This is a genomic window from Prevotella sp. DNF00663 (genome assembly GCF_001553265.1).
In the GTDB taxonomy this organism is placed as follows: Bacteria; Bacteroidota; Bacteroidia; order Bacteroidales; family Bacteroidaceae; genus Prevotella.
Window position 1 is genome coordinate 57,672 of sequence record NZ_KQ960598.1, and the last position, 53,933, is coordinate 111,604.

46 protein-coding genes and 1 pseudogene (1 of these 47 only partly in view) are annotated in these 53,933 nt (G+C 42.3%); 38 read left to right on the top strand and 9 right to left on the bottom strand.

The window, feature by feature from the left end; all coding sequences use genetic code 11:
* From rny to HMPREF3034_RS02370, 4 genes are all read right to left on the bottom strand, one after another.
* Nucleotides 1-1,290, bottom strand: partial view of a ribonuclease Y gene (rny, locus tag HMPREF3034_RS02355; RefSeq protein ID WP_036897217.1) — the 5' portion only. It extends 246 nt beyond the left edge of the window; 1,290 of the gene's 1,536 nt are visible here — the first part of the coding sequence; the start codon lies at nt 1,288-1,290; its stop codon lies off the left edge, out of view.
* Nucleotides 1,291-1,328: 38 nt separating this feature from the next.
* A complete protein-coding gene (locus HMPREF3034_RS02360; RefSeq protein WP_036897215.1) occupies nt 1,329-1,628 on the bottom strand; it encodes a cell division protein ZapA in 300 nt (99 codons plus the stop codon).
* Between the two features lie 9 nt (nt 1,629-1,637).
* Nucleotides 1,638-1,931, bottom strand: coding sequence for a hypothetical protein (locus HMPREF3034_RS02365; RefSeq protein WP_062432852.1), 294 nt, complete (start codon nt 1,929-1,931; stop codon nt 1,638-1,640).
* 64 nt (nt 1,932-1,995) lie between these two features.
* The gene (locus HMPREF3034_RS02370; RefSeq protein ID WP_062432856.1) at nt 1,996-2,625 is read right to left on the bottom strand and encodes a hypothetical protein; all 630 of its coding nucleotides are present in this window, start codon (nt 2,623-2,625) and stop codon (nt 1,996-1,998) included.
* Nucleotides 2,626-2,990: 365 nt separating this feature from the next.
* On the opposite strand from HMPREF3034_RS02370, the gene HMPREF3034_RS12205 reads away from it, so the two are divergent.
* The 6 genes from HMPREF3034_RS12205 to HMPREF3034_RS02400 all read left to right on the top strand — a co-directional run bounded on the left by HMPREF3034_RS12205 (nt 2,991) and on the right by HMPREF3034_RS02400 (nt 9,624).
* Nucleotides 2,991-3,962, top strand: a complete 972-nt coding sequence (locus HMPREF3034_RS12205) for a sugar transferase (protein ID WP_082721666.1) — start codon at nt 2,991-2,993, stop codon at nt 3,960-3,962.
* A gap of 1 nt (nt 3,963) precedes the next feature.
* Nucleotides 3,964-4,842 carry a glucose-1-phosphate thymidylyltransferase RfbA gene (gene rfbA / locus HMPREF3034_RS02380; protein ID WP_062432859.1) on the top strand — a complete coding sequence of 293 codons (879 nt, stop codon included), beginning with the start codon at nt 3,964-3,966 and terminating at the stop codon, nt 4,840-4,842.
* Nucleotides 4,843-4,875: 33 nt separating this feature from the next.
* Nucleotides 4,876-7,428 (top strand): GumC family protein, encoded by a 2,553-nt coding sequence (locus tag HMPREF3034_RS02385; protein ID WP_036897204.1) that lies wholly within the window; start codon nt 4,876-4,878, stop codon nt 7,426-7,428.
* 37 nt (nt 7,429-7,465) lie between these two features.
* Nucleotides 7,466-7,900, top strand: a complete 435-nt coding sequence (locus HMPREF3034_RS02390) for a BT0820 family HAD-type phosphatase (RefSeq protein ID WP_036897201.1) — start codon at nt 7,466-7,468, stop codon at nt 7,898-7,900.
* 561 nt (nt 7,901-8,461) lie between these two features.
* Nucleotides 8,462-8,653, top strand: coding sequence for a hypothetical protein (locus HMPREF3034_RS02395; protein ID WP_036897198.1), 192 nt, complete (start codon nt 8,462-8,464; stop codon nt 8,651-8,653).
* A 14-nt stretch (nt 8,654-8,667) separates the two neighbouring features.
* On the top strand, nt 8,668-9,624 hold the full coding sequence (locus HMPREF3034_RS02400; protein WP_036897195.1) for a LuxR C-terminal-related transcriptional regulator: 957 nt from the start codon (nt 8,668-8,670) through the stop codon (nt 9,622-9,624).
* Between the two features lie 13 nt (nt 9,625-9,637).
* On the opposite strand, the gene HMPREF3034_RS02405 is transcribed toward HMPREF3034_RS02400, so the two are convergent.
* The 5 genes from HMPREF3034_RS02405 to HMPREF3034_RS02425 are packed head-to-tail and all read right to left on the bottom strand — an operon-like array spanning nt 9,638 to nt 15,768.
* Nucleotides 9,638-10,246 carry a response regulator transcription factor gene (locus HMPREF3034_RS02405; RefSeq protein WP_052052836.1) on the bottom strand — a complete coding sequence of 203 codons (609 nt, stop codon included), beginning with the start codon at nt 10,244-10,246 and terminating at the stop codon, nt 9,638-9,640.
* Nucleotides 10,247-10,297: 51 nt separating this feature from the next.
* Nucleotides 10,298-11,581 carry a cardiolipin synthase gene (gene cls, locus HMPREF3034_RS02410; protein ID WP_036897189.1) on the bottom strand — a complete coding sequence of 428 codons (1,284 nt, stop codon included), beginning with the start codon at nt 11,579-11,581 and terminating at the stop codon, nt 10,298-10,300.
* A gap of 8 nt (nt 11,582-11,589) precedes the next feature.
* Nucleotides 11,590-12,570: a KpsF/GutQ family sugar-phosphate isomerase gene (locus HMPREF3034_RS02415; protein WP_036897187.1), complete on the bottom strand. Its 981-nt coding sequence runs from the start codon at nt 12,568-12,570 to the stop codon at nt 11,590-11,592.
* Nucleotides 12,570-13,337, bottom strand: coding sequence for a 3-deoxy-8-phosphooctulonate synthase (gene kdsA, locus HMPREF3034_RS02420; RefSeq protein WP_036897185.1), 768 nt, complete (start codon nt 13,335-13,337; stop codon nt 12,570-12,572). Before kdsA ends, HMPREF3034_RS02415 begins: the two co-directional genes overlap by 1 nt.
* 55 nt (nt 13,338-13,392) lie before the next feature.
* Entirely contained in the window at nt 13,393-15,768 is a 2,376-nt protein-coding gene (locus HMPREF3034_RS02425; protein WP_062432862.1) for a mechanosensitive ion channel family protein, read from the bottom strand.
* A gap of 748 nt (nt 15,769-16,516) precedes the next feature.
* Between HMPREF3034_RS02425 and HMPREF3034_RS02430 the strand changes: the two genes are divergently transcribed.
* The 32 genes and pseudogenes from HMPREF3034_RS02430 to HMPREF3034_RS02585 all read left to right on the top strand — a co-directional run bounded on the left by HMPREF3034_RS02430 (nt 16,517) and on the right by HMPREF3034_RS02585 (nt 53,798).
* Nucleotides 16,517-17,737 carry a glycoside hydrolase family 27 protein gene (locus HMPREF3034_RS02430; RefSeq protein ID WP_062432865.1) on the top strand — a complete coding sequence of 407 codons (1,221 nt, stop codon included), beginning with the start codon at nt 16,517-16,519 and terminating at the stop codon, nt 17,735-17,737.
* 2 nt (nt 17,738-17,739) lie between these two features.
* Nucleotides 17,740-19,029 carry an acetylxylan esterase gene (locus HMPREF3034_RS02435; protein WP_062432922.1) on the top strand — a complete coding sequence of 430 codons (1,290 nt, stop codon included), beginning with the start codon at nt 17,740-17,742 and terminating at the stop codon, nt 19,027-19,029.
* Between the two features lie 9 nt (nt 19,030-19,038).
* Nucleotides 19,039-20,097, top strand: coding sequence for a glycoside hydrolase family 26 protein (locus HMPREF3034_RS02440; RefSeq protein WP_062432868.1), 1,059 nt, complete (start codon nt 19,039-19,041; stop codon nt 20,095-20,097).
* A 13-nt stretch (nt 20,098-20,110) separates the two neighbouring features.
* Entirely contained in the window at nt 20,111-21,286 is a 1,176-nt protein-coding gene (locus tag HMPREF3034_RS02445) for a glycoside hydrolase family 130 protein (RefSeq protein ID WP_062432871.1), read from the top strand.
* 41 nt (nt 21,287-21,327) lie between these two features.
* Nucleotides 21,328-22,728, top strand: a complete 1,401-nt coding sequence (locus HMPREF3034_RS02450) for an MFS transporter (RefSeq protein WP_062432874.1) — start codon at nt 21,328-21,330, stop codon at nt 22,726-22,728.
* Between the two features lie 4 nt (nt 22,729-22,732).
* Complete coding sequence (locus HMPREF3034_RS02455) at nt 22,733-23,911, top strand: AGE family epimerase/isomerase (RefSeq protein WP_062432877.1); 1,179 nt, start codon at nt 22,733-22,735, stop codon at nt 23,909-23,911.
* 256 nt (nt 23,912-24,167) lie between these two features.
* Complete coding sequence (locus HMPREF3034_RS02460) at nt 24,168-25,238, top strand: penicillin-binding transpeptidase domain-containing protein (protein ID WP_082721668.1); 1,071 nt, start codon at nt 24,168-24,170, stop codon at nt 25,236-25,238.
* A gap of 439 nt (nt 25,239-25,677) precedes the next feature.
* On the top strand, nt 25,678-26,028 hold the full coding sequence (locus tag HMPREF3034_RS02465; RefSeq protein ID WP_036897165.1) for an NADH-quinone oxidoreductase subunit A: 351 nt from the start codon (nt 25,678-25,680) through the stop codon (nt 26,026-26,028).
* The gene (locus tag HMPREF3034_RS02470) at nt 26,019-26,849 is read left to right on the top strand and encodes an NADH-quinone oxidoreductase subunit B (protein ID WP_036897163.1); all 831 of its coding nucleotides are present in this window, start codon (nt 26,019-26,021) and stop codon (nt 26,847-26,849) included. The genes HMPREF3034_RS02465 and HMPREF3034_RS02470 overlap by 10 nt, the downstream gene beginning before the upstream one ends.
* Before the next feature lie 14 nt (nt 26,850-26,863).
* A complete protein-coding gene (locus HMPREF3034_RS02475; RefSeq protein ID WP_062432883.1) occupies nt 26,864-28,438 on the top strand; it encodes an NADH-quinone oxidoreductase subunit D in 1,575 nt (524 codons plus the stop codon).
* A 42-nt stretch (nt 28,439-28,480) separates the two neighbouring features.
* Entirely contained in the window at nt 28,481-29,566 is a 1,086-nt protein-coding gene (gene nuoH, locus HMPREF3034_RS02480) for an NADH-quinone oxidoreductase subunit NuoH (RefSeq protein ID WP_036897158.1), read from the top strand.
* A 17-nt stretch (nt 29,567-29,583) separates the two neighbouring features.
* Nucleotides 29,584-30,120, top strand: coding sequence for a NuoI/complex I 23 kDa subunit family protein (locus tag HMPREF3034_RS02485; RefSeq protein WP_062432885.1), 537 nt, complete (start codon nt 29,584-29,586; stop codon nt 30,118-30,120).
* Nucleotides 30,121-30,133: 13 nt separating this feature from the next.
* Nucleotides 30,134-30,655, top strand: coding sequence for an NADH-quinone oxidoreductase subunit J family protein (locus HMPREF3034_RS02490; protein ID WP_062432888.1), 522 nt, complete (start codon nt 30,134-30,136; stop codon nt 30,653-30,655).
* On the top strand, nt 30,652-30,960 hold the full coding sequence (gene nuoK, locus HMPREF3034_RS02495; RefSeq protein ID WP_036897151.1) for an NADH-quinone oxidoreductase subunit NuoK: 309 nt from the start codon (nt 30,652-30,654) through the stop codon (nt 30,958-30,960). The genes HMPREF3034_RS02490 and nuoK overlap by 4 nt, the downstream gene beginning before the upstream one ends.
* Nucleotides 30,961-30,967: 7 nt before the next feature.
* The gene (nuoL, locus tag HMPREF3034_RS02500; RefSeq protein ID WP_062432891.1) at nt 30,968-32,938 is read left to right on the top strand and encodes an NADH-quinone oxidoreductase subunit L; all 1,971 of its coding nucleotides are present in this window, start codon (nt 30,968-30,970) and stop codon (nt 32,936-32,938) included.
* A 17-nt stretch (nt 32,939-32,955) separates the two neighbouring features.
* Nucleotides 32,956-34,440, top strand: a complete 1,485-nt coding sequence (locus HMPREF3034_RS02505) for a complex I subunit 4 family protein (RefSeq protein WP_036897147.1) — start codon at nt 32,956-32,958, stop codon at nt 34,438-34,440.
* An 18-nt stretch (nt 34,441-34,458) separates the two neighbouring features.
* The gene (locus HMPREF3034_RS02510; protein ID WP_062432894.1) at nt 34,459-35,913 is read left to right on the top strand and encodes an NADH-quinone oxidoreductase subunit N; all 1,455 of its coding nucleotides are present in this window, start codon (nt 34,459-34,461) and stop codon (nt 35,911-35,913) included.
* Nucleotides 35,914-36,252: 339 nt separating this feature from the next.
* Nucleotides 36,253-37,389, top strand: a complete 1,137-nt coding sequence (locus HMPREF3034_RS02515; RefSeq protein ID WP_052052832.1) for an alpha/beta hydrolase — start codon at nt 36,253-36,255, stop codon at nt 37,387-37,389.
* 65 nt (nt 37,390-37,454) lie between these two features.
* Nucleotides 37,455-37,829: a hypothetical protein gene (locus HMPREF3034_RS02520; protein ID WP_036897142.1), complete on the top strand. Its 375-nt coding sequence runs from the start codon at nt 37,455-37,457 to the stop codon at nt 37,827-37,829.
* Nucleotides 37,830-37,851: 22 nt separating this feature from the next.
* Complete coding sequence (locus HMPREF3034_RS02525; RefSeq protein ID WP_036897139.1) at nt 37,852-38,085, top strand: YecH family metal-binding protein; 234 nt, start codon at nt 37,852-37,854, stop codon at nt 38,083-38,085.
* Between the two features lie 17 nt (nt 38,086-38,102).
* Complete coding sequence (locus HMPREF3034_RS02530; protein ID WP_036897226.1) at nt 38,103-38,399, top strand: glutaredoxin; 297 nt, start codon at nt 38,103-38,105, stop codon at nt 38,397-38,399.
* Between the two features lie 348 nt (nt 38,400-38,747).
* On the top strand, nt 38,748-39,917 hold the full coding sequence (locus tag HMPREF3034_RS02535; protein WP_036897135.1) for an exo-beta-N-acetylmuramidase NamZ family protein: 1,170 nt from the start codon (nt 38,748-38,750) through the stop codon (nt 39,915-39,917).
* A gap of 20 nt (nt 39,918-39,937) precedes the next feature.
* Complete coding sequence (locus HMPREF3034_RS02540) at nt 39,938-41,386, top strand: sodium:solute symporter (RefSeq protein ID WP_036897131.1); 1,449 nt, start codon at nt 39,938-39,940, stop codon at nt 41,384-41,386.
* 33 nt (nt 41,387-41,419) lie between these two features.
* Nucleotides 41,420-44,053 carry a golvesin C-terminal-like domain-containing protein gene (locus HMPREF3034_RS02545; protein ID WP_231725587.1) on the top strand — a complete coding sequence of 878 codons (2,634 nt, stop codon included), beginning with the start codon at nt 41,420-41,422 and terminating at the stop codon, nt 44,051-44,053.
* Nucleotides 44,054-44,102: 49 nt separating this feature from the next.
* Nucleotides 44,103-45,512, top strand: coding sequence for a glycosyltransferase family 2 protein (locus HMPREF3034_RS02550; RefSeq protein ID WP_062432900.1), 1,410 nt, complete (start codon nt 44,103-44,105; stop codon nt 45,510-45,512).
* A 20-nt stretch (nt 45,513-45,532) separates the two neighbouring features.
* The gene (locus HMPREF3034_RS02555) at nt 45,533-46,876 is read left to right on the top strand and encodes an MFS transporter (RefSeq protein ID WP_062432904.1); all 1,344 of its coding nucleotides are present in this window, start codon (nt 45,533-45,535) and stop codon (nt 46,874-46,876) included.
* Nucleotides 46,877-46,925: 49 nt separating this feature from the next.
* On the top strand, nt 46,926-48,116 hold the full coding sequence (locus tag HMPREF3034_RS02560; RefSeq protein WP_062432924.1) for an exo-beta-N-acetylmuramidase NamZ family protein: 1,191 nt from the start codon (nt 46,926-46,928) through the stop codon (nt 48,114-48,116).
* A gap of 13 nt (nt 48,117-48,129) precedes the next feature.
* On the top strand, nt 48,130-49,329 hold the full coding sequence (locus HMPREF3034_RS02565; RefSeq protein ID WP_062432907.1) for an acyltransferase family protein: 1,200 nt from the start codon (nt 48,130-48,132) through the stop codon (nt 49,327-49,329).
* Between the two features lie 4 nt (nt 49,330-49,333).
* Complete coding sequence (locus HMPREF3034_RS02570; protein ID WP_062432910.1) at nt 49,334-50,194, top strand: ATPase; 861 nt, start codon at nt 49,334-49,336, stop codon at nt 50,192-50,194.
* A gap of 2 nt (nt 50,195-50,196) precedes the next feature.
* On the top strand, nt 50,197-51,009 hold the full coding sequence (gene murQ / locus HMPREF3034_RS02575) for an N-acetylmuramic acid 6-phosphate etherase (protein WP_036897114.1): 813 nt from the start codon (nt 50,197-50,199) through the stop codon (nt 51,007-51,009).
* 62 nt (nt 51,010-51,071) lie between these two features.
* Nucleotides 51,072-52,322 (top strand): annotated as a pseudogene (locus tag HMPREF3034_RS02580) (serine hydrolase domain-containing protein); the annotation flags it as partial.
* Nucleotides 52,323-52,421: 99 nt separating this feature from the next.
* A complete protein-coding gene (locus HMPREF3034_RS02585) occupies nt 52,422-53,798 on the top strand; it encodes a sulfatase (protein ID WP_231725589.1) in 1,377 nt (458 codons plus the stop codon).
* Nucleotides 53,799-53,933: the final 135 nt, after the last annotated feature.

Genomic DNA, 53,933 nt, shown 5'->3' on the forward strand with positions numbered 1-53,933 from the left:
TTCTACAATTTCACGACGAGCCCCCGGACGAGCCCCGGAGATGGCGTCACAAACCTGTACGATAGGAGCGAGGAGACTCTGCATCTCTACTTCATCGTGGTGAGCTGCGATAGCATTTACCACATCGGGCTTTTCCTTGTACTTCTCTGCTATCTTACCACCATATAATGCGTGGGGCAATTCGCTCTCCTCGTCTGGCACCTTACCAATATCGTGGAGCAGTCCGGCACGCTTTGCCTTCTTTGGATTCAAGCCCAACTCACTGGCCATAACAGCACAGAGATTGGCAGTTTCACGAGCATGTTGCAGCAAGTTCTGACCGTAAGAAGAACGGTATTTCATCTTACCAACGATTCTTACAAGCTCCGGATGTAGTCCATGAATACCTAAATCGATGGTTGTACGCTTACCGGTTTCAATGATTTCGTTGTCTAATTGCTTCTTGACTTTAGCCACAACTTCTTCAATACGCGCTGGATGAATACGACCATCGGCTACAAGTTGGTGAAGAGCAAGGCGACAAATCTCACGGCGAACAGGGTCGAATGCACTGATAACGATAGCTTCGGGCGTGTCATCTACGACAATCTCAACACCGGTAGCAGCCTCAAGGGCACGGATGTTACGACCCTCACGGCCAATGATGCGTCCCTTAACTTCATCGTTATCAATATGGAATACGCTGACGGAGTTCTCAATGGCAGTCTCGGTAGCAACGCGCTGGATAGTCTGAATGACAATCTTCTTGGCCTGCTGGTTGGCATTGAGCTTGGCTTCGTCCATGATTTCGTTAATATAGCTAGCAGCATCAAGCTTGGCTTGGTCTTTCAAACTCTCAACAAGACGATTTTTTGCTTCCTCTGCACTAAGGCCTGAGAGTTCTTCAAGCTTTGCTCGTTCAAGGTCTTGCATCTTCTCTAAGTCTTGTTGTTTTACCTGCAACAATTTCTTCTCATTGTCGATGCGCTGCTGGTTCTGGTCTACTTCTTGCTTCTTTCGGCCAAGTTCTTCCTGTCGTTGGTTCAGCGACAACTCTCTTTGCTTCAACTTATTTTCTATCTGCTGAATCTTCTGATTGCGCTGCTGAACCTCTTTTTCAAGTTCAGACTTCTTATTGAGGAATTTTTCTTTTACTTCAAGGAGCTTCTTTTCTTTGATTACTTCTGCGTCTTTTGTTGCTGAATTAATCATTTCCTTGTATTTCCCAGTCATTACATAACGGAAAAGAGTATACCCGATACAGCTTCCCGCCAGTAGAGCCACAATGGCTATAATAACTATTGTTGTCATGTGTATATATGTATATTTTTAGTGTTAGCTTCTCAAAACTACTTCAGCGCGTCTTCAATTTCAGAAGTCAATGTCTTGAGAACTTCACTAAAAGGAGCCGTATCGTTGCGATCGGCTTCTCGCTCATATCGTAAAGCTATGTCTATCAGTGCCATATACAAAATCTCCTTATCACTTTTACGGCCCTTGAAAACCTCAGCATAGGTATTTACCGTATCAGTGATAAGTTTGGCAGCATCTCTATACAGTTTCTCGTCGGCCCGAACAATGTTGACCGACATCTCTGTATCATAGACATGTAATCTGATATGTAGTTTCTCTTTGTTGTCTTCTTCCATCACGACTTGTTATTTTTCACTGAGCAGCGTGATACATTTATTTACCTCTCGAATTAATTTAGAAACTCGTTTACTAGCTTCTTCCATATCGCCATCGGTGATTTCTATCATCTTGGCCATCTTAAGGCTGTTGTAATTCCTTTCTGCTTGAGCCAGTTGGCTTTCCAACTGCTTGATACGCAAGTCCCTTTCGTCTACCATTGCATACAGATTATCGTTCTCCTTCTTGGTTTCAATGTATTGGAGAATCATCTGTCTGACACGTGTAGAAAAGAGAGATAGTATCTTCTCGTTAGCATCCATAGACTTACAATTTGGTTACAAATTTAATTGAATTAATCGGTTATTCCAAATAATACGTAAATTTTTATTTCTTATATTCGTCTGTATTGTTCGGTGATTCCTTTTTGGCCAGCATCACTACTTGGTAGACGAAGTCGGTAATCCATTTCTGTGAGAATCCCAGTCGCTTGTTGTACTGGCGAATAGTCAATACGGTTTTCATCACACCGGCATCGGTGTAGTCGTTTTTATTGAACACGTCGCTCACTGTTTTCTCTGTCATGCTGTAGATAGCGCGCTTGAAGAAGGAGGGGAGTCGGAGTTTGAACTTCATCAAATTGCCCATGAGCATCATCACGTCTTGTGTGAATCCTTGGAATTGGATGAGGTAAGTCTGCACGTCTTGTATCTTGTGGCAGTTTTTGCGGATGCTTTGGTCTATCTCTTTGAAGAATGTGTCATCAGTGTGATACAGCTCTTTGAGCATCTTCTTACACTGGTTACGCTCGCCAATACCGAGTTTGTTGTTGACTGTGGGCACGTGTAGGGTCGATTTAAACATGCGCAAGTCGGGGAGCATCGCTAGATTGTTGATACCAAGGTTGGCTGCAAGCGATGCTTGGAAATACACACGTACCAAGGTCATGTAGTCTTCCATTCCACCCACTTTGGCTGTACTATTCTTGCTTTTAAAAAGTTTAGAAAATATTCCCATCTTGTTGATTCTAATTGTGTTATTCTTGTTTGCTGCAAAGTTAGTGAAAGTTGAGCTAAAGACCAAAGGTTTCCTGTGGTTTTAGGTTGGTTCTTTGCATTAAAGAGCTAGTCTGTTTGGCTACTTGTAAATTCCTCGACTATCAGGTTGCAGTGTGATGGCAGTGATGCTGTATAGCTTTTTCAATTTTGCTGAAGCGTTTTTGCAGGGATGTTGGAGTGTCTTTGCAGTGAAATTCTAGTGATGTATTATAAAAAGAATATGCTCTGAATAAAAGTTTTTAAGTGAACACATGAATCTTTATGTATTTTTGTTTATCTTTGCGGCAAATTAGAGATTGAATAATCATTCGTTCAGTTTTTGGTATGAAGCAGTCTGGAAACAGAAATGACCTTATAAGAATTTTAGTTGCGATTGGCGACTTTTTTGTGTTGAATGTTACATTATGGGCATTTATAGTGCTTATGCCAAATTTTGTACCATCATTTTTCCATGTCGCAACAAAGATGACATTGCTGGTAGCCAACTTCTCGATGTTGGTTAGCCAAATGTTGTATCATACCATCATTCATTTGCGTAGGGTAAACTTTGAAGACGCATTGAGCAGGGTGTTCAAACTGAGTGCATGCCAAGCAGTAGTGATGTACGTGATGCTGAGAATGATAGGTGTGCAGGAGCAGGTCTTGTATTGTTTGCTACTGTTGTTCCCCGCGGTCTTCTTCTTTCTCATGGTAACACGTCTTATACAGCGAGTGTTGTTGAAGCATTATCGCCAAATGGGGCGCAACACGCGTACGGTGCTGTTTATTGGGCTGATGTATCCCATTATTGCTATGTGCATCAAATTACAGAGTCTGGGTTCTGTGCAGTTCAAACAACAACGTGCAGGACAGAATGGTCAGACCTTTAATTGCTTGAAATTCCGTTCCATGCACGTTAATGCAGATTCTGATAAGCAGCAAGCTACGAAGGATGATCCGCGAAAGTTTGCCTTTGGTAATTTCATGCGCAAGACAAATATTGACGAATTACCGCAGTTTTTCAATGTGTTGAAAGGAAATATGAGTATCGTTGGGCCTCGTCCACATATGCTTTACCATACAGATGTGTATCGTGATTTGATAGATAAATACATGGTTAGGCACTTTAGTAAACCCGGAATTACCGGTTGGGCTCAGATAACAGGTTTTAGAGGTGAGACCAAGGAACTGTGGCAAATGGAGGAACGTATTAAACGAGATATATGGTATATCGAACATTGGTCATTCTGGTTGGATATTAAGATTATCATGAAGACTGCAATAGGATTCATGATACCGGATAAACAAGCATATTAATATGAAAGGAATTGTATTGGCAGGCGGTTCGGGTACGCGTCTTTATCCGATTACGAAGGGAGTCAGTAAGCAATTGATTCCTATCTTTGATAAACCTATGATTTATTATCCCATATCTGTGCTCATGCTTGCAGATATTAAGGATATATTAATCATATCTACCCCGTACGATTTACCCGGTTTCAAACGGTTGCTTGGCGATGGTCATGAGCTTGGAGTAAATTTTGAATACGCCGAGCAGCCTAGTCCCGACGGATTGGCACAAGCATTTATTATCGGTGAAGAGTTTATTGGTACAGACAGTGTGTGTCTTGTGTTGGGCGATAACATATTCTATGGCGCCGGCTTAACGGGTTTGTTGCATCAAAGTGTGAAAGATGCCGAGGAGCGTAACAAGGCTAGTGTCTTCGGCTATTATGTGAATGATCCGGAGCGTTATGGGGTTGCTGAGTTTGATGATAGATCTGGAAAATGTCTAAGTATAGAGGAGAAACCAGAGTATCCTAAGAGCAATTATGCGGTAGTTGGGCTGTATTTCTATCCTAATTCAGTGGTTGAAATCGCTAAAAACATTCGTCCTAGTGAGCGTGGAGAATTGGAAATAACGACTGTCAATCAAGAATATCTGGGACAGGACAAACTATTGGTGAAACCATTACAACGTGGTTTTGCTTGGCTTGATACCGGAACTCATGATAGTTTGAGTGAGGCTAGTACCTTTATTGAGGTTATAGAAAAGAGGCAGGGGCTCAAGATAGCTTGTCTTGAAGAGATTGCTTTGCAGAATGGTTGGATAACCAAAGCGCAGGTGGCAGAGCTGGCTAAGCCTATGATAAAGAATGGGTACGGACAGTATCTCATGCGAATCTCTCAGAATTAATTACGAATAAAAATAATTAGATAATATTTAATAATGGAAGAGAAAAAGACCGTTGTTCCTGAAAATGCACAGGTACAGGAACAAGAAGAACAGTCATCATTTGACTTTCTAGCCCTCTACACGACATTAGTCTTAAATTGGAAATGGTTCCTTGTGTCGCTTATTATCTGTATTGGTGTCGCTTTGGTATATCTGAGATATGCTACTCCTATCTACCAATCGCAGACTAAGTTGCTCATCAAAGACGATGACAACAACCGACGTGGTGGAGGTAACGCTTTGCAGAATATTACTTATTTGGGTATTATGTCCAATTCTAATGGTATAGACAATGAAATGGAGATTTTGTCTTCCCATTCTATTGCGGAGCGAACTGTTAAGAATTTGAAGCTATATACGACCTATTATAGTATAGGTAAGGTGAAAGATAACCTTTTATACAAGAATCAACCGGTCAATGTAGATATGGATTGGAAGTATCTGGATAAGTTGGTATTCCCTATTCAGTTGGAACTGGAAAAGGCATCTGATGGAAGTTATCATATTACCGGTGAATATTATGCTGTCTACAAAGATGAGGTCGTGGAAGGACCATTTAGTATTGATGAGGTACTGAAATCACTTCCTGCTAAAATTTCTACGAAAGTAGGTATCTTGCGTTTTGAAAAGAACCATGCATATGTGGAGAATCCAAAGAAAAAGATGACCGTATCAAAGGCTGTGGTAGAGTCACCTAAGAATGTAGCTAACAAGTATGTACAGAGATTGGCGGTTAGCCCAACTTCTAAAATGACCACCATTGCACAGCTCGTTTTGAACGATGAACTGCCCGAACGTGGCCGAGATTATTTGAATCAGTTGATAGAATGCTATAATCTACAGGCTAATGAAGATAAGAACGAGATTGCTGTTCGTACAGAGGAATTCATTAATAGCCGTCTAGAAAAGATTAATGCAGAGCTTGGAAATACTGAGGGTGCTTTGGAATCTTACAAGCGTAACAACAATATGGTGGAACTAAAATTGAATGCTACACAGTCTGTGGCCAATCAAGATCAGTTCAGCCAAAAGTTAGTAGAGGCTAATACCCAGATGGCTTTGCTCAACGAGCTAAATGCAACTCTACACGAATCGGGTAATAGATATCAGCCATTGCCTTCTAATGTAGGTTTGAAAGATGAGAGCACAACAGCTCTTATCCAAAAATATAATGAGATTGTGTTGGAAAGAAACAGATTGTTGAGAAGCGCATCAGAGACCAGCCCGACGGTAACTCCATTGACAGCACAGCTTGATGATTTGTTGCTCAGTATCCAAAAGGCTATGGCTCAAGCTCGTAGAAACATGCAGTTGCAGCGCAATGCTGTGGCTTCTGAGTACCGTAGATATAGTGGTGAGGTAGGAGCATCGCCCGAACAAGAACGTATGTTGACTCAGATTGGTCGTCAACAGGAAGTTAAGTCCGGTTTGTATTTGATGTTACTCCAAAAGAGAGAGGAAAACTCTATCTCTTTGGCAGCCACAGCCGACAAGGGTAAGATGATAGATGCACCTGAGACCATAGGCAAGATAAGTCCCAAGAATGCCATAATTCTCTTGATATCATTGATATTGGCGATAGGTATCCCTGCTTTGGTATTGGTTGTTATGCAGTTCTTCAAATATCGTATAGAGGGACATCAGGATGTTGTACGCCTGACTCGTTTGCCTATTCTTGGTGATATTCCTGTGTCAAGTGATACGATTAAGACTCGTGGCGACGTTGTCGTGCATGAAAATAAGAACAATTTGATGGAAGAAGTCTTCCGTAGCATGCGTACCAATTTGCAGTTTATGCTACGCGAGGGGCAGAAAACAATCATCTTTACTTCTACTACATCTGGTGAAGGTAAGACTTTCTTGGCTGCCAACTTAGCCGTTTCGTTTGCTTTGCTAGGCAAGAAGGTTGTTTTGATAGGACTTGATGTGCGTAAACCTCGTTTGGCTGAGCTCTTCGAAATTGACGATCATCACCATGGTATAACCAATATTTTGGTTAAGGAAGAGCCGACCCAAGAGATGATACAGGCACAGACACTCCGTTCGGGAGTACATGAGAACTTGGATTTATTAATGGCCGGACCTATTCCTCCAAACCCTGCTGAACTTTTAGCACGCGAGAGTCTTGATAAGGTTGTCAATATTCTGAAGGGTATGTATGATTATGTATTGATCGATACAGCACCTATTGGATTGGTAACAGATACGCTCCAAATCAGTAGAGTAGGAGATGCTACAGTCTATGTATGTAGAGCTGACTATACTGCAAAAGAAAGCTTTGGCCTTATCAATTCTCTCCATAATGAGAATAAAATGCCGAATATGTGCGTAGCTATCAATGGTATTGATATGTCAAAGCGCAAGTATGGCTATTACTATGGCTATGGTAAATATGCGAAGTATGGTAAGTACGCACGTTATGGCAATGGTAAGTATGATTCCTATGGCTCTTATGGGCAATATGGCACTTATGGTTCTTATGGTAGTTATGGCAACTATTCGAACAGTCATTACGGAAAGAAGGACGATAATTCCATCAAGCGGTAATTATATGATAATACAAATTAGACTTTAAATAGAATAGATGACAATAGCAGTAGATTTCGACGGTACTATCGTCGAGCATAAATATCCTGAGATAGGAGAAGAATTGCCTTTCGCAACAGAGACGCTCAAGATGCTCATTAAAGACCAGCATCGGCTGATTCTTTGGAGTGTCAGAGAGGGAAAACTTCTAGATGATGCCGTTAATTGGTGTCGTGAGCGTGGAGTGGAGTTTTATGCAGTCAATCGGGACTATCCGGAAGAGGAAGAAGAAAAGAACAACCATTTCTCTCGTAAACTCAAAGTGGAGATGTTTATTGACGATAGAAACCTCGGTGGATTGCCCGATTGGGGGCAGATTTATCACATGATACACGACCATAAGACTTTTAACGACATCATGCGTGAGCGTTTGTCGCAGGGGATGTATCAAGAAGATGAGATGCCTAAGAAAAAGCATTGGTGGCAATTTTAATGCAAAAAAATAGTATAGAAGTTTTTATATGCTGTCAAGCGCGACAGTGTGAATTTTATTAAAGTTAAGAATTATGAGAGAGTGGGCTTGGTATTGTTACCGAGCTCACTTGTTTTATTTAATACCATAGTCGTGAGGGAGTAGGGTAGAGATGTTAAAATAAAAAGAGATACGGATTTCTAGTTGCTTTATTCTTTGTCAAGTCTTCTAGTATTGATGGGTGTCCGACTTGGTAAATCAATAGTGGTAACTATCACCGTATCTCTTGTTACATCTGCAATCCATTCATATATTTATCTGATTGCAAAGGTAGTAGCTTTTATAAGATGTGTCAATACTTATAACTCGGTAATTGATATAATCATCATATATAGGTATGCTGAGTTGAAAATAGGCCTATTGTATAACAGGTGTAATAGAAATTTACCTAATTATAATGATTGTGCGAATCGTGTTTTTTTTGTTATTTTGCAATTTATAATATGGCTTTTGACGTGTTTGATGATAAGTATTCTTCCGTGAGGATGTTTAGAGGCGGGCGTAATCAAAAGTAATTAGCAAATGGTAGGCACAGAGCTGATGTTGCTGCAAGGCCGTGCCAGCATTTCTGTTAAGGCTATGCAGTATTGCTGCCGACGTATGGCAATATTGGTGAAAGAGCCTTGCAGCAATCTCAGCGAGATGTATGCTGAAGGTAAAAGACATTATAGGCCGAAGATGAAAGGAGTCTTTGAGCAGGTTGTTAACATGTAAATAGCATTTTACAGATGAAGAATCAAAAGATGTATGAATCCGGTGACCGGCTGATTTCGATTATCAGAGATAATTATAATATACTCCAAAGTCTAGGAGCCTTTGGCATAAACCTTGGTTTTGGAGACAAGACTGTGCAGGAAGTTTGTGAAGATCAAAATGTCGATACCTATACTTTCTTGGCTGTTATCAATTTTGCTATTAATGGTTATCGGGATTATGACGATGCCGACCGACTATCTATCCCTACATTGATTCAGTATCTGCGTGCGTCACATGCTTACTATCTGGATTTCCAACTGCCATTTATGCGCCAGCAACTCATGAACGCATTGGACGAGAAGGATAATTTGGCACGACTCATCATGAAGTTGTACGATGAATATGCACATGCCATTCGCTCGCACATGACGTATGAGGAGAAGACTGTTTTCCCATACGTGCATTCTCTTTTGAACAATGAGGCCGATACAAATTATGATATTGAGACTTACTCGAAGCATCATGGACAGACCGATGTAAAGTTGAGAGAATTGAAGAATATCATCATCAAGTATTTGCCGAGTGATGGATTGCACAACAACCAATTAACGGCTGCATTGTACGATATTTATAATAATGAGGAGTGGCTGGCTCAACATGCTCGTGTGGAAGATGAGATATTCACGCCGGCTATCAGGAGATTGGAGAAGAAAGCACGCCAAAGCGACGTCACGGTGAAGATTTCCAATATGATAAAGCAGAATCCTGATAGTGGGGATTTGTTGAGTGAGCGCGAGAAAGAAGTTATTATTAGTCTAGTACAAGGTATGACTAATAAGGAAATTGCCGACCATCTGTGTATCTCTATCAATACGGTTATTACGCATCGACGCAATATCGCGCGTAAATTGCAGATACATAGTCCAGCCGGACTTACTATTTATGCAATTGTAAACAACTTGGTAGACATATCTTCTGTCAAGTTGTAACTTGCTAGGAATATTAAATCTTATTGATATCTACGTATCCGTGCATTACTGCGTAGATGGTCAGAGCCGACACGCTCTTGAGTCCAAGTTTCTCTTGGATGTTCTTTCGGTGTGTAATCACAGTTGTCATACCGATATTTAATTGGTCGGCAATCTCTTTATTGATGTAGCCTTGAGCTACTAATGACAACACTTCTATCTCACGATCTGATAGAATTTTAGCCTTCAACACGTTGGGCATGGGAGGTAAATTCTTTCCATGTGAATGTCCATGTTGCGCTAACATGAGAAGCGATTTGATGAGTTGGTCTTCGGATACGTTGATACTCAGACAGCGGAAATCGCTTAGTTGGGAATTGGGATCGCTGGAAGTGGTAAGTACAAAGGTTTTTTGCTTGCGTTCCAAGAAAAACGCTCTATGCTCCAATACGATTTTAATGGATACGAAGTAGTGGAAGAAACCGTCAGTATTGTTGTTCTCCAATTCGTCGAAATTGCTGAAAGTTTCTATCGTCATGATGGGCATGACGTTTTGAAGTATTTGTTTGAGCCCTAGAATAGCTAAGGTGTTGTTGTCTATGATGGCAATTTTGGGTCTGCCTGAAGCTTCGTGTCTATTCATGCTACAAATATATTAAAAATCTTACAATAACTCGATTTGCATGTATCTTTTTTAGAGAAAGGGCGCCAATAAGTGTGCAAACCATCCTCTAAATTTCTGCCAACCGGTGCGCCAATGATTCCATTCCGCTTCAGTAAGTTTGAAACAATCTTTCTTCTCTACATCAAATAGATTGCTTAACTGCCTGGTTGTGCATGAATCTACGATGACAGCATTTTCCTCATAGTCCCAATTGAGACTTCTTGCATTGAGGTTTGCACTGCCTACTGTGCACAACTTGCCGTCTACCATGATGATTTTCGTATGGTGGAATCCCGGCTTGTACATCCAAATATTGCATCCGTGTTTCATCAGTTTGTGCGCATTGTAGAAGCCACAGTCGGGAGTTAGCGGAATATCGCTCTTGATACTGAGCATGATTTCGACCTTGACGCCACGCTTGACGGCATTCTTTAATGCCTTCTTAATGCGGTGATTTAGAGTAAAGTAGGGGTTGATAATCTTAATACTATCGCGTGCCGACTGGATGGCAGAGGTGTAGAACTCGCGTATTATCTCGTTCGAGCGTACGGGTTCTCGGTTGATAATGCCCACCATCTTGTGATAGGCGGTAGCGGTGGTGTCTGGTTTGAGTCCTTGGAAATCATCTGTAGATTCACCTCCTCTGAAGTATTGCGCTCCGTGAATGTCTTGATTGGTGGTTTTATTCCATATTCTGAGGAAAATACTTTGTAGCGTATTCACCTCATTTCCCTCTATACGACAGTGCATGTCGTGCCATTCGCCTACAACTTTTGTTCCGTTTATGTAGTAGTCGGCGACGTTCATACCTCCTGTATAGGCAATTTTTCCATCGATGACTACAATCTTTCGATGGTCTCTAGAGAAGACATGATTAATCCATGGAAACCTTAATGGATCGAATTCGTAGATTTCTATGCCGTTTTCTCGTATTTTTTTGAGATGTCGTTTCTTTAAGGGTTTATTGTTAGAAGAGTTTCCGAAAGCATCAAATAAGGCTCTCACTTCCACTCCTTCCTTTGCTTTCTCGGTCAAAAGGTCGAAAAGTTGATTGGCAATAGAGTCGTTGCGGAAGTTGAAATATTCTAGATGGATGGATTGTTTGGCTTGACGAACAGCTTTGAATAAATCGTCAAATTTCTCTTGTCCGGTCATTAAGAGTGTTACGGAATTGTTGTGAGAGAACTTTATTCCATAGTTCCGCAAGTGCTGAACGACTAGAGAATCACTAGACTGTGCATATCCCCAGCTGTAAACAAAGAGATATGCACAGATAATTATAAAGCGTTGGATATGATATTTGGGTAAAGACATTCTCCTTTTTAAATCATACAACTATAATGATCTACTACACCAAGGAGTTTCTTTTCGTTGTCTGTCACTAGAACAGTGTGTATCTTATATTTGTGCATGATACGTTGAACCTCGGTAATCTTAGTTTCCGGCAATACCATCTTGGGTTCACGGGTCATAATATCACTGACTGTATGATTGAAAAAGTCGGCTTGCCATCTTTCCATGGCGCGTCGAATATCCCCGTCGGTAATCAATCCTGAAATCTTACCGTCCTGCAATGAGATACCCAAACCTAGTTTTCCTTTGCTCACATCAATAATGGCTTCGCCCAAATGTGCCGATTCCGAGATGATAGGCATATCGTTGCTACGCATCACATCTTCTGCTGTTGTGAGCAGCCGTTTGCCAAGTTCGCCTCCGGGATGGAATTGTGCGAAGTCTCTAGATTGGAATCCTCGCACTTGCATTAGGGCAATTGCCAGCGCATCTCCCATGGCTAAAGCAGCCGTTGTACTACTTGTGGGAGCCAAATTTAGCGGACATGCCTCTTTCTTCACATGCACTTTGATATGTGCATTGCTGTATTTGGCTAAGAGAGAGTTCTCGTTACAGGTCATCGAAATGATGGGAACGTTCATGTGGAGTACCACAGGAATGAAGCGAAGCAACTCGTCTGTCTGCCCCGAATTGCTGAGTGCCAGCACCACATCGTCTTGTGTCATGACACCTAAATCGCCATGGTACACATCCAAAGGATTGATAAAGAAAGCCGGTGTGCCCGTACTTGCCAGTGTGGCAGCTATCTTTGCACCCACATTACCGCTTTTTCCTACACCGGTGATAATGATTTTCCCGTGACAATGGTACATCATATTCACAGCATCTTCAAAGTTATGGTCTAGTTGGGGAATCAATTCCAACAAGGCTTCTGCTTCATCTTTGATGCATTGTTCGCCCCATTGTCTTATTTGTTCGCGCTGTATATCGTTGATAGTATCTTTTTCCATTAGAGTAATTCCTTGATAAGTGATTCTAATTTATGCAATTCCAGCATGTTCGGGCCGTCTGATAAGCCTTGGTCGGGAGTAGGGTGTACCTCAAAGAAGTATCCCGTTGCACCGAATGCTTTGGCTGCTTTAGCCATTGCCGGTACGAATTTGCGGTCTCCACTTGTACTTCCATTTCCCCCTCCGGGACGTTGAACGCTGTGCGTACAGTCCATAATGACAGTCTGTACTATTTCTTTCATGTCCGGGATATTGCGGAAGTCAACAACCAAATTATTATATCCAAATGAGTTACCTCGTTCTGTAAGCCACACCTCTTTAGCCCCACTTTCGAGTGCTTTCTGTACGGGGAAGCGCATATCATTGCCGCTTAAGAACTGTGCTTTCTTGATGTTGACGATGCGTCCGGTGCGGGACGCTGCTATCAAAAGGTCGGTTTGGCGGCATAAGAATGCTGGAATCTGAAGAATATCACACACCTCTGCTACAGCTTCGGCTTGATAACTTTCGTGTATATCAGTGGTAATTTTCAGCCCATAACGTTCTTTTACCTGTGTCAACATTTGCAAACCTTTCTCCAATCCCGGTCCCCTGAACGAGTGTAGTGAGGTGCGATTGGCTTTGTCGAAAGATGCTTTGAATACGATTTGAGTATTTAATGTTTTGTTGATTCTGATAATTTCTTGCGCAACGGTGTCCAAGAGTTCTTGCGACTCTATCACACATGGTCCCGCAATGAATATGGGTTGTTGTTGATTATTAGACATCTTAGATGATTGTTTTATGCAAAAGTAGTCATTTTGAGACTAATTTGCAAGTGTTTTATTCTTGTTTTAGGCTGATAGCTTCGGCTTCTTCTTTGTTGGAAGTATTCAATATACGTACTTCACGTTGTGGGAATGGAATCTCTATACCGTGGGCATTGAGTGTCTCATAGATGCATTCCATAATGATACCATCATCACCAAAATGGGTAAGTACGTTCACCCAAACCAATATTTTCAGTGTAATACAACTGTCATCGAATTGAGTCAATACTATTTTGACAGGTCGAGCAGGATCGGTAATACCTAATTTCTGAATGGCATTGATGAGAATATTCTTTGTCTCCGCAATATTTGTGCCATATGCCACACCCACTTCCAAAACGTCAAGTTCGTATCCATGGTTCTTTGTTATGTTCTTATAGTTCTTTGTAAGGAGCTGACTGTTTTGGAAAGCAATGACACTTCCGTCGGTAGCCTCAATCATGGTAGAGGTGTAACTGATGGAACTTACCTTGCCACGGATACCATCGCACTCTATGTAATCGCCTACCTTGATACGTCCGGCCATCAATGATATACCATAATATATATTCTCCAGAATGTCTTTAGAGGCAAAACCGACACCGGTAGAAAGACCACCTGTGATGACAACCAACCATGTGTTGCTGACGTGGAAGATGCTCAAACTGATGAGCAACCATGTTCCCCACACGACAACTTGGATGACATTCTTGGCCATAACCATGCGACTGGCGGCTGTAGAAGGGTCACTCTGTTCGAAATGATGGTACAGAAAGCCTTGCGATGTATGGTTGATATACGCAAAAAGGAAGTATAAGATGATGACCAGTGCCACCGTTGAGATGCTGGCCATGAAGTTTGTGGTATGTATAAAGTCTTGTGTGAGGATGCGTTTAGTAGTATCGCTCAGATTGAAGACGTCTGCAGCCCAATAGATAGCGATCATGACTGAGAGTACACCTAGCGTTGGTAGCAAGACCGAATAGACGAGCCTAAAGAACCATGTCTTTGTAATAGGCTGCTGCATGATACCTTTTCTACGTGAATATTCTCTGAGCCATCCCGACAAACAGGTGATGGTAAGGACGCAAGTGAGCTGCATCATCCACCAAATCAATATTTGTACGCTGAACAATACATAACCTATCCATGAACTGATTACTGATAGTGAGAAGACGAGGAGCGAACAATAGGTGTAGAATACATCGCTTTTGGGAATATTGTTATTGTGTTTTCTGATGACGTACCATTGCCATAAAGTACATAAAAGCTGGATAAGTGGCAAGCTCAAGTTTACTACATCGTTCGGCATCAAAGTAATTCGGAAAGCTATCACGATAAAGCTAATAAGCATAATAGGGGAATAAATCTGGAATCCGCTTTTGATTTGATTGCCGTCGAGTCGTAAGAGTAGGGAGATAAGAATAACACCTAGCAACCACATATATTCTACCATGAGACCGCTAGCCATATAGATAAAGTTTTGGTCGACCGTAAATCGCACGACACCTAGTATGATAGCAAGTGAGATAACACTCGTTGATAGCATCACACAATTGCGCTTTTCGAGGAAAGAAGGCGTGCACAGGCGTTTCGGTATGAGGAATCTAATGACCAATATGTTGAGAGCCAAGGCGATAGCTCCATAGAAAAGGATACTGATAAACAGTCCTATTATGAACTTGGGGGCCCATTGTGAAATTGTCTTCGACTTGACAAAATACTTGGTTTCAACCGTCTCTTTGGTTTCTATCCAATTCTTTTTGAGCCTTGACAATACTTCCAAATAGTTGGTACCCGAATTGCTGAAGATACTGTTTTGTATGTCTGAATACCGTTTGTTGGCGTAGTGGTCCAGATTGCGAAGATGTTCCTCCGTCATTTTGTAATACTTAATGTATTCCGTAAACTGTTCGGAATTGTCTTTTAGGGTATGTCTGATGTTGACAGCAAGCGTCAAACAGACATTACGGTCTATTTTAGAACGTTCCGAGAGGTTGACGGTGTACATGCTACTAAGACTTGTTATCAAGCTGTCGTAGCGCGAAATCTCTTGGTTTGTCTTCTTCAAGAACAATCTGAAAGGCATGACGGATTCCTTAAACGTACGGTATTGCTTGGTAGCTTCGTGGCATGCGTAAGTCAAATCGAATACATATTCAGGCTTTTGCGAATAGAGCATCAGTGCATTTTGGTTACTTTTGCCCCATGCCGTCATGATGTTGTCGCGCACTTGCTGTTGTTGTTCCTTCTGCAGGCCGGCTCTTTTTTCAAGCTCGGAGTGGTAGTTGGTCAACTCGGTGCGCAATATAGATAGCGTGTTGGCTAAATCTTTCTCTTTAAGAACAGCATGTCCATTGAGTCCAAAACACATGAAGACAGCGAGTGTCAGTACTATTTTCTTATACATAAGTTCTTGGTCATTTGATGACAAAAGTACGAATAAATTGTGGCAGTGGCTCTTTCGACAACAATTTTTTTGTGTATTTTACTTCAAACTGGGTTACTTGAGAACTTGTTTTTATGGATTTGCTATTTCGTATAGTCAATATCTCACTAAAAAAGTCCTCATCTCTGACTTAAAAGTTGAAAGACTTCATTTGCTGCAAAGGCTTGGCAATAGTACTGCCTAGTCCATTCAGCAATGCTGCAAAGCCTATACAGCATTGTTGCCATGGCTTTGCATTCTGATAGTTGACAAGTTTATAAATAGACGAGTTGGCTAGTTTGTGAGTTTATAGAGGCTTTGTATAGGTTTGAAAGAGAGTATAGAGAGTCTTTCTTTAGTTATGTGGGGTAACAAAGTATTATTGTTTGATAAAATAGTATCATTAACTGTGCTGATAATCTAGCCTTTGGTGGATAGAGTCTTTGAATGGGTTGAATGCATAGCATCTGCTGTTATGAGGCGTAGAATCGTGTATGTAGGGAACCTGTGTTTGCAGAATAGGGAAGAGGATGATAAAGAAATTGTTACTTGATAGTCTTTTTGGTGCTATTTAGATGATAAATTCATTTTGCAAAAATTGCAAAACATCGGGCAAGAAAGTGTCAGTTTTTTGAATTTGTTTGTTTTATCTTTGCAAATAGAAAAAAGCGAGTTGTAGAATCAACTTATAACCTAAACAAATCGTAAGTATCTAACTTGGAAAATAGAAATGAAGACCAAACTGTTTTATTTGTTGTTACTTTTGACCATCGTTCTTCCGTCTTGTGCCCAAAAGTGGGAACATTTGGCTGATACACCACAGATGGGCTGGAGCACGTGGAATAAGTTTCAGGGAAATATCAATGAAGATATTATCATGGGTATTGCCGATGTGATGGTGTCTTCCGGACTGAAAGATGCCGGTTATACCTATATTAATATAGACGACTGTTGGCATGGAAAGCGCGATGCTAATGGCTTTATACAGGTTGACTCGGCGAAATTCCCTCATGGGATGAAGTATTTGGCCGACTATGTACATTCAAAAGGCTTGAAACTTGGTATTTATTCGGATGCCGGAACAGAAACTTGTGGTGGTATGCCCGGCAGTTTGGGACATGAATATCAGGATGCTTTGCAATATGCCCGATGGGGTATCGACTATTTGAAGTATGATTGGTGTAATACTACGAATATTGATCCGCGTGGCGCTTATCAGTTGATGAGTGATGCTTTGCGGGCTGCTGGTCGTCCCATTTTGTTGAGTATGTGCGAGTGGGGAAGCAGTCGGCCTTGGAAATGGGCACGAGAAGTGGGGCATTCTTGGCGTACGACACCTGATATTTGGTGCGATTTTGATAGCTTGCGTGTATTTCCTACCTATACTCAATTTGGTGTTATGCAGTGTGTTAATTATAATGATACCTTGAGGGCTTACGCCGGTAAGGGGCATTGGAACGACCCTGATATGTTGGAAGTGGGCAATGGTATGACCGTGAATGAGGATAGGGCACATTTCACTATGTGGTGTATGATGGCTTCTCCACTAATTATCGGTAACGATATCCGGCATATGTCCGCTGACACAAAGGGCATTTTAGAGAATAAGGAATTGATAGCTATAGACCAAGATAGCCTGTGTGTGCAGGGATATCACTTCAAAGACGAACAAGGAGTAGCCTTTTGGCTCAAACCATTGGCTAATGGAGATTGGGCTTTCACACTTCTGAATGTTTCTAAAAGAGCTACTAAAGTACAGTTGAATTGGTGCCGGTTGAGCGGTGTGAAAGATGATGTTTCGGGACGAACGACGGATTTTGCTGATAATATATATAAGGTACGAGACCTATGGAAACACAAGATTGTTGGCAAGACGAGCAAAAAGGATCAAGTAAGTATGGTCGTAGATGTTCCTGCAAGAGATGTGATAGCCTTTAGATTGATGAAATGAAAATGACAAGCTACTACAAAATAATAAGTCTTCTTACACTGTGTTTGCTAGGTTTTGTGCCTATGCAGGCACAGATTAGAGGCAACAATATCGTTGTGATGGTACAACCTGACCATCAAGATTGGAACTATCGTGTTGGCGAAAAAGCGGTATTTACTGTACAAGTATTGAAATCTAGTACCTTGATGGATGATGTGAAAGTTGATTTGGAAGAGGGGCCTGACATGTATCCGATGGTGAAACGGACTGTAACCTTGAAGAACGGAACAACTCGTGTGAGCGGAACGATGACGCAGCCCGGTTTCTATCGTGTGAAGGCCATGGCTACGATAGCCGGTAAACAATATACTGGACTGTGCACGGCAGCCTTTTCGCCTGAGCAGGTGAAGCCTTATGCGCAATGTCCTGTAGACTTTGATAAGTTCTGGAGCAATGCTTTGGCCGATGTTAGGAAGAACGATTTGAATCCTACAAAAGTGTTGCTGCCTGAGCGGTGTACCAAAGATATGAATGTATACGAGGTGAGCTTTACCAATAATTCTTCTCAAAGTAGAATGTATGGTATCCTATCTGTGCCGGTAGCCGATGGTAAATACCCTGCTCTGTTGCGCGTACCAGGAGCCGGTGTCCGTCCTTATGGTGGTGACACCTATACAGCTCCGGGTAAATGTATTGTGCTGGAAATCGGTGTACATGGTATTCCTGTGACAATGAAACAAGAAGTTTACGACCGTCTTTTGCAAGGAGCTTTGAATAATTATTGGTCTGTAAACTTGGACGAACCGAATCAAAATTACTATAAGCGAGTGGTAACGGGGGCTGTCAGAGCTGTAGATTATATTGCTTCGTTGGCAGCTTGGGATGGTAAGACACTTGGAGTAACGGGGGCAAGTCAAGGTGGTTTCCTGTCGTTGGCGGTGGCTGCGCTGGATAAGCGTGTTACTTTCTTGGCTGCGGTACACGATGCTATGTGCGATTATGAGGCCGAACTGCACGGTGTGGCAGGCGGTTGGCCACATTACTTCTATCATAATAAAGGTGTAGATAAGAAGAAATTGGAGGGTGCAAGATATTATGATGGTGTGAACTTTGCCCGTCGTATTCAGGTTCCGGGATGGTATTCGTTCGGTTACAACGACGAGGTTGTTCCGCCGACATCATCTTATGGTCTTTATAACACCATTCAAGCAGAAAAGGAATTGAGCGTATATCAACAGACTGGTCACTTTTGGTACCAAGAGCAATGGGACGAATGGCAGGGTTGGTTGATTGCACATTTATTGAAAAAATAACTTGTTAGTATGAAATTTATCCATCTATCACTGTTTTGGGGCATGATGTTTATGAGTACAATAGCCTTAGGGAGCAATACTCCGGCAGAGAAATTAATCTTTCGATTGAAGAAGATTCAGAAGAAAGGGATTATGATTGGACATCAAGACGACCCTGTATATGGACGTACATGGAAGTGGGATACAGGACGTTCTGATGTGAAAGATGTCTGTGGAGACTATCCGGCTGTGATGGGATTCGACTTAGGTAAATTGGAATTAGGGCGAAAAGAAAACTTGGATGGAGTGTCTTTCGACCGGATGAGAGAGGAAATCATAGCCCAACATGCCAGAGGTGGTATTGTAACATTGAGTTGGCATCCTGATAATCCTGTGACCGAAAAGACGGCATGGGATCCTAGTGGCGATGCGGTGAAAGCTTCTTTGCCTCATGGTACACATCGTGCTAAGATGAGGGAGTGGGTTGATAAGGTTGGTAATTTTATCCTATCACTGAAAGATAAGGGAGGAAATTTAGTCCCGGTAATATTCCGTCCGTTCCATGAAATGTCGGGTGGATGGTTTTGGTGGGGCAGTAATAGCTGCACACCGGAGGAATACCAGCAGCTTTATCGAGTGCTTTACAGGCGGTTGGTAAGCATGGGATGTGACAATCTCGTATGGGCTTATTCTCCAAATGTAGGTTACGATGATTTCATGAAATATTATCCCGGTGATCAATATGTGGATTTGTTGGGTATTGATATCTATGAATTTGATAAAGACAACGCCAAGTATCAGCTGTCGGTGAAGCAATGTCTAGATGAATTGGCAGCCCTTGGGAAGCAAGAGAATAAGCTTATTGCATTCACAGAGACAGGTTGTCAAGGGCTACCTTACGCTGATTGGTTTTCCCAAACATTGTGGCCGGCTATCAAAGATTATCCTATTAGCTATGTACTTTTTTGGCGTAATGCGTGGGATAATGCCAAAGAGTGCTATATGACTAGCCCCGGCCATGCCACAGAGAATGATTTTAAGGCCTTTTATAAGCTGAAGAAGACCTTGTTTGTAAACGATATTAAATAAAAACACATACGTAATGAAGAATTTTAAGGAGAAAGTAGAGCTTTTGAAACAGCATCATCAAGAACTTTTGAAGCGCCCGAATGTGCCGGAAGAGTGGGGGAATGGCATTTATACAAGATATAAATATCCAGTCTTGACAGCTGAACATACTCCTTTGGAGTGGCGATATGATTTCGACGAACAGACCAATCCTTATTTGATGCAACGCATTATGATGAATGCAACCATGAACAGTGGTGCTATTAAATGGAATGGAAAATACGTGTTGATGGTTCGCGTTGAGGGTGCAGACCGTAAGAGCTTCTTCGCTATTGCAGAGAGTCCGAACGGTATAGACAACTTTAAGTTTTGGCCAACTCCTGTTACGATGCCCGATGATTTGGTTCCGGCGACGAACATATACGACATGAGACTCACACAACATGAGGATGGTTGGGTGTATGGAGTGTTTTGTGCTGAACGGCACGACGATACTTGTCCGAACGATTTGAGTGCTGCTACCGCTACAGCAGCGATTGGTCGAACCAAAGATCTCATCCATTGGGAACGCTTGCCTGATTTGAAAACAAAGAGTCAACAGCGTAATGTGGTGCTTCATCCGGAATTTGTTGATGGCAAATATGCTTTTTATACACGTCCGCAAGATGGTTTTATAGATGCCGGTTCAGGCGGTGGTATCGGTTGGGCATTGGTAGATGACATTACTCATGCGGAAATCAAAGAAGAGAAAATTATCAATTTGAGACACTATCACACCATCATGGAGGTGAAGAATGGAGAAGGACCGCATCCTATAAAGACCCCACAAGGATGGTTGCATTTGGCTCATGGCGTGCGTGGATGTGCTAGTGGACTTCGCTATGTGCTCTATATGTACATGACAGCATTGGATGAACCAACACGTGTTATCGCACAACCGGGTGGTTATTTCCTTGTTCCGCAAGGTGAGGAATATATTGGTGATGTGATGAATGTGGTGTTCTCAAATGGTTGGATAGCCGACCCTGATGGCACGGTTTATATCTATTATGCCTCTTCAGATACTCGTATGCATGTGGCAGTGTCTACTATCGACAAGTTGATAGATTATTGTATGCACACGCCAGAGGATGGTTTTACCACTACACATAGCGTAGAGACCATTAAAAAGTTGATAGAAAAGAATCAAAACTTGGGTACATCCGCATAAAAGTAGTACTTTTGGATGAACTTTAGATAATATTTGATACAATGGCAAAGAGCAAGTTGATAGAGAAGGTTGGTTATGGTTTTGGAGATATGTCTTCCAGTATGTTTTGGAAGATATTCTCCTATTATCTCCCGTTTTTTTATAGTAATATCTTCGGATTGCGTTTGGCAGATGCTGCAACCTTGATGTTGGTCACTCGAATATGGGATGCTGTCTCCGATCCTATGATGGGAATTATCGCCGACCGCACCAATACGCGATGGGGAAAGTACCGTCCTTATCTGTTATGGGTAGCCCCACTGTTCTCTATATCGGGCATCTTGCTGTTCACTACTCCAGATTGGGACTATGCTGCAAAGCTTATTTGGGCTTACGTTACCTATATTTTGATGATGACAGTCTATACTGCAATCAATGTTCCTTATGGCGCTATGTTGGGCGTATTGACTGATGATTCAAACGAGAAAACGGTGTTTTCCAGCTTCAGAATGTTCTTTGCTTATGGCGGTTCTTTTATTGCTTTGTTTGCATGGGAGCCTCTGACACGCCTCTTCGGTGGCTATGATAGCACGCAAGGATGGTTCTGGGCTATGGTTTCGATTGCCGTTGCATGTTTTATTTTGTTCTTGCTTTGCTTTGCAATCACGCGTGAACATTTGAAGACGGTGTCTAATGTGAGTATTGGTTCGGATATAAAATCGTTGCTACACAATAAGCCTTGGTGGCTGTTGATAGGTGCTGCGCTCTGCTTTAACCTGTTTAATACGGTGCGTGGGTCTACGGTTGCCTACTTCTTTAAGGATATTATAGGTGATCAAGCTGTCTTGTTGTTCTTCACTATACAGTTGGCTTTTTATGGAGGATTGTTCCTTGGAGTGGGCGAAGTGTCTAATATGCTGGGGGTATCTATTACTGTTCCTATTGCTAATTGTATCGGGAAGAAGACTACTTTCATCTTGGTAGATATGCTATTGATAGTTTTGAGCATCACCTTTTTCTTTATTCCTTGTAGTCCGACAGGTTATTGGTGGATGCTGATATTCCAAGTATTGATTTCTATTCTTACCGGCGTGATGAGTCCATTAGTATGGAGTATGTATGCCGATGTAAGTGATTATGCTGAGTTGAAGTTCAAAACAGCTTCGACAGGACTTATCTTTAGTAGTAGCTCTATGGCTCAAAAGTTTGGTGGAGCCATCGGTGGTTCGGCTGCATTATGGCTATTGGGTGGCTTTGGATATGTCACAGATCCGGCTATTCTAGCCCAAGGTAGCGTGACACAACCTGAAGTTGCGCTCAACTGTCTGCGTTATTTGATGAGTTTTATCCCTGCCGGCGTGGCATTGGTATCACTCGTTGTGGTTTACTTCTACCCTTTGACGACGGAGAAGATTGAAGATATTAATACACGATTGAAGGCTGTGCGCCGTATAGAAGACTAGAGTTATGAATGGATTTAAGCAAATCATGCAAGAAGTCTTGGAGCATAATATTCTCCAATATTGGCTTGATAAGGCTGTCGATCAAGAACGTGGAGGTTTTTATGGCAGAATAGATGGGCATGATGTTTTGCATGCCGATGCCGATAAGGGAGCTGTTTTGCATGCTCGAATCTTATGGGCTTTCAGTGCAGCTTACCGTGTCTTGCAGAAGCCGGAATACTTAAAGGCTGCCATGCATGCTAAGGATTACTTGCTAGAGCACTTCGTAGATAAAGAATACGGAGGCGTATATTGGTGTGTGGATTGCAATGGTGAACCGGTAGATACAAAGAAACAGACTTACGCTATAGGCTTTGCCATCTATGGATTGAGCGAATATGCACGTGCTACCGGCGATCGACTGGCACTTGATATGGCTATTCTGTTGTATCATGACATAGAAAATCATGCTTTCGATAGCAAGAATAATGGTTATATCGAGGCTTTGACGCGTGAATGGGAACCCATTGCCGATATGCGATTGAGTGATAAAGACGAGAATGGAAGTCGTACGATGAACACGCATCTCCACATCATAGAACATTATACGAATCTCTATCGGGTATGGAAAGATGCCGGATTGGAGCAGCGTATTCGCAATTTGCTGACCATATTTACAGGCAGAATACTCAATCATAAGACTTGGCATCTTGACTTGTTTTTTAATGATGAGTGGGAGAGCGAGCGCAATATTCAAAGCTTTGGTCATGACATTGAGGCTTCATGGTTACTTCATGAGTCTGCACTTGTTTTGGGAGATAAAGCTTTGTTGCGCACTATTGGCCCCTTGGTTCGTCGTATTGCCGATGCAGCCGATGAAGGTTTGCAGGCCGATGGTAGTATGTTGTACGAACGTTGGCTAGATTCCGGCCGTGAAGACAGGCAACGCCAATGGTGGGTTCAGTGCGAAAACATCGTCGGTCATGTGAATCTATACCAACATTTTGGTGATGAAGAGGCGCTAGGTGTGGCTGTGAGATGTTGGGCATACGTTCAAAAGAACCTCATAGACTGGAAGATTGGCGAATGGCATTGGGCGATGCTAGATGATGGAACTTTGAATTTAGAGGATGACAAGATAGGGTTATGGAAGTGTCCATACCACAATAGTCGCATGTGCTTGGAATTAATGGAGCGCATGTAGATAGTAACTCATGGTAAATATTAGATTGCTTATTTCTTGAATCCGGGAGGATGAAGGAACTACTAGAAACAAATTAACAGTAATAGAGTTGGCTAGTGGTCGCCTATATAGCTAGTTGGAGGCGACCTACTGGCAACTCTTGAAAGATTAAATGACAGATTTCTAAAAACAAAACTACACAAGACTCTCACCAAAAGTGAGAGTTTTTTTGTTTGAAGCCTTTGCCATTACCTTTGATTTGGCTAATTTTGCAGTCATGAAGAGAGTTATATTGACATTGTCTTTACTATTGTTAGTTACCATTATGGTAAAGGCTGAAACCGAGCATACGAAAACAAGCGACTTAACCACTATACCTGCACTTCAAGAATTGGGACATCAACTCTTGGAAGGGAAGCAAGGAAGCATTGTAGCTATTCGTCCTGAAACAGGAGAAATCTTGGCATTGGTTAGTAATTCTTTGGATTCCAGTAAGATCAACCGCGCCATCACGGGCATATATTCACCGGGGTCGACTATCAAGACTGCCCAAGCACTGACGCTATTGTCGGAAGAAGAGGTGACTCCTCAAACTACTTATCCTTGCAAGAAAGGCTTTTGGAAGCAGGGAACACACGTAGGTTGCCATCCTCATAGTCCTTCACTCAATCTTGTAGATGCTTTGTCTCATTCTTGTAACACATGGTTTTGCGAATCGTTTATGGATATGGTGGCTGATACGATACGCTATGAGACTTATGGACGAGCCGTGGATGTATGGAATGATTACATGCAAAGCTATGGGTTGGGGCATACATTAGGAGTCGATGTACATGGAGAAGCCGGTGGGTTGATACCTAATGCCGAATTCTTAACGAAACGCTATGGCAAGAAATGGAACGAACGTCAAGTGCTATATTTCGGTATGGGGCAGGGACTTATACTTGTTACACCTCTCCAACTTTGCAATTTGGCGGTGACTATAGCTAATCGAGGCCATTATTTCACGCCTTACCTACATCGCAGTTCGGTGAAGGCTGACCCTGTAAAATATTATACTCCACATGTAACCATGGCTACACAGGCAGCTTATCGGACTGTGATTACGGGTATGAGAATGGCCGTGATGCATGGTACCTGTAAAAGTATGAACACCAAAGCGTATGCCATTTGCGGTAAGACGGGGACGGTAGAGAATGCTGGTGAAGACCATTCGGTATTCATAGGCTTTGCTCCTGCGACTCAGCCTAAGATTGCAATCTGTGTGTTTATAGAGCATGGAGGGATGGGAGCAGACGTCGCTGTGCCCATAGCTTCAGCCATGATCAAGAAGTATATGGGCAAATAATTGTGTTTAGTATTTCTATATTATCTCCCATCTTTGCCCACATGTCTACTCGTTTACTTGTTAACTTCTAGATGTTCTTGTCTACTTGTCAACCCGTTTACTTGTTAACTAAATTACTGCACCGGTTTCGCAGCATTGCTGTATAGGCTTTTCAGCATTACTGCATGGGCTAGACAGTAATGTTGCCTAGGCTTTGCAGTTTGATGATAAACGTGCAAACAAGTTGGTAAGGAGTCTAGATTTGGGGCTGAAATGGAAGCTATGAAGCGCTCGACGTGTTCATTAAGACTAGGTATCTAACCCCTCTTTTTTGCTATCTCGACATGACTTTTTGTTTGAATTTATGATTTTTTGTGTTAATATAGCGTAATTGTAGGCTAAAACTTAGTACCTTTGGGCTCGCTTTGGAAGCATCATATAATAACGTTATAAATTCTTTATGTATTTTACTTTATTTGTTACCGTTTTGATAACGGCTGTAGTTTTGGTGGTGGCAGCATACGTCATAGCCAAGCTTATCGGTCCGCGTTCGTACAATCCGGTCAAAGGTGAAGCATTTGAGTGTGGTATTCCGACCCGTGGGTCGTCGTGGTTGCCAAACCATATTGGGTACTATCTCTTTGCAATCCTTTTCTTGGTGTTCGACATTGAGACCGTGTTCCTATATCCTTGGGCAGTTGTTGTAAAACAGTTTGGACCGATGGCTCTTGTTAGCATCGGCTTCTTCCTTGTAGTACTAGTATTTGGCTTGGCTTATGCTTGGCGGAAAGGAGCGTTGGAATGGAAGTAAGAAAAAGAGCATCTATCAAGAGTTTTCCTTACGATGACTTTAAGGACAATGACTCACTAGAGCGTATTGCTGAAGAACTGAACGAAGGTGGAGCCAACGTAGTGTTGGGTTCGCTCGACGCAGCCATCAACTGGGGACGCTCAAACTCACCTTGGTCGTTAACCTTTGGTACCTCTTGCTGTGGTATCGAGTTCATGTCTATCGGTTGTTCTCGTTACGATATGGCTCGTTTCGGATGGGAGGTTACACGTAACTCGCCCCGTCAAGCCGACCTAATCATGTGTGCCGGAACGATTACCAACAAGATGGCTCCGGTGTTCAAGCGTCTTTATGACGAGATGGCAGAACCTAAGTATGTGGTAGCTGTGGGGGGATGTACCATCAGTGGTGGTCCGTTTAAGAAGAGCTATAGTGTGGTTCGCGGTATAGACGAGCTGGTGCCAGTGGATGTATACATCCCCGGTTGCCCTCCACGTCCCGAAGCTATCATCTATGGCATGATGCAGTTGCAGCGTAAGATTAAAGTAGAGAAATTCTTTGGTGGTGCTAACCACAAGATGAACAGCGAAGAGAAAGCTGAGAGTTTGAAGCTTGGTGGACTTCGTGGTTTGAGTAATGAGAATTTCAGTGCCGACAAGTTGGGCAACAATCGCCCTATCATTGTGACGGAAACGCCTGCTCAGGAGAAAATAGAAGAATTAGGCAAGGAACTTGATACATTGGAGCAGAATGCTGTAAAGGCAGAAAATACCCCTGTAACTCCTGCTACTCCCGCAGCTCCTGCAACTGAGTCGCCTTCTACTGAAACTAATAATAAATAAGGTAAGCGAGCAATATGAAATTAGAAAATAAAGAATTTGGCTTCGATAGTTTCCTTGCGGAGATGACGAAACTGAAAGATGAAAAACATTTCGATTACCTCGTTACAATCATAGGTGAAGATTTTGGAGGCGAAGGAGGACTTGGCTGTATCTATATTTTGGAGAATACAGAGAGTCATGAACGCATCAGTGTAAAGCAGTTGGCAAAGCAAGTGGGTGAGGAGTATGTCATTCCTTCGCTCTATCATGTATGGGCCAGCAGCGATTTGTTGGAGCGTGAGGTCTTCGATTTCCTTGGTATCAAGTTCTTGGGACATCCGGATATGCGTCGCCTTTTCTTGCGCAACGATTTCCAAGGGTATCCTCTCCGTAAGGATTTTGATATGAGTCCGGATGCTAACCAGTTCCCTATGACCGACGAGCCTGAATCTGACTGGACTTCAGAATGGAATTTAAATGCCAATGGTGAATTGGTTGAGACCAAGCATCGTCTTTTTGATGAGAACGATTTCGTGATGAACTTTGGTCCTAACCACCCTTCTACGCATGGTGTGCTTCGTTTGCAGACGGTCGTAGATGGTGAGACTATCAAGCATGTTTATCCACATTTGGGATATATCCATCGTGGTATTGAGAAGATGATGGAGGATATGACCTATCCACAAACACTTGCATTAACCGATCGTCTTAACTATCTGTGTGCTATGCATCATCGTCATGCCTTGGTTGGCGTGATAGAAGAAGCTATGGGTATAGAATTGAGCGACCGTATACTGTACATCCGTACCATCATGGACGAGTTGCAGCGTATCGATAACCACTTGTTGTTCCTCGGTACATGTGCACAAGACTTGAGTGCGTTGACAGCATTCCTTTATTGTATGCGCGACCGTGAACAGGTGCTTAATGTGATGGAAGAGACCACTGGTGGACGCCTGATACAGAACTATTATAGAATAGGTGGATTACAAGCCGATATCGATCCGAACTTCGTTGAGAATACGAAGAAGTTGTGTAAGTATCTCCGTCCGATGATTCAAGAGTATCTTGACGTATTCGGGGATAATGTGATTACACATCAACGTTTGGAAGGTGTGGGCGTTATGGATATGCCTAATTGTATTAATTATGGTGTGACGGGTCCTGCCGGTAGAGCTTCGGGCTGGCACAACGATGTGCGTAAGAACCATCCATATGCTTTGTATGACAAGGTGAAGTGGAACGATATCGTTGCTACTAATGGCGACTCTATGGATCGATATATGATTCATATTCAAGAACTCTATCAGAGTTTGGACATCATCGAACAGTTGATAGACAACATACCTGAGGGAGAATACTATATCAAACAAAAGCCGGTAATCAAGGTTCCGGAAGGTCAATGGTTCTTCTCTGTTGAAGGTGGAGCCGGCGAATTCGGTGTTTATCTTGATAGCCGTGGCGATAAAAGTCCGTATAGAGTGAAGATGCGTCCGATGGGATTGAATATTGTAGGCGCTTTCGACAAGATGTTGAAGGGGCAGAAGATAGCCGATCTCGTGGCAACGGGTGCTGCTGTCGACTTCGTTATTCCCGATTTGGACAGATAATACTAATTTCAAAGAATGATAGAATAAAAACAACGAATAATTATGTTTGATTTTAGTATAGTTACAACATGGTTTGACAATCTTCTCCGCCAGACTCTTGGTCTAGGAGATTTCTTGTCTATATTGATAGAATGTGTGATCGTCGGTGTGTTGATATTGACAGCATATGCCGTCATTGCCATTATACTTATATTTATGGAACGCAAGGTTTGTGCATACTTCCAATGCCGTATCGGGCCGGTTCGTGTAGGTCCGTGGGGTATATTCCAAGTATTTGCTGACGTTGTGAAGATGTTGATAAAGGAAATTTTCATCATTGATAAGGCTGATAAGCTTCTTTATTGCATAGCTCCGTTCCTCGTTATTATTGCTTCGGTGACGACTTTCTCGTTCCTCCCTTGGAATAATGGTGCAGTCATTCTTGACTTCAATGTCGGCATATTCTTGCTTACCGCCGTTTCTTCAATAGGCGTGTTGGGTATCTTTATAGCCGGTTGGGGTAGTAATAATAAGTACTCTGTAGTCTCTGCTATGCGTGGAGCTGTTCAGATGATTTCCTATGAAATATCGTTAGGACTATGCTTGATAGCAGCAGTTGCACTTACCGGAACGATGCAAATCAGCGGTATTGTGGCAGAACAGACAGGTCCTTGGAACTGGCTTATCATCAAAGGACACATCCCAGCCATCATTGCTTTCTTGGTATTCTTGATTGCCGGCAATGCGGAAGCAAACCGTGGCCCGTTCGACTTGGCTGAGGCTGAGAGCGAGTTGACTGCCGGTTATCATACAGAGTATTCGGGTATGGGATTTGGTTTCTACTATTTGGCAGAATATTTGAATCTGTTTGTTATCTCAGGTGTTGCTGCAACAGTCTTCTTAGGCGGTTGGGCACCCCTGAATATCGGCATTGAAGGTTTCGATAATTTGATGAATTTGATTCCCGGATTCGTGTGGTTCTTCGGTAAGACATTCGTAGTCGTATGGCTATTGATGTGGATTCGTTGGACATTCCCACGTCTGCGTGTCGACCAAATATTGAAGCTTGAATGGAAATATCTCATGCCATTGTCATTGCTCAATCTCGTATTAATGACTTTATGTGTAGCATTTGGCTTGGTAGGTTAAATAAATAAGGTATAGAAATGGCAAATAATGAAAAATCATATTTCCGGGGTATTGCCGATGGATTAAAGACTTTGGTTACCGGTTTGAGGGTAACTTTGAAAGAATACTTTATTCCTAAGACGACAGAGCAGTATCCTGAGAACCGCAAGACGACACTGCACGTGAGCCCACGCCATCGTGGTCGCTTGGTGTTTAAGCGCGATGAGAATCAAGCTTATAAGTGTGTTGCTTGCTTGATGTGTGAGAAAGCTTGTCCGAACGATACTATTAAGATCACTTCTGAAATGGTGACCAATGAGGAAACCGGTAGAAAGAAGCGTCAATTGATAGATTATCAGTACGATCTTGGAGACTGTATGTTCTGCGAGCTTTGCGTCAATGCTTGTAATTTTGATGCTATCGAGTTTACCAATGACTTTGAAAACAGTGTTTTCGACCGTGATAAACTCGTGTTGCATCTAGATAAAGAAGTATATAAGGGTGGCAGTCTGCCTCAATTGATTGATGGTGGTGCTCCATTCGAAATAGGTAAGTTCAATACTAAAACAAAATAGGTAAGTAACGAATATGGCAAATTTAGTTGTATTTTGCATCCTAGCTGTAGTCATCATTTGCTCAGCTGTGATGTGTGTAATGACAAAAAGAATTATGCGAGCTGCTACTTTCCTGTTGTTCGTGTTGTTCGGTGTTGCAGGCATATATTTCCTGCTTGACTATACATTCTTGGGTGCTGCGCAGATTTCTATCTATGCCGGTGGTATCACGATGATGTATATCTTCGCTATCCAGTTGGTATCGAAGCAGGCCCTGCAAGGTTTGGTAGAACGTTTTAAAGGTAGCCGTGTGCTGAGTGGAGTATTGGTTTCGCTCATCGGTTTGGCTACTGTAGCAGTGATTCTTCTCAAGAATGAGTTTATTAATGCAGCTGCTCAAGTAGCAGATACTGAAGTTCCAATGGCACAGATTGGTAATAGTTTGCTTGGAGCAGACAAGTTCCAATATGTATTACCATTTGAGTTTATCTCTGTGTTCTTGCTGGCTTGTATTATTGGTGGAATTATGATAGCACGAAAGGAGGAAAACAAATGATACCCGTATCGGCTTATTTTATCTTGAGCACATTGTTGTTCTTCATTGGAGTATTTGGTTTTGTTACCCGTCGCAACTTGGTTGCTATGCTCATTTCCGTCGAGTTGGTACTGAATGCGGTGGATATTAACTTCGCAGTATTCAATCGTATCTTGTTCCCCGGACAGTTGGAAGGCTTTTTCTTTACGCTGTTTTCCATCGGTGTGAGTGCTGCTGAGTCAGCCGTTGCTTTGGCAATAATCATCAATGTTTACCGTAATTACAAGAGTGATCAGGTGAACAGTATTGAAAATATGAAATTCTAAAAAGACAATGGAATATAGTTATTCATTTTTAATACTTCTTCTCCCATTCCTAAGCTTCTTGCTTCTTGGACTTGCGGGAATGAAGATGAAAGAGAAGGTTGCCGGTTTGATAGGTACCTGTATGATGGGCTTGGTGTTTGCTATGTCTTGTTTTACGGCATACGAATACTTCTTCGCGGTAGGTCGCGAGGCTGCTACAGGTCTTTATCCTACTGTAACCGTCTTTAATTTGACTTGGTTGAAGTTTACAGAACTATTGACTTTTAACATTGGTTTCCGCTTGTCGCCAATCAGTGTGATGATGTTGATAGTGATTACTACAGTCAGTTTTATGGTTCATATCTACTCTTTCGGCTACATGGCAGAAAGAGATGAGCATTACGAAAAGGAAGGTTACGAGAAAGGTTTCCAACGTTTCTATGCCTATTTGAGCCTCTTTACCATGTCTATGTTGGGGTTGGTAGTAGCTACAAACATCTTCCAGATGTATATGTTCTGGGAGTTGGTGGGTGTATGTTCTTACCTTTTGATTGGTTTCTACTATCCCAAACACGAGGCAGTGCACGCTAGTAAGAAGGCATTTATTGTAACACGTTTTGCCGATTTGTTCTTCCTTATCGGTATCTTGTTCTTCAGTTACTATGTTGGAACATTCAATTACGACCTTCATGCTAATCCCGAATTAGGTTCAAAGTTATCTCAGGTAGCCGTAGAGTATAGTTGGGTATTGCCTTGGGCTTTGTTCTTGATGTTTATCGGTGGTGCCGGTAAGAGTGCCATGTTCCCATTACATATTTGGCTTCCGGATGCTATGGAGGGTCCAACTCCTGTATCTGCGTTGATTCATGCAGCTACCATGGTGGTTGCCGGTGTCTATCAAGTTGCAAGTTTGTTCCCCATCTACGTTCAGTTTGGGGCTATAGAGCAACTTCATTGGATAGCATATATCGCAGCTTTTACAGCATTCTATGCTGCAGCTGTTGCATGTTGCCAACGGGATATTAAGCGTGGTTTGGCTTTCTCTACGATTTCCCAGATTGCTTATATGCTTGTAGCTTTAGGTGTTTGTACAGCTTTGGACAACCATGAAGGTGGCTTGGGTTATATGGCCGGTATGTTCCACTTGTTTACTCATGCCATGTTTAAGGCGTTACTCTTCCTTTGTTCAGGTGCTATCATTGTGATTATTGGCAGCAACTTCAAAGAGTATATGGGAGGTTTGCACAAGTATATGCCTATTACAAATGCTTGTTTCTTGATCGGATGCTTGGCTATCAGCGGTATTCCACCATTTGCAGGCTTCTTCTCTAAGGATGAAATCATTACGGCTTGTATGCAATTCAGTCCTTGGATGGGCTACTTTATGACGTTGGTAGCCGGTATGACTGCGTTCTATATGTTCCGTTTATACTATGTTATATTCTGGGGACAGAGCTATTATGAACTAGATCCCGAACATCGTCGCCGTCCTCAGGAGGTTCCGGCGGTTATGTGGATTCCATTGGTATTCCTTGCAGTGGTTTCATGTGTAGCCGGTTTGATTCCATTTGGGCATTTCGTGTCAGCTACAGGAGAGAGTTATGACATCCATATCAATATGCAGGTGGCAGCTACAAGCATTGTTGTTGCATTGCTAGGAATTGGTTTGGCTACTTATATGTATGCTCCTAAGAAGCAACCTTTGGCAGATATGCTGGCTAAGAAGTTGCCTACACTCCATAAGGCAGCTCTCAACCGTTTCTATATAGATGATGCTTGGCAGTTTGTTACCCATAAAGTCATCTTCAACTGTATCTCTAAACCTATTGCTTGGTTCGACCGTCAAGTCATTGATGGTACATTCAACTTCATGGCTTGGGGTGCTCAAGAGGCTGGAGAGACTATTCGTCCGTGGCAGAGTGGCGATGTACGCCAGTATGCTATTTGGTTCTTGACGGGTAGTGTAGCGCTTACGTTGATCTTACTTTGCATTCTTTAATTTGAAAAGATAGAAAGATGAGTATATTAACTTTATTCGTAGTTATTCCCGTACTGATGTTGTTGGGTCTTTGGATTGCCCGCAATGATAATCAAGTACGTGGTGTGATGGTAGCAGGTGCGTCAGCTATTCTTGTATTAGCGGTTTGGCTTACTGTTACTTTTGTTCAGATGCGTCATGCAGGCAATACCGATGCAATGCTCTTTACGGCTAGTATCCCTTGGTTTAAGCCTTTGAATATAGCTTATAGTGTGGGTGTTGATGGAATCTCCGTAGTGATGATACTCTTGAGTGCCATCATTGTTTGGACCGGAACATTTGCTTCTTGGCGTATGCAACCCATGATGAAAGAGTATTTCTTGTGGTTTACTCTGTTGAGTATCGGTGTGTTTGGCTTCTTCATCTCTACCGATATGTTCACCATGTTCATGTTCTATGAGGTGGCCTTGATTCCTATGTACCTCTTGATTGGTGTGTGGGGAACAGGTCCAAAGGAGTATGCTGCCATGAAGCTTACTCTGATGTTGATGGGTGGTTCGGCTTTGTTGATTATCGGTATCCTCGGTATTTATTACTTTAGTGGTGCAACAACCATGGAGGTAACGCAGATAGCAGCTCTGCACAATATCCCTGTTGAGGTTCAGAAAGTATTCTTCCCATTCATTTTTATCGGCTTTGGAGTGCTTGGAGCCATGTTCCCATTCCACACATGGAGCCCCGACGGTCACGCCAGTGCGCCTTCAGCTGTATCTATGTTGCACGCCGGTGTGTTGATGAAACTTGGTGGTTACGGATGTTTCCGTATTGCTATGTACTTGCTACCTGAGGCTGCTCAGGAGTTATCATGGATATTCTTGATTCTCACAACCTGCTCTGTTGTCTATGGTGCGCTCTCTGCTTGTGTACAGACCGACTTGAAGTATATCAACGCATATTCTTCTGTGTCTCACTGTGGACTTGTATTATTCGCTCTATTGATGATGACTCAGACTGCTTGTACAGGTGCTATTCTCCAAATGTTATCCCACGGTTTGATGACAGCATTGTTCTTTGCCGTTATCGGTATGATTTACCACCGTGCCGGAACACGTGATGTACGTTACCTAGGTGGTTTGATGAAAGTTATCCCATTCCTTTCAGTGGCTTATGTCATTGCCGGTTTGGCCAACTTAGGTCTGCCCGGTTTCTCTGGATTCGTTGCCGAAATGACCATCTTTGTAGGCTCTTTCCAGAATGCTGACATGTTCCGTCGCGTATGCACCATCATTGCTTGTACGTCTATTGTGATTACAGCAGTCTACATTCTGCGTGTTGTTGGTAAGATTCTTTATCAGAAAGTACCTAACCCGGAGTTCGAGAAATTGCACGATGCCTCTTGGGATGAGCGTGTAGCTGTTATTGGTTTGATTGCCTGTGTTGCAGGATTAGGTATGTTCCCACTTTGGGTCGGCAATACCATTTCAGATGCAGTGGGTACAATTCTTCAGAACATTATCGGATAATCTAGAATTAATAAAGAGATGAATTATAGTCAATTTTTAAATATGATTCCAGAGGTTACGTTGACAGTAGCCTTGGTTATTACTTTTATTGCCGATTTCTGGAGTGCAAGTTCCACAGACCGTAAGTGGTTCAATCCGTTGGTATGTGTACTGTTGTTGGCTCATTTGTTATTCAATATCGGTCCTACAGAAGCTACGACAGCTTTTGGTGGCATGTATTACACGAATGCTTCTATCGGCATTATCAAGACTATTTTGGCCTTTGGTACATTGATTGTACTTATTCAGTCAAAGGAATGGATGAGCCGTCCTGACACATCTTTCAAAGAAGGCGAGTTCTATGTATTGGTGCTTTCAACATTGTTGGGTATGAACATGATGGTAAGTGCCAACCATTTCCTTTTGTTCTTCCTTGGATTAGAGATGGCTTCAGTGCCTATGGCTTGTCTTGTTGCACTTGATAAATATCGCCACGACTCTGCCGAAGCAAGTGCTAAGTTCATTCTGACAGCAACTTTCTCCAGTGGTGTGATGTTGTATGGTATCTCATTCCTCTATGGTGCTGTCGGTACATTGTACTTTGACGATGTAGCAACAAGAATTACAGCTACTCCGTTGACCATTATGGGATTAGTATTCTTCTTCAGTGGACTTGGTTTTAAGATTAGTCTTGTGCCTTTCCACTTTTGGACTGCCGACACTTATCAGGGTGCGCCAACCACCGTTACAGGCTATCTTTCTGTCGTAAGTAAAGGTGCTGCTGCGTTTACATTGTGCGCTATCTTGATGAAAGTGTTTGCTCCTATGGCGGAGTATTGGCAGTATTTGCTCTATATAGTTGTGGTATTGTCTATTACCATCGCCAACTTGTTTGCACTTCGTCAGAGCAATTTGAAGCGTTTCATGGCGTTTAGCTCTATCTCACAGGCCGGTTATATCGTGCTGGCCATCGTGGGTAACTCTGCATTGAGCGTGGCTACACTCAGCTTCTATGTTTTGATTTACGTGGTAGCTAATATGAGTGTATTCACTATCATCAGCACTATCGAAGAGCATAACAACGGAACTGTAGAGATGGATAGCTACAATGGTCTTTACAAGACCAACCCCAAGTTGGCTTTCTTGATGACTTTGGCTTTGTTCTCGCTCGGTGGTATTCCTCCATTTGCGGGTATGTTCAGTAAGTTCTTTGTCTTTATGGCAGCCGTTAAGGGTATGAGTATTGACACTACTGTTGGTACTTGGGCTTACATTGTATTGTTCATAGCTTTGATTAATACCGTAGTGTCGTTGTACTACTATCTGCTTATTGTCAAGGCCATGTTCATTCGTCACAACGATACACCGTTGCCAACATTCCAAAGCAATCTCAATACCAAGTTGGCATTGGCTCTTTGTACGCTTGGTATTGTTGCTTTCGGCGTTTGCTCATTTGTCTTCGATTGGATTGATATGGCATCTAAAGCCATGTAAAATTCCTTCTTCATATTTAAAAAGCGTTTAGGTCGTCTGACTTAAACGCTTTTTTATTTGCTATGTATACTACTCGTAATGGGCAAAAACCTTATTTCTAACTCCTAGCTTGTTTGTTTGTCAATTTATCAATAGGCCAATTTGCAGCCTGCAAAGCCGTAACAGTGCTGCTGGCTGGCCCTTGCAGTAATGCTGTTTGGGCTTGGCAGTAAGATTGCCGAAATGTTGCAGTCTCTAGTAAATAAGTTAACGACTTCACCAGTAGATAAGTTTGAGCTGTTGGTATTGGTGTTTTAAGTGTAAATTAGTACCTTTGTACAAATATCACAACCCTGAATCATGAAAAGAAATTATTTATTATTGTTTGTTTGTCTTTGGCTTGTAGGTGGTCTACATGCCGAAGAGAAGTTGTCTAAAGAACAGGCTATTGCTGTCAAGCAAGAGTTGGTGGAACAATGGAAAGCTGATGTTCGTGCGCGTTATCGGCAAACATGGAATGACAAGTGTGTACGTATTGACACATTGAAAATGCCGTTTTGGGTGAAAATATATGGTGAGAAGCCGAAAGACGGTTATAGTCTGTATATCTCATTGCATGGTGGCGGTACGGCACCGGCAGCTGTCAATGATCAGCAGTATGAGAATCAGAAACGCCTCTATGCACCTAAGAACAGTGTGTATTTAGTACCTCGTGCTCCTTATAATTTGTGGAATATGTGGTGTCGACCTATGTTAGATCAATTCTATGAGGCTCTTATTCAAATGGGAATAGTCTTTGAAGACGTAAATCCCGATAAGGTTTACATTATGGGATATTCGGCAGGAGGAGATGGAGTGTGGCGCATGGCACCGCGTATGGCCGATACTTGGGCTGCAGCTTCGATGATGGCTGGTCATCCCGGTGATGTTTCATTGTTGAATTTGCGTAATACTCCATTTATGATATGGTGTGGAGCAGATGACGCTGCTTATGATCGTAACAAGTTAGATGAGCAGCGTGGTGTGCAGATGGACTCATTACAGCAGGCTGATCCTGAAGGTTATATCCACGAAACACATATCGTAAAAGGGATGGGACACTGGATGCAACGTGTAGATACCGTTGCCGTTGATTGGATGGCACAGTATCAGCGTAATCCTTATCCAAAGAAAATCGTGTGGCAGCAAGAAGAGGTGCGCCGGCCATCGTTCTATTGGATAACAATTCCCAAGCGCGAGATGTTGCGTGGTAAAACTATCCGCTTGTCGGTAGAAGGAAATGTTATCAATATCACAGAGTGTAATTATAAACAGCTAACATTGAGTTTGAACGATGAACTGGTCAACTTGGATGAGAAGGTGACGGTGTTGTATCGTGGTAAGAAAGTGTTTAAAGGAAAGTTGAAGCGTTCGCGTGCGACGCTCGAAGCAACACTGAAAGAGCGCAATGATCCTCGATTCGCTTTTCCGGCACAAGTGAGATTGGATTTGCGATAATTGAAGTTATCACTTCTATAATTATCCTTTTGGCACACGAATTGCTATTATAAAAAGAAAAATGTATGGGTAGAACTAAATTCTCACAACAAGAAATTAAGCAAATAGCTCGTCTGCTGCATCTCAAGAATGAAAGTAATCGGTTTAAGCAAAAGATGATTCGACACGATCTGAGAGTGGAATTCGAGTTTAATATCTCTGACTTCAATGAGCCCGGTAAAGCTTTTGGAGAGGAAGAATTGCAGGATGCTATTCGGCGTGGTACAATAGAGATATTAGACGATAAGACCATTGCCGACATGAAAGAGAAGCGTGCTCGTGATAAGGCACGTGACGAAGCTGCTCGTATCAAGCAGGCTGTAGAGCTGGGCGAGGCTACAGATTGGCAGGAAGCTATGAAAGAATGGCAGGAATGGGAAAGCAGTCAACCCAATAAATAATCAACAATTAAACAATAGAATTATGGCACATGGACACGATGTCCTCCACATGATGGAGGGTAATAGTTATGATAGTAAGGAAAGTTTGGTGAAGGCTATCATCGAGAAGTTTGGTACGGAAGAACGTTTTCATACTTGTTCGGTAGATGGAATGGATGCTGAAGAATTGGTAGACTTCTTGGAAGAGCGTGGTAAGTTTATGCCTTCTAAGCAGGAAGGGTTTACTGTAGATGCATCTAAGATTTGTAATCATTGAATTTCAAGGACCAGTATATGATTAAGATATATGGTATGAAATCGTGTCCGGACTGTGTAGCGGTCTATGAACAGATAGAAGGGGATAGCCGTTATCAGACAGTTGATATAGGGGCACATGTGAGTTACCTGAAAGAATTCCTACGCTTGCGTGACAATAATCCTGTTTTCGACGATGCTCGTAAGTATGGTTATGCCGGAATTCCCTGCTTCGTGTTGGAAGATGGTAGGGTGACGCTTTCACCCGAAGAGGCTGGTATTACACTAGGAGCAAGTCATGGTGCCTCATGCAATATTGATGGGACAGGGTGTTGAAGATACTATTGTGGCTTATATAAGTTCTATGGTTAAGGTGTTTTAGAGTATTCTTAACCATAGAACTTTTTTAATTTCATTCTTCGATGAGCACGTAAGTGATACCAATAGATTATCGTTGCAACTTAAAAAATACCAAAATATTGAAAAAACTCAAACTTTCTGTATCTAATTCTAAAAACTAAACTATCTTTGCATAAGACAGATTACGGTCAGAAAATATGAGAACGAACTCTCGTTTTGCTCGCTTGTACCGTCTTCTTAATAATAGGAAGGGATGTAGGGGAAACAAAATATGGAGTCGCTGCATCATTTAAAACCTTCAAGAACAATCTAGCCACCTTAGACATGAAAAAACAATTATTAGTGATATGTGCACTTTTTTGCTTGGTGATGGTTTGTCAAGCGCAGGCTAGTGGTATCATGTGCGGTGATGAACAAACAGAATCCTACTTTCCACTGTTGAAGAATAAACGGGTAGCCCTTTTCTCCAATCATACCGGTTTGGTTAAAGGACGCCATCTAATAGATGTATTGTTGGCTCATCATTTTAATGTAGTAGGCGTATTCTCACCCGAACATGGATTTCGTGGTAAGGCCGATGCTGGAGAAACGGTTGGTAACTCGATAGATGAAGAGACTGGTGTGCAGATCTATTCGCTTTATAAGGGAGAAGGGGGAAAGCCCGATGAAGCGTTATTAAACAAAACCGATATTTTATTAGTGGATATTCAAGATGTAGGACTACGTTTCTACACCTATTATATATCTATGTATAAGTTGATGGATGTATGTGCTGAGCGACGTATACCGGTTGTGATACTGGATAGACCTAATCCCAATGGCTTTTATGTAGATGGCCCGTTGCTTGACATGAAGTATAAGTCGGGGGTAGGCGCATTGCCTATTCCTGTGGTACATGGTATGACTTTAGCCGAATTGGCATTGATGATTAATGGCGAAGGATGGCTCAGTAAAGGCCGGAAGTGTCCTTTACAGGTGGTAGCTTGTAAGAATTATACTCATCAGTCGCATTATGATTTACCTGTTCCACCATCACCCAATTTACCTAATATGAAGTCAATATATCTGTATCCTTCTACTTGTTACTTTGAAGGGACGGTTGCTAGCTTGGGTCGTGGTACCGATAAGCCATTTCAAATTTATGGTCATCCTTTGTTGAAAGGTGGAACATACGACTTTATACCGCGTAGTATATCCGGAGCTAAGAACCCTCCATTGCTGAATGAACAGTGTCATGGAGTGAATTTAACAATGATTCCAAATGAGGATATATGGAAGAATGGCCTTGATTTGTCTTATGTGATAGATGCTTATCGGAAGATAGGTATCGGTGATAAGTTCTTCACTCCATTTTTTGAAAAGCTCATCGGTGTAGGCTATGTACGCAAAATGATAGAGAGTGGGCACAACGCAAAGTCTATCAAAGCACGTTGGAAGAATGATGTGAAGAAATTTAAGATACAGCGTAAACCTTATTTACTCTATCCGGAATAACCCCCTAGAACCTTAAGCCTATGTCTCCAATTACAATTATCTTCATCGTTGCGGCCTATTTCGCAGTACTTTTGGCCATATCATGGTATGCCAAACGCAATGTAGACAATGCCGGTTTCTTCACAGGCAACCGCCAGTCGAATTGGTATATGGTAGCATTCTCTATGATTGGTGCCAGTATTTCGGGCGTCACCTACGTGTCTGTACCCGGTATGGTAGGGAAAAGTAGTTTTGGATACTTGCAGTTGGTGATGGGATTTATCGTAGGACAACTGTTGATAGCCTTTGTGTTGACACCACTATTTTATAAAATGAAGTTGACATCGGTGTATGAATATTTAAGCAATCGATTTGGTCTGTCTTCTTATCATACGGGAGCTTGGTTCTTTTTTATTTCAAAGATGCTTGGTGCAGCGGTACGTTTGTTCTTGGTATGCTTTACGCTTCAACTGTTGGCTTTTGACCCCTTAGGTATTCCTTTTGGCGTGAATGTAGCCATCTCAATATCTTTTGTTTGGCTTTATACAGCGCAGGGGGGGGTGAAGTCGGTTATTTGGGCTGACTTGATTAAGACTTCGTGCCTGATTATTTCAGTCGGATTGTGTATCTACTTCATTACCCGTCAAATGAATATGGTTGGTGGACAGATGTGGCAAGCGGTGCAAGAAAGCAGCATGAGTCGTATATTTTTCTTCGATGATGTAAATAATAAGCAGTATTTCTTCAAACAATTCCTAGCAGGAATTTTTACGATGGTAGCCATGAATGGTCTAGACCAAGACATGATGCAGCGTAACTTGAGCTGCCGAAATAGTAAAGAGTCGCAACTGAATATGATTATAAGTATCTTGTTACAGTTTGTTGTGGTATGGGCTTTTCTGATGCTGGGTGCATTACTCTATCTGTTTGCAGATATGAATGGCCTACAACAAGAGGGTGATAAGATATTTCCGATGATAGCAACAGGAGGTTATTTGCCGGTTATTGTGGGAGTATTGTTCATCATTGGCCTGGTATCTTCGGCTTATAATGCTGCAGGCTCAGCCCTTACAGCCTTGACAACATCGTTTACAGTAGATATTTTGGGTATCAAGCATCGTAGCGAAGAGGAAATCAGCCGGATTCGCAAGCGCGTTCACCTAGGTATGGCTATCGTGATGGGAGTGACGATTATGGTATTTAATTTCCTGAATAATACAAGTGTAGTAGATGCTGTATATACCTTGGCAAGCTATACCTACGGTCCTATCTTGGGTATGTTTGCTTTTGGTATTATCATGAAGCAATCGGTACGTGATAAGTATATACCATTGGTAGCCATTGTCTCGCCAGTTATCTGCTTTATTTTGGATAAGAATTCTGAGCATTGGTTTGGCGGTTATCATTTCAGTTATGAATTGTTAATCTTCAATGCATTCTTTACATTTATAGGTCTTTGTTTGTTGAGCAAGCGTGTAAAGGTTAACTAGAAAAGTGTTGTCATGGATGAGAAGAAACTTTCAATGAGCATTTTACTTGCTGCGATGAGTCTGAATATAGCAGCACAAGGAGTTTTTGCGCCCAAAGCTAATGAGCCATTGGTAACAGAGTTGACAGCTTTGCAGACTCCTACCAAAGGGCTAGTGGGGCGACATATTGCCATGTGGCAAAGCCATGGACGATATTATGAGAATAAGCTAGATCGTTGGGAATGGCAACGTGCTCGCTTGATGATGACAGTGGAAGATCTTTATACGCAAAGTTATGTGTTGCCATTTTTAGTACCTATGCTTGAAAATGCAGGCGCAAATGTGTTACTACCTCGCGAAAGAGACTGGAATACAGAGGAAATCGTGGTAGACAATGATGGAGCTTTCGGCAATCGTTCTTCCCAATATATAGAGCGAGTTGGGGCTCAGGCGTGGATTACAGGAGAAGGGAATGGGTTTGCACAGACACAAGATGTATATGTGGATATGCAAAATCCGTTTACGGCAGGGACGTTCCGTTGTGCTTCTTCTATCAAAAAAGGAAATGAAAGTACGGTAAGATGGGTTCCGGCTGTGAAGAATGGGGGGCGCTATGCGGTCTATGTTTCTTACCATACGTTGCCACAAAGCACTTCGTCGGCTATTTATACGGTAAAGCATCAAGGCGGAGTGAGCCGTTTTAGTGTGAACCAACAGATGGGTGGAGGCACGTGGATATATCTTGGAACATTCTCATTTGAAAAGAATGCAAGTGGTAGTCAATATGTGGAATTAACGAATGCTACCGGTTCAAAAGGCGAAATAGTAACTGCAGATGCTGTAAAGTTTGGTGGCGGAATGGGAAATATAGGGCGTCCCGATGCTAGTGGCTATCCGCGTTTTACAGAAGCTGCTCGCTATTGGTTGCAATGGGCAGGTGCTCCTGATTCGGTTTATACTCCTTCGAAAGGGACAAATGACTATGCTGATGATTATAAATGTCGTGGATTGTGGGTCAACTGGCTTGCTGGTGGTTCGGAAGTGAATCCACAAGAAGTGGGATTGAATATCCCCGTAGACCTATCTTTTGCTTTCCATTCTGATGCCGGGACGACCTTGAATGATTCCATCATTGGCACGTTGGGCATCTATATGACTGATTGTTATGATGGCGTGTTTGCCAATGGAGCATCAAGACAATTGTGTAAAGAGCTGACAGATAGTATTCAAAATAGTATTTTGCACGATATACGACTGCAATTTGAGCCCAATTGGACAAGTCGTGGGAGCAGGGATGAATCGTATTTTGAAGCGCGTGTGCCACGTGTCCCGACCATGTTATTGGAACTCTTGTCGCATCAAAACTTTGCAGATATGCGCTATGGGCTTGATCCTCGATTTCGTTTCGCGGTCAGTAGGGCTATCTATAAGGGTATGTTGAGATTCTTGAGCAGGCAAAGAGGACAGAAATTTGAGGTTCAACCACTGCCGATAGAACATTTTGCAGCACACTTAAATGAGAAAAAAGAAGTGGAATTGACATGGTCTCCTGTACTTGATTCACTTGAAGAATCTGCTCGTCCTGACCGTTATATTGTTTATAAACGAATAGGGGAGGGCGAGTTTGATAAGGGGACGATTGTGAAGAAGCCTCGTTATACGACACGAATTCCATCGGATGTAGTTTGTAGTTTCAAAGTTGTAGCATATAATAAAGGTGGTAAGAGCTTCCCATCTGAAACTCTTGCAGTGGGTATTTCGTCTAAGAATCCGATTAAAAAAGCCTTGATAGTGAATGGATTTAATCGCATAAGTGCCCCGGCCGATTTTGTTGCGCCCGGTGATGGCAGTTGTAAGATGGCTGGATTTCTTGACGATGTAGACCATGGGGTACCATACTTGCAAGATATTAGTTACATCGGTAAGATGAAAAACTTTGACCGTATGCAACCGTGGTTGGATGATGATTCAGGCGGGTATGGCGATAGTTATGGCGATCAAGAAACAAAAGTAATTGCAGGAAATACGTTTGATTATCCTTCAATGCATGGTGCGGCTATCTTAAAAGCTGGTTATTCGTTCGAATCATGTAGTAGAAAGGCTTTTACAAAGGTTGAGGATGGTGTCTCGTTTGTAGATGTTATTCTTGGCAAACAATGCCAGACAAAGATGGGGCGAGGCGGTTTGAAGCCTTTAGAGTTTAAGGCTTTTGATGATAATATGCAACAAATGCTGACCGAGTATGCTCATCAAGGCGTAAACATCATGGTTACCGGCGCTTATGTAGGAACGGATATTTGGAATAATCCGTTGGCAGTTACAAGTAAAAAAGATCAAGATTTCGCAACAGGGGTGCTAAGATACAAATGGCGTAATAGTCGTGCTGCGATTACAGGACGTGTTAAAGGAGTACGTTCTCCATTGGATTTAAAGATAGGAGAGGTGAATTATTGGAATCAACTAAACGAAAAGTCGTATGTAGTTGAATCTCCCGATGGTATAGAACCAGCAGATAGTGCGTCGTTTACGGTGATGCGTTATCCTGAAAGCAACTTGAGTGCGGGCGTCGCTTATAGTGGTCATGATTATAAGACATTTATTATGGGAGTTCCTTTTGAATCTATCATCGATTCCATACAACGTGAAAGTTTGATGGATGCCGTGATTCGCTTCTTTGAAAAGGAATAAAAATGGAGGGTATAATTATAATAGTACAAACTAAAAAGATAAATAAGATATGAAAAAGATTAGTTGTTTTGTGCCATATATTAGTGAACAACAGGCTTCTGAAACAATAGAAGCTTTGCGTTCTGAAGCTGAAGTTAGTGATGTGAATAAAGTAGATGAAAGTCTATTTAAAACTTCTACGTTGAGAGCTATTGCCGCAAGAGCAACGGCAGAGTATACATTGATTTACACCAAACAAACTATTCTGCGCTTCGGGTATTTGGCTCTGAGACGCTTGATGAATATTGCCGAGGACACAGATGCGGGGATGGTTTATGCCGATCATTATAAAGTAATGAACGGAGAAGAAGTGAAAGCTCCCGTTATTGATTATCAGTTTGGTTCTTTGCGTGATGATTTTGATTTCGGGTCTGTGCTTTTCTTCAAAACTTCGGTGCTGAAACAAGCTGTTCAGCAGATGACAGCTGATTACCAATTTGCAGGTCTTTATGACTTAAGATTGAAGTTGAGCCAGTGTGCTAGTCTTGTTCATGTGAACGAATATCTATATAGTGAGATTGAAAATGATACACGAAAGAGCGGTGAAAAGCAGTTCGATTATGTGGATCCTCGTAACCGTGACCGCCAAATAGAGATGGAGAAAGCATGTACAGAACATCTGAAAGAGATAGGTGGATACTTGAAACCAGAGTTTGATACAATCAATCTTGCAGAAGGAACTTTTGAATATGAGGCTTCTGTTATTATTCCGGTTCGTAATCGTGTCACTACAATTAAGGCAGCTATCGAATCTGTTCTGAAGCAGGAAACGTCGTTTAAATACAATGTAATCGTTATTGATAACCATTCAAATGATGGAACCAGTGAGGCTATTGAAACATTTGCCGATGATGAGCGCGTCGTTCATTTAATACCTGAACGTACAGATTTGGGTATTGGAGGATGTTGGAATCTTGGTGTTCAGTCTGAGTTGTGTGGTCGATTTGCTGTTCAATTAGATAGTGATGACCTATATAAAGATGCTCATACATTACAAATAATTGTTGATGCATTCTATGCTCAGCAGTGTGGAATGGTCATTGGAACCTATATGATGACCGATTTTGACCTGAATACATTACCCCCCGGCATTATTGATCATAAGGAATGGACTCCAGATAATGGACGTAATAATGCCTTGCGTATCAATGGTTTAGGTGCGCCTCGTGCTTTCTTTACTCCTTTGGTAAGGCAGTTGGGACTGCCAAATACCAGTTACGGCGAGGATTATGCTATGGGATTGAATATTTCTCGTCACTATCAGATAGGTCGAATCTATGATGTTCTTTATCTTTGCCGGCGTTGGGGAGGCAATTCGGATGCGGCATTGAGTATAGAAAAGGTGAACGCTAATAATCTATATAAGGATAGAATCCGTACTTGGGAACTTCAGGCGCGTATAGCAATGAATCGTCAATAACAATTAACTTTCTTGTTTGAATGAAGAATATCACTCGAAATATCAGTCCATGGTTGTGGATACCAACCCTCTATTTTGCTGAGGGAATCCCTTATTTCATCGTCAATAACATTTCCGTAACGATGTTTACGCGTATGGGAGTGCCTAATGGTGAGATGGCATTGTTTACCAGTTTGCTTTATTTGCCATGGACCATCAAGCCATTGTGGAGTCCGTTTGTCGATATTGTTCGTACCAAGCGATGGTGGATTTTGATGATGCAATTGCTGATAAGCGCATGTTTTGTGCTGCTTACATTATCAATTCCGCATCCTGATTTGTCATTGATTCAGTCCATGCAGACCCCTGTGAGTATGTTTACATTCGTGCTAATACTCTTTATTATTACGGCGTTTGCTTCTGCAACCCATGATATTGCAGCTGATGGATTCTATATGTTGGCACTTAATCATTCCGAACAATCACTTTTTGTTGGTATTCGTAGCACCTTCTATCGCCTTTCTTCCATCTTTGGACAAGGTGTTTTGGTATTTATTGCGGGGTTGTTAGAATCGAAGACTAATAATATACCAATGGCTTGGACCATTACGATGGTAATCACGGCCATTATGTTTGCTTTGGTAACATTCTATCATACATTCTTCATTCCAAGGCCCAAAGAAGATGCATCACGCCTTGGTGACACAAAAGGACAGGCTAAAGAGATTATCTTTGAGTTTGGTCGTACCTTTGTTACGTACTTCAAAAAGCCCGGTGTATTGATTGCTATTGTTTTCATGTTGCTTTATCGTTTGCCCGAAGCATTTCTTTTGAAGATGGTCAATCCTTTCTTGTTAGATACTCGCGAGCATGGAGGATTGCAGCTAGCAACCGAGAATGTGGGCATCGTCTATGGTACAATAGGTGTCTTCTTCCTTACTATTGGTGGAATCATCGGTGGTATTGCTGCATCTAAATGGGGCTTGAAGAAGTCTTTGTGGCCTATGGCTGCTTGTATGACCCTGCCTTGTTTCACGTTCGTATACTTGAGTATGTTCGTGCCATCCAACCTTGTTGTTATCAGTATTTGCGTAGCTATAGAGCAATTTGGTTATGGTTTTGGTTTTACAGCGTACATGTTGTATATGATGTACTTCTCTGAGGGCGAGTTCAAGACAGCACATTATGCTATCTGTACGGCTTTCATGGCTTTGAGTATGATGATTCCGGGCATGTTTGCCGGTTATCTACAAGAATGGTTAGGCTATGAACACTTCTTTTGGATGGTCATCTTATGCTGTTTAGCTACTATAGCCGTAACATTATTAGTAAAGGTTGACCCTATGTATGGGAAGAAAGAAGAGCAAGAAAATGAAGACGTATAAAGGTATAATAGCATTACTTATTGGTGTGCTTGCATGCTCTCCGTTAGTCATGGAGGCTCGTAGCCATCGCGTTGAGGTGGGTATCGAAGTTTTACGTGACCAACAATTCAAATGCTTAGAAGGGAAACGGGTTGGTTTGATAACCAATCCTACCGGTGTTGATAGCAATTTGAAGTCTACGATAGATATTTTGTATGAAGCTCCTAATGTGAATCTTGTGGCTCTTTTTGGCCCGGAGCATGGGGTACGTGGTGATGTAAAAGCCGGTGATAAGGTCGAAGATATCAAAGATGTAACTACAGGATTACCAGTATATTCGCTCTATGGAAAGACACGCAAACCCGCTCAAGATATGTTGAAAGATATTGACGTATTGGTATACGATATTCAAGACATTGGTTGTCGATCGTTTACGTTTATCAGTACAATGGGGCTTGCAATGGAAGCTGCCGCAGAATGCGGTAAGGAGTTTGTGGTATTAGACCGTCCTAATCCTATTGGTGGATTGAAAATTGAAGGGAATTTAGTAGAGCCCGATTGTGTTTCGTTTGTCAGTCAGTTTAAAATACCTTATATATACGGACTTACATGTGGAGAGTTGGCGCAGCTGCTGAATGACGAACACATGTTAAAAAATGGGGTACAATGTAAACTTACAGTCGTAAAGATGAAAGGTTGGAAGCGCCATATGAACTATGGTGATACTGGATTGCAATGGATTGCTTCCTCACCCCATATCCCTCAAGCCCTTACTTCTTATTACTATCCCGTCAGTGGTATCTTAGGAGAATTAGGATACATGTCTATTGGAGTGGGCTATACGATTCCTTTCCAGATGTTTGCAGCTTCTTGGGTGAATGCCAATCAACTAGCTTCGGCCATGAACGCTCACCATTTGCCCGGTGTAACGTTCCGTCCTATCTACGTACGCCCTTACTATAGCGTTGGAGTAGGAAAGCAGTTGCAAGGTGTGCAAGTGCATTTGACTAATTATAAAGAGGCGACTCTTACCGACATACAGTTTATCTTGATGCAAGAGATAGCCAGGCTTTATCCGGAATATTCAATTCTTGAGCATGCAGATAAGGGCAGATTCTCTATGTTTGATAAAGTCTGTGGCTCCAAACAGATTCGCCGACTTATGATGAAGCGCAACCAATGGAGCGATGCTCGTGGTTATTGGTATAAAGATGTAGACGCTTTCCGTAGTCTTTCTAAAAAGTATTATCTTTATCATTAAACTTACTGATATTATGACAGAGCATATCAAAAAGAGCAATAGGATATTAGCTATCGACATTCTACGCGGTATCACGATAGCCGGTATGATACTTGTGAATAATCCCGGAAGTTGGTCTCACATCCTTACTCCGTTAGGACATGCTGAATGGAATGGAATGACGCCTACCGATTTGGTCTTTCCTTTCTTTATGTTTATTATGGGTGTATGTATATTCATATCTCTATTGAAGTTTGATTTCAAGTGCGATAGGTCTACAGTTACCAAGATTATCCGCCGTACAATCCTTATTTATTTGGTTGGAGTAGCCATTGGTTGGTTTGCAAGATTTTGTTATCGTTGGAATAACCCTTTGGAAAATGCAGGCTTGTTGGACCAAATATGGTATATGGTTTGGTCGTTTGAAAAGATGCGTATATCGGGTGTACTGGCTCGTTTAGCCATTTGTTATGGCGTAGCATCGCTTGTGGCTATCACCGTTCGTCATCGTTATATTCCTTATATTGTTGTTACGTTGTTGGTCGGTTATTGTGTGATATTGTTTGTCGGTAATGGTTTTGCTTACGATGAGACCAATATTCTTTCTATAGTAGACCGTGCTATCCTTACCGATGCCCACATGTATCATGACAATGGTATTGACCCCGAAGGCTTGCTTAGTACAATTCCTGCCGTAGCTCATACCCTTCTAGGGTTTCTTGTCGGCCGATTGCTTTTTAGCAAACGTACTCATGTCGTATCAACGGATACAAAAACCGATTTGCTGATTACCAAAATTATTCCTTTATTTGTTGTTGGGACAACCTTGACTTTTAGTGGTTTCTTGTTGAGCTATGGCTGTCCACTCAACAAAAAGGTCTGGTCTCCAACCTATGTCTTTGTTGCTTGTGGACTAGCCGCCACACTTTTGGCTCTGCTTATTTACATTATAGATGTTAAGGAACACCGTCGTTGGTGCCGATTCTTTGAGGTTTTTGGTGTCAATCCTTTGTTTCTATACGTATTAAGTGATTTCTTTGCTATAGTGTTTGGAGCATTCTCGTTTAAGTTTGGTGGCGAGGACACCACAATCATAGGCTTCTTCTACAATGAATTGTTGCAACCTGTATTTGGTGATAATGGCGGTTCGTTGGCCTATGCATTGCTGTTTGTGCTATTGAATTGGTGTGTAGGATACCAATTATACAAGCGTCGTATTTACATAAAGCTATAATGATATGAGTCAATTACTATTAATTGCTGATAGCGGATCTACTAAAACCGATTGGTGTTTAGTAGAAGATGGAAAAGCAATTCGTCGAATCCCGACTAAGGGAATGAATCCTTTTTTTCAGAGTTCTGACGAGATGGCTGCCGAAATTCGTGAAAACTTGCTTCCCCAATTGCCTGTTGAACGCCTAGACTCCGTCTATTTTTATGGTGCTGGATGTACTCCTCAGAAGAGTCCTGAAGTAGAAGTTACGATACGACGTAGCTTGCCAGTTGATGGAATAGTAGAGGCTCAGTCCGATTTATTGGCTGCAGCTCGCAGTTTATGTGGACATGCACCGGGTATTGCCAGTATCTTAGGGACAGGTTCTAATTCCTGTTTCTTTGATGGTAAGGAGATTGTTAAGAATACACCTGCGCTTGGTTTCATCCTTGGCGATGAAGGAAGTGGGGCAAATCTTGGTAAGCGTTTGGTCGGTGATATATTGAAAGATCAGATGTCCCCGGCATTGAAAGATCAGTTCTTTCAACAATTTGGTTTGTCACAAGCGGATATTATAGAGCGTGTTTATCGCCAACCTTTCCCCAGTCGATTCCTTGCCAGCTTGAATATCTTCCTTGAACAGCACCGTGACGATGCTACTGTCCATCGGTTATTGATAGAAGCTTTCACTGCCTTTGTGAAGCGTAATATCTTGCATTATGATTATCGTACGTATCCACTTAACTGTATTGGAACGATAGCATTGGTGTATCGGCAGGAGCTTACCGAGGCGGCTGAGACTTTGGGCGTACGCATTGGAACTATCAGTAAGACACCGATGGAAGGTTTGATAGAGTATCATAGATTAAATTCAAAGAAGAATTGAGTATGAGTTTTACTAAGATTACAGAGCAGTCTTCCCTCTACAATGATTTAGAGAATAAGTCTGTACGTGAATTATTGGAAGATATTAATCGAGAAGATCAAAAAGTGGCTTCGGCAGTACAGCAGGCTATTCCACAAATAGAGAAGCTTGTAGAACAGATTGTACCTAGAATGCGTCAAGGAGGTCGTATTTTTTATATGGGTGCAGGTACGAGTGGGCGTCTTGGAGTGCTCGACGCTTCTGAACTTCCCCCTACGTTTGGTGTCCCCAAAACATTGGTCATCGGGTTGATAGCCGGTGGTGATACCGCCTTGCGCAATGCTGTGGAGAAAGCAGAAGATAGCGTAGAGGATGGTTGGAATGAATTGGTAGAAAATAATATCAATGCCAATGATACTGTCATTGGCATCGCTGCTTCCGGTGCAACTCCCTATGTTGTGGGGGCGTTGCACGAAGCTCGCGAGCATGGTATCTTGACAGCGTGCATCACAAGCAATCCCGATTCACCAATGTCTAAAGAGTCTGACGTGGCTATAGAAATGATTGTTGGGCCTGAGTATGTGACAGGAAGTTCGCGAATGAAGTCGGGAACCGGTCAGAAAATGATACTGAACATGATAAGTACCTCTGTAATGATTCAGCTAGGGCGAGTTAAAGGCAATCGAATGGTGAATATGCAGCTCACCAATCAGAAATTGGTTGACCGCGGAACTCGTATGCTCGTCGACATGTTAGGGCTCGATTATGGTAAGGCCAAGAGATTGTTGCTACTTCATGGATCTGTGGAAAAGACGCTCGAAGCCTATGATAAGTAGTGCTTGTGAGTATTATTAAACGAAAGAAATGAATGGAAACATAACTCAAAAATAGTAAAAATATGAAAATTAGATTTTCGGTTATAGGATTATTATTGTGTTGTCACGTAGCATGGGCTGGCAATTTACCTAGGGTGACACCTGAAAGTGTGGGTATGAGTAGCGAGCGATTGAAAAATGCCGACGCAGCTATTGAACAGGCAATTAAAGAAGGTCGTACGCCGGGAGCTGTGTTAGCGGTGGTGCGGCATGGCAAGATGGCTTATCTAAAAGCTTATGGTAATCGCCAAGTATATCCCGAAAAGAAACCGATGACTGTGCAGACCGTGTTTGATTTGGCCTCATGTAGCAAGCCTATGTCAACGGCTACATGTGCCATGATTCTTATGGAACGTGGACAGTTGCGCACGTTGGATGCCGTAAATACAATTATTCCAAACTTTCGCAGTTGGAGTGTGGAAGGTAAGGATTCTGCAACAATTCGGGTGGTCAATCTTTTTACGCACACATCAGGGTTGCCTTCGTATGCTCCTGTAGCCGAATTGAAGGCTAAATATGGTAGTCCTAATCCTGCGGCTACAATGGATTATATTGCTACATGCAAGCGAGATTTTAAACCGGGAACCGGCTCTCAATACAGTTGTTTGAACTATATTACGCTACAAAACATTGTAGAGAAGCTTGCCGGGAAGAGTTTGCGTGACTTTGCTACCGAGCAAATATTCAAACCACTGGGAATGGAACACACAGATTATTTGCCTTGTAAGCAAAATAAGAAAGGATTATGGGTCAACACCGATAGTCCCCGATGGCTGAAAGAGGGAACGAAAGCTGATGGCGAAAATTATCCCATAGCCCCGACAGAACGGCAAGATGATGGTAGCGTATTGTTGGGTCAAGTACACGACCCATTGGCTCGTGTTATGAATGGTGGCGTTTCTGGTAATGCCGGTCTGTTTTCCACAGCTGATGATATTGCCGTGTTCTGCGCTATGTTACAAAACGGTGGAGAGTGGAATGGACAACGCGTGTTGAGTCCACTTGCCGTGAAAGCCATGCGAACGATACCCCACGATCTCATGAAATTTGGCCGTACGCTGGGTTGGGTCATTTATTCGCCTTATGCATCTAATGCCGGCGACTTGTTGAGTCAAGAAACTTATGGCCATACAGGCTACAGTGGTACCTCTATATTGATAGATCCTGTCAACGATATTTCTATCATCTTACTGACTAATTGCGTTCATCCGGTCGATAAGTCTAATGTTATTCGTCTCCGCGCACTGGTGTCCAATGCCGTTGCCGGAAGTGTCATAAAGTAATTTTTTCTCTCACAAGAATTGGAAGGAATGAATAAACGCTTAATCTTTACTTTTGTAGGAGCAGTCGTAAGTAGTGGCTGTAAGTGTGTGATGGCTGCTAATCAAGACGGGCAAAAGCGTATGAATGTCTTGTTGGTGATGTGTGATGACCTTCGGCCGGAATTGGGATGCTACGGTGTGGAGGCCATACGCACGCCAAATATAGACCGATTCGCTGCTCAATCACTGGTGTTTGACAATGCTTATTGTAATATTCCGGTGAGTGGGGCGTCGCGTGCCAGTCTGTTTACGGGCATGTACCCCAAGTTTCCACATCGGTTTGTCAATTACACAAGCCGTATAAGCCATGACGCGCCCAATGCGATAGCCTTGTCACAGTGGTTTACTTCGCATGGATATCATACTATTTCTAATGGAAAGGTGATTCATCATGTGGAGGATAAGGCCGATACATGGAGTGAAGCACCGTGGAGATTACATCCGAAAGGATATGATGTCTATTGGGCGGAATACAACAAGTGGGAACTTTGGTTGAACAGTGAATCGGGCAAGCATATGAATCCAAAAACGATGCGTGGCCCCTTTTCAGAGATGGCCGATGTGCCCGATACGGCTTATGATGATGGACATGTGATGCTGAAAACCATCTCCGACTTACGTAGACTCAAGAGTCGGAACGAGCCTTTCTTCTTGGCTTGCGGATTTTGGAAGCCCCATTTGCCATTCTGTGCACCCAAAAAGTACTGGGATTTATACGATAGGGCCAGCATCCCGATGGCTTCGAATCGCTATAGACCGAAAGATTTGCCAGATGAAGTGAAAAATTCTAATGAGATAAATGCGTATGCACGGGTATCAACTCCTACTGATGAGGCTTTCTTGCGCGAGGTGAAACATGGTTATTATGCTTGTGTGAGCTATGTAGATGCACTTTTTGGACGCGTTATGGAAGAACTTAATACATTGGGACTTGCCGACAATACCATCGTCGTATTGCTGGGTGACCATGGTTGGAATTTGGGTGAACACGGTTTCGTGGGCAAACATAACTTGATGGATTGTGCCACTCGAATACCTCTTATCGTTCATGTACCCGGCATGGAACAGGGAAAGTCCGCCTCAATGGTGGAATTGGTAGACTTATATCCGACCTTGTGCGATCTTTGTCATTTACCAAAACCAGTCGCACAATTGGAAGGAATAAGTTTCTTGCCGGTCCTAAAAGATAAGAAGACGGATACAAAGAGGAATGTATTTGTGCAATGGGAAGGTGGCGATAATTTTATAGATGGTCGATATAGTTATGCAGAATGGCCAAAATCAGGGCATCGGATGTTGTTCGACCATCAAGAAGATGCTGCGGAAAATAAGAATGTGGTGGGTGAGATTAAGTATTCTAAAGTTGTTAATCGTGCTGCCAAAACTATCCGAAAACAAAAGAATAAATATAGATTGAATGCCAAGTAATAGCTGCTTTTAGGCTTTCTAGACAAAAAAGCTTGTCTACTTGTTAACTCATTAACACTTCATCTAAACAACTGTCAGGCTTTCGCAGCATCGCTGCGGAAGTTTGAGAACTCTGCAAAACTCTTAGTTTAGAAA

Coding starts and splice junctions, on each gene's coding strand:
- HMPREF3034_RS02550 (WP_062432900.1), top strand. CDS start 44,103: ATGAAAAAGATTAGTTGTTTTGTGCCATATATTAGTGAACAACAGGCT.
- HMPREF3034_RS02455 (WP_062432877.1), top strand. CDS start 22,733: ATGAATGGATTTAAGCAAATCATGCAAGAAGTCTTGGAGCATAATATT.
- HMPREF3034_RS02425 (WP_062432862.1), bottom strand. CDS start 15,768: ATGTATAAGAAAATAGTACTGACACTCGCTGTCTTCATGTGTTTTGGA.
- HMPREF3034_RS02505 (WP_036897147.1), top strand. CDS start 32,956: ATGAGTATATTAACTTTATTCGTAGTTATTCCCGTACTGATGTTGTTG.
- HMPREF3034_RS02540 (WP_036897131.1), top strand. CDS start 39,938: ATGTCTCCAATTACAATTATCTTCATCGTTGCGGCCTATTTCGCAGTA.
- HMPREF3034_RS02530 (WP_036897226.1), top strand. CDS start 38,103: ATGATTAAGATATATGGTATGAAATCGTGTCCGGACTGTGTAGCGGTC.
- HMPREF3034_RS02390 (WP_036897201.1), top strand. CDS start 7,466: ATGACAATAGCAGTAGATTTCGACGGTACTATCGTCGAGCATAAATAT.
- HMPREF3034_RS02440 (WP_062432868.1), top strand. CDS start 19,039: ATGAAATTTATCCATCTATCACTGTTTTGGGGCATGATGTTTATGAGT.
- HMPREF3034_RS02570 (WP_062432910.1), top strand. CDS start 49,334: ATGAGTCAATTACTATTAATTGCTGATAGCGGATCTACTAAAACCGAT.
- nuoK (WP_036897151.1), top strand. CDS start 30,652: ATGATACCCGTATCGGCTTATTTTATCTTGAGCACATTGTTGTTCTTC.
- HMPREF3034_RS02370 (WP_062432856.1), bottom strand. CDS start 2,625: ATGGGAATATTTTCTAAACTTTTTAAAAGCAAGAATAGTACAGCCAAA.
- HMPREF3034_RS02555 (WP_062432904.1), top strand. CDS start 45,533: ATGAAGAATATCACTCGAAATATCAGTCCATGGTTGTGGATACCAACC.
- rfbA (WP_062432859.1), top strand. CDS start 3,964: ATGAAAGGAATTGTATTGGCAGGCGGTTCGGGTACGCGTCTTTATCCG.
- HMPREF3034_RS02520 (WP_036897142.1), top strand. CDS start 37,455: ATGGGTAGAACTAAATTCTCACAACAAGAAATTAAGCAAATAGCTCGT.
- nuoL (WP_062432891.1), top strand. CDS start 30,968: ATGGAATATAGTTATTCATTTTTAATACTTCTTCTCCCATTCCTAAGC.
- HMPREF3034_RS12205 (WP_082721666.1), top strand. CDS start 2,991: ATGAAGCAGTCTGGAAACAGAAATGACCTTATAAGAATTTTAGTTGCG.
- nuoH (WP_036897158.1), top strand. CDS start 28,481: ATGTTTGATTTTAGTATAGTTACAACATGGTTTGACAATCTTCTCCGC.
- HMPREF3034_RS02385 (WP_036897204.1), top strand. CDS start 4,876: ATGGAAGAGAAAAAGACCGTTGTTCCTGAAAATGCACAGGTACAGGAA.
- HMPREF3034_RS02485 (WP_062432885.1), top strand. CDS start 29,584: ATGGCAAATAATGAAAAATCATATTTCCGGGGTATTGCCGATGGATTA.
- HMPREF3034_RS02560 (WP_062432924.1), top strand. CDS start 46,926: ATGGAGGCTCGTAGCCATCGCGTTGAGGTGGGTATCGAAGTTTTACGT.
- HMPREF3034_RS02545 (WP_231725587.1), top strand. CDS start 41,420: ATGAGCATTTTACTTGCTGCGATGAGTCTGAATATAGCAGCACAAGGA.
- HMPREF3034_RS02510 (WP_062432894.1), top strand. CDS start 34,459: ATGAATTATAGTCAATTTTTAAATATGATTCCAGAGGTTACGTTGACA.
- murQ (WP_036897114.1), top strand. CDS start 50,197: ATGAGTTTTACTAAGATTACAGAGCAGTCTTCCCTCTACAATGATTTA.
- HMPREF3034_RS02415 (WP_036897187.1), bottom strand. CDS start 12,570: ATGGAAAAAGATACTATCAACGATATACAGCGCGAACAAATAAGACAA.
- HMPREF3034_RS02525 (WP_036897139.1), top strand. CDS start 37,852: ATGGCACATGGACACGATGTCCTCCACATGATGGAGGGTAATAGTTAT.
- HMPREF3034_RS02405 (WP_052052836.1), bottom strand. CDS start 10,246: ATGAATAGACACGAAGCTTCAGGCAGACCCAAAATTGCCATCATAGAC.
- HMPREF3034_RS02400 (WP_036897195.1), top strand. CDS start 8,668: ATGAAGAATCAAAAGATGTATGAATCCGGTGACCGGCTGATTTCGATT.
- HMPREF3034_RS02585 (WP_231725589.1), top strand. CDS start 52,422: ATGGCTGCTAATCAAGACGGGCAAAAGCGTATGAATGTCTTGTTGGTG.
- HMPREF3034_RS02435 (WP_062432922.1), top strand. CDS start 17,740: ATGACAAGCTACTACAAAATAATAAGTCTTCTTACACTGTGTTTGCTA.
- HMPREF3034_RS02430 (WP_062432865.1), top strand. CDS start 16,517: ATGAAGACCAAACTGTTTTATTTGTTGTTACTTTTGACCATCGTTCTT.
- HMPREF3034_RS02475 (WP_062432883.1), top strand. CDS start 26,864: ATGAAATTAGAAAATAAAGAATTTGGCTTCGATAGTTTCCTTGCGGAG.
- HMPREF3034_RS02470 (WP_036897163.1), top strand. CDS start 26,019: ATGGAAGTAAGAAAAAGAGCATCTATCAAGAGTTTTCCTTACGATGAC.
- HMPREF3034_RS02360 (WP_036897215.1), bottom strand. CDS start 1,628: ATGGAAGAAGACAACAAAGAGAAACTACATATCAGATTACATGTCTAT.
- HMPREF3034_RS02490 (WP_062432888.1), top strand. CDS start 30,134: ATGGCAAATTTAGTTGTATTTTGCATCCTAGCTGTAGTCATCATTTGC.
- HMPREF3034_RS02465 (WP_036897165.1), top strand. CDS start 25,678: ATGTATTTTACTTTATTTGTTACCGTTTTGATAACGGCTGTAGTTTTG.
- HMPREF3034_RS02445 (WP_062432871.1), top strand. CDS start 20,111: ATGAAGAATTTTAAGGAGAAAGTAGAGCTTTTGAAACAGCATCATCAA.
- HMPREF3034_RS02535 (WP_036897135.1), top strand. CDS start 38,748: ATGAAAAAACAATTATTAGTGATATGTGCACTTTTTTGCTTGGTGATG.
- HMPREF3034_RS02365 (WP_062432852.1), bottom strand. CDS start 1,931: ATGGATGCTAACGAGAAGATACTATCTCTCTTTTCTACACGTGTCAGA.
- cls (WP_036897189.1), bottom strand. CDS start 11,581: ATGTCTTTACCCAAATATCATATCCAACGCTTTATAATTATCTGTGCA.
- kdsA (WP_036897185.1), bottom strand. CDS start 13,337: ATGTCTAATAATCAACAACAACCCATATTCATTGCGGGACCATGTGTG.
- HMPREF3034_RS02515 (WP_052052832.1), top strand. CDS start 36,253: ATGAAAAGAAATTATTTATTATTGTTTGTTTGTCTTTGGCTTGTAGGT.
- HMPREF3034_RS02395 (WP_036897198.1), top strand. CDS start 8,462: ATGGTAGGCACAGAGCTGATGTTGCTGCAAGGCCGTGCCAGCATTTCT.
- HMPREF3034_RS02460 (WP_082721668.1), top strand. CDS start 24,168: ATGAAGAGAGTTATATTGACATTGTCTTTACTATTGTTAGTTACCATT.
- HMPREF3034_RS02565 (WP_062432907.1), top strand. CDS start 48,130: ATGACAGAGCATATCAAAAAGAGCAATAGGATATTAGCTATCGACATT.
- HMPREF3034_RS02450 (WP_062432874.1), top strand. CDS start 21,328: ATGGCAAAGAGCAAGTTGATAGAGAAGGTTGGTTATGGTTTTGGAGAT.